At 71.0% G+C, this 57282-nt stretch carries 49 protein-coding genes (2 of these 49 only partly in view); 25 read left to right on the top strand and 24 right to left on the bottom strand.

Features of this window, described 5'->3' with window-relative positions; all coding sequences use genetic code 11:
• Window positions 1-320, bottom strand: the 5' portion of a protein-coding gene (locus DAI20_RS11255; protein WP_108250850.1) for a DUF6804 family protein. It extends 61 nt beyond the left edge of the window; 320 of the gene's 381 nt are visible here — the first part of the coding sequence; it begins with the start codon at window positions 318-320; its stop codon lies off the left edge, out of view.
• 15 nt (window positions 321-335) lie between these two features.
• Entirely contained in the window at window positions 336-1829 is a 1494-nt protein-coding gene (locus tag DAI20_RS11250) for an FAD-dependent oxidoreductase (protein ID WP_108251673.1), read from the bottom strand.
• A gap of 122 nt (window positions 1830-1951) precedes the next feature.
• Here DAI20_RS11250 and mmuM point away from each other — a divergent pair, with 122 nt between their 5' ends.
• Complete coding sequence (gene mmuM, locus DAI20_RS11245) at window positions 1952-2968, top strand: homocysteine S-methyltransferase (RefSeq protein ID WP_108250848.1); 1017 nt, start codon at window positions 1952-1954, stop codon at window positions 2966-2968.
• Between the two features lie 81 nt (window positions 2969-3049).
• Here mmuM and DAI20_RS11240 read toward each other — a convergent pair whose 3' ends face one another.
• Window positions 3050-3793: a GDSL-type esterase/lipase family protein gene (locus tag DAI20_RS11240; protein WP_159085012.1), complete on the bottom strand. Its 744-nt coding sequence runs from the start codon at window positions 3791-3793 to the stop codon at window positions 3050-3052.
• 169 nt (window positions 3794-3962) lie between these two features.
• Between DAI20_RS11240 and DAI20_RS11235 the strand changes: the two genes are divergently transcribed.
• The gene (locus DAI20_RS11235; RefSeq protein WP_108250844.1) at window positions 3963-4625 is read left to right on the top strand and encodes a phosphoribosyltransferase; all 663 of its coding nucleotides are present in this window, start codon (window positions 3963-3965) and stop codon (window positions 4623-4625) included.
• Window positions 4626-4764: 139 nt separating this feature from the next.
• Complete coding sequence (locus DAI20_RS18800; RefSeq protein WP_205781427.1) at window positions 4765-6648, top strand: LPXTG cell wall anchor domain-containing protein; 1884 nt, start codon at window positions 4765-4767, stop codon at window positions 6646-6648.
• Window positions 6649-6810: 162 nt separating this feature from the next.
• Here DAI20_RS18800 and DAI20_RS11220 read toward each other — a convergent pair whose 3' ends face one another.
• From DAI20_RS11220 to DAI20_RS11190, 7 genes are all read right to left on the bottom strand, one after another.
• Complete coding sequence (locus DAI20_RS11220) at window positions 6811-8346, bottom strand: SDR family oxidoreductase (RefSeq protein WP_108250840.1); 1536 nt, start codon at window positions 8344-8346, stop codon at window positions 6811-6813.
• Between the two features lie 130 nt (window positions 8347-8476).
• On the bottom strand, window positions 8477-9715 hold the full coding sequence (locus DAI20_RS11215; protein ID WP_108250838.1) for an RNA polymerase sigma factor: 1239 nt from the start codon (window positions 9713-9715) through the stop codon (window positions 8477-8479).
• 58 nt (window positions 9716-9773) lie between these two features.
• Window positions 9774-10133, bottom strand: coding sequence for a YciI family protein (locus tag DAI20_RS11210; protein WP_108251671.1), 360 nt, complete (start codon window positions 10131-10133; stop codon window positions 9774-9776).
• A 242-nt stretch (window positions 10134-10375) separates the two neighbouring features.
• A complete protein-coding gene (locus DAI20_RS11205) occupies window positions 10376-11239 on the bottom strand; it encodes an aldehyde dehydrogenase family protein (RefSeq protein WP_108250836.1) in 864 nt (287 codons plus the stop codon).
• Window positions 11236-12870 carry an aldehyde dehydrogenase family protein gene (locus tag DAI20_RS11200; protein ID WP_240606041.1) on the bottom strand — a complete coding sequence of 545 codons (1635 nt, stop codon included), beginning with the start codon at window positions 12868-12870 and terminating at the stop codon, window positions 11236-11238. The genes DAI20_RS11205 and DAI20_RS11200 overlap by 4 nt, the downstream gene beginning before the upstream one ends.
• A gap of 25 nt (window positions 12871-12895) precedes the next feature.
• Window positions 12896-13918: a deoxyribose-phosphate aldolase gene (gene deoC, locus DAI20_RS11195; protein WP_108250834.1), complete on the bottom strand. Its 1023-nt coding sequence runs from the start codon at window positions 13916-13918 to the stop codon at window positions 12896-12898.
• 138 nt (window positions 13919-14056) lie between these two features.
• Window positions 14057-14608, bottom strand: coding sequence for an SRPBCC family protein (locus DAI20_RS11190; RefSeq protein WP_108250832.1), 552 nt, complete (start codon window positions 14606-14608; stop codon window positions 14057-14059).
• Between the two features lie 127 nt (window positions 14609-14735).
• Between DAI20_RS11190 and DAI20_RS11185 the strand changes: the two genes are divergently transcribed.
• Window positions 14736-15674 (top strand): ROK family protein, encoded by a 939-nt coding sequence (locus DAI20_RS11185; RefSeq protein WP_108250830.1) that lies wholly within the window; start codon window positions 14736-14738, stop codon window positions 15672-15674.
• Here the strand turns inward: DAI20_RS11185 and DAI20_RS11180 are convergent.
• Entirely contained in the window at window positions 15671-16624 is a 954-nt protein-coding gene (locus tag DAI20_RS11180; protein ID WP_159085010.1) for an alcohol dehydrogenase catalytic domain-containing protein, read from the bottom strand. The two genes, DAI20_RS11185 and DAI20_RS11180, sit on opposite strands and share 4 nt — an antisense overlap.
• Before the next feature lie 325 nt (window positions 16625-16949).
• Here DAI20_RS11180 and DAI20_RS11175 point away from each other — a divergent pair, with 325 nt between their 5' ends.
• From DAI20_RS11175 to DAI20_RS11160, 4 genes are read left to right on the top strand one after another with little or no spacing between them, the layout of a single operon-like run.
• Window positions 16950-18293 carry an ABC transporter substrate-binding protein gene (locus DAI20_RS11175; RefSeq protein ID WP_108250828.1) on the top strand — a complete coding sequence of 448 codons (1344 nt, stop codon included), beginning with the start codon at window positions 16950-16952 and terminating at the stop codon, window positions 18291-18293.
• Between the two features lie 40 nt (window positions 18294-18333).
• Complete coding sequence (locus tag DAI20_RS11170; protein ID WP_108250826.1) at window positions 18334-19299, top strand: carbohydrate ABC transporter permease; 966 nt, start codon at window positions 18334-18336, stop codon at window positions 19297-19299.
• On the top strand, window positions 19296-20174 hold the full coding sequence (locus tag DAI20_RS11165) for a carbohydrate ABC transporter permease (protein WP_108250824.1): 879 nt from the start codon (window positions 19296-19298) through the stop codon (window positions 20172-20174). Before DAI20_RS11170 ends, DAI20_RS11165 begins: the two co-directional genes overlap by 4 nt.
• Before the next feature lie 40 nt (window positions 20175-20214).
• On the top strand, window positions 20215-20979 hold the full coding sequence (locus DAI20_RS11160) for a TetR/AcrR family transcriptional regulator (protein WP_159085009.1): 765 nt from the start codon (window positions 20215-20217) through the stop codon (window positions 20977-20979).
• On the opposite strand, the gene DAI20_RS11155 is transcribed toward DAI20_RS11160, so the two are convergent.
• Genes DAI20_RS11155 through imuA' form a run of 3 tightly spaced genes read right to left on the bottom strand, consistent with a single transcriptional unit; the run spans window position 20942 to window position 26740 of the window.
• Window positions 20942-24337, bottom strand: a complete 3396-nt coding sequence (locus DAI20_RS11155) for an error-prone DNA polymerase (protein WP_108250820.1) — start codon at window positions 24335-24337, stop codon at window positions 20942-20944. The genes DAI20_RS11160 and DAI20_RS11155 overlap by 38 nt on opposite strands.
• Before the next feature lie 31 nt (window positions 24338-24368).
• A complete protein-coding gene (locus tag DAI20_RS11150) occupies window positions 24369-25964 on the bottom strand; it encodes a DNA polymerase Y family protein (protein ID WP_108250818.1) in 1596 nt (531 codons plus the stop codon).
• The gene (imuA', locus tag DAI20_RS11145; protein ID WP_240606040.1) at window positions 25961-26740 is read right to left on the bottom strand and encodes a DnaE2-dependent mutagenesis accessory factor ImuA'; all 780 of its coding nucleotides are present in this window, start codon (window positions 26738-26740) and stop codon (window positions 25961-25963) included. The genes DAI20_RS11150 and imuA' overlap by 4 nt, the downstream gene beginning before the upstream one ends.
• Before the next feature lie 464 nt (window positions 26741-27204).
• On the opposite strand from imuA', the gene DAI20_RS11140 reads away from it, so the two are divergent.
• A complete protein-coding gene (locus tag DAI20_RS11140; RefSeq protein ID WP_108250814.1) occupies window positions 27205-28365 on the top strand; it encodes a PP2C family protein-serine/threonine phosphatase in 1161 nt (386 codons plus the stop codon).
• A gap of 31 nt (window positions 28366-28396) precedes the next feature.
• On the opposite strand, the gene DAI20_RS11135 is transcribed toward DAI20_RS11140, so the two are convergent.
• Window positions 28397-29638 carry an MFS transporter gene (locus tag DAI20_RS11135; protein ID WP_108250812.1) on the bottom strand — a complete coding sequence of 414 codons (1242 nt, stop codon included), beginning with the start codon at window positions 29636-29638 and terminating at the stop codon, window positions 28397-28399.
• A 124-nt stretch (window positions 29639-29762) separates the two neighbouring features.
• On the opposite strand from DAI20_RS11135, the gene DAI20_RS11130 reads away from it, so the two are divergent.
• On the top strand, window positions 29763-30428 hold the full coding sequence (locus DAI20_RS11130; RefSeq protein ID WP_108250810.1) for a maleylpyruvate isomerase family mycothiol-dependent enzyme: 666 nt from the start codon (window positions 29763-29765) through the stop codon (window positions 30426-30428).
• 406 nt (window positions 30429-30834) lie between these two features.
• Here the strand turns inward: DAI20_RS11130 and DAI20_RS11125 are convergent, their stop codons facing one another.
• From DAI20_RS11125 to DAI20_RS11110, 4 genes are all read right to left on the bottom strand, one after another.
• A complete protein-coding gene (locus DAI20_RS11125; RefSeq protein WP_108250807.1) occupies window positions 30835-31047 on the bottom strand; it encodes a CDGSH iron-sulfur domain-containing protein in 213 nt (70 codons plus the stop codon).
• On the bottom strand, window positions 31044-32108 hold the full coding sequence (locus DAI20_RS11120) for a glycosyltransferase family 2 protein (RefSeq protein WP_108250805.1): 1065 nt from the start codon (window positions 32106-32108) through the stop codon (window positions 31044-31046). The genes DAI20_RS11125 and DAI20_RS11120 overlap by 4 nt, the downstream gene beginning before the upstream one ends.
• Window positions 32105-33226 carry an iron-containing redox enzyme family protein gene (locus tag DAI20_RS11115; protein WP_108251667.1) on the bottom strand — a complete coding sequence of 374 codons (1122 nt, stop codon included), beginning with the start codon at window positions 33224-33226 and terminating at the stop codon, window positions 32105-32107. Before DAI20_RS11115 ends, DAI20_RS11120 begins: the two co-directional genes overlap by 4 nt.
• A 447-nt stretch (window positions 33227-33673) precedes the next feature.
• Entirely contained in the window at window positions 33674-34147 is a 474-nt protein-coding gene (locus DAI20_RS11110; protein ID WP_108250803.1) for a GyrI-like domain-containing protein, read from the bottom strand.
• 224 nt (window positions 34148-34371) lie between these two features.
• On the opposite strand from DAI20_RS11110, the gene DAI20_RS11105 reads away from it, so the two are divergent.
• On the top strand, window positions 34372-35859 hold the full coding sequence (locus tag DAI20_RS11105) for an MDR family MFS transporter (protein ID WP_108250801.1): 1488 nt from the start codon (window positions 34372-34374) through the stop codon (window positions 35857-35859).
• 202 nt (window positions 35860-36061) lie between these two features.
• Window positions 36062-36478, top strand: coding sequence for a CBS domain-containing protein (locus DAI20_RS11100; protein WP_108250799.1), 417 nt, complete (start codon window positions 36062-36064; stop codon window positions 36476-36478).
• Between the two features lie 175 nt (window positions 36479-36653).
• Here DAI20_RS11100 and DAI20_RS11095 read toward each other — a convergent pair whose 3' ends face one another.
• Window positions 36654-37688 carry a LacI family DNA-binding transcriptional regulator gene (locus DAI20_RS11095; protein WP_108250797.1) on the bottom strand — a complete coding sequence of 345 codons (1035 nt, stop codon included), beginning with the start codon at window positions 37686-37688 and terminating at the stop codon, window positions 36654-36656.
• Window positions 37689-37849: 161 nt separating this feature from the next.
• Between DAI20_RS11095 and DAI20_RS11090 the strand changes: the two genes are divergently transcribed.
• From DAI20_RS11090 to DAI20_RS11075, 4 genes are read left to right on the top strand one after another with little or no spacing between them, the layout of a single operon-like run.
• A complete protein-coding gene (locus DAI20_RS11090; protein WP_108250795.1) occupies window positions 37850-39148 on the top strand; it encodes a sugar ABC transporter substrate-binding protein in 1299 nt (432 codons plus the stop codon).
• Between the two features lie 58 nt (window positions 39149-39206).
• Window positions 39207-40175 carry a carbohydrate ABC transporter permease gene (locus tag DAI20_RS11085; protein ID WP_108250793.1) on the top strand — a complete coding sequence of 323 codons (969 nt, stop codon included), beginning with the start codon at window positions 39207-39209 and terminating at the stop codon, window positions 40173-40175.
• 1 nt (window position 40176) lies between these two features.
• On the top strand, window positions 40177-41127 hold the full coding sequence (locus tag DAI20_RS11080; RefSeq protein WP_108250791.1) for a carbohydrate ABC transporter permease: 951 nt from the start codon (window positions 40177-40179) through the stop codon (window positions 41125-41127).
• Window positions 41124-42698, top strand: coding sequence for a glycoside hydrolase family 32 protein (locus DAI20_RS11075; RefSeq protein ID WP_108250789.1), 1575 nt, complete (start codon window positions 41124-41126; stop codon window positions 42696-42698). The genes DAI20_RS11080 and DAI20_RS11075 overlap by 4 nt, the downstream gene beginning before the upstream one ends.
• 114 nt (window positions 42699-42812) lie before the next feature.
• Here the strand turns inward: DAI20_RS11075 and DAI20_RS18515 are convergent, their stop codons facing one another.
• Entirely contained in the window at window positions 42813-43076 is a 264-nt protein-coding gene (locus tag DAI20_RS18515) for a zinc-ribbon domain-containing protein (protein ID WP_159085008.1), read from the bottom strand.
• A gap of 169 nt (window positions 43077-43245) precedes the next feature.
• Here DAI20_RS18515 and DAI20_RS11065 point away from each other — a divergent pair, with 169 nt between their 5' ends.
• The 8 genes from DAI20_RS11065 to DAI20_RS11030 all read left to right on the top strand — a co-directional run bounded on the left by DAI20_RS11065 (window position 43246) and on the right by DAI20_RS11030 (window position 53803).
• A complete protein-coding gene (locus DAI20_RS11065; RefSeq protein WP_159085007.1) occupies window positions 43246-44316 on the top strand; it encodes a restriction endonuclease in 1071 nt (356 codons plus the stop codon).
• Between the two features lie 221 nt (window positions 44317-44537).
• Window positions 44538-47273 (top strand): ATP-binding protein, encoded by a 2736-nt coding sequence (locus DAI20_RS11060; RefSeq protein WP_108250784.1) that lies wholly within the window; start codon window positions 44538-44540, stop codon window positions 47271-47273.
• On the top strand, window positions 47270-48124 hold the full coding sequence (locus DAI20_RS11055; protein ID WP_108250782.1) for a hypothetical protein: 855 nt from the start codon (window positions 47270-47272) through the stop codon (window positions 48122-48124). The genes DAI20_RS11060 and DAI20_RS11055 overlap by 4 nt, the downstream gene beginning before the upstream one ends.
• A 55-nt stretch (window positions 48125-48179) precedes the next feature.
• Window positions 48180-48599, top strand: coding sequence for a DUF1761 domain-containing protein (locus DAI20_RS11050; RefSeq protein ID WP_108250780.1), 420 nt, complete (start codon window positions 48180-48182; stop codon window positions 48597-48599).
• Window positions 48600-48701: 102 nt separating this feature from the next.
• Entirely contained in the window at window positions 48702-49079 is a 378-nt protein-coding gene (locus tag DAI20_RS11045) for a YciI family protein (protein WP_108250778.1), read from the top strand.
• The gene (locus DAI20_RS11040; RefSeq protein WP_240606038.1) at window positions 49061-50461 is read left to right on the top strand and encodes an RNA polymerase sigma factor; all 1401 of its coding nucleotides are present in this window, start codon (window positions 49061-49063) and stop codon (window positions 50459-50461) included. The genes DAI20_RS11045 and DAI20_RS11040 overlap by 19 nt, the downstream gene beginning before the upstream one ends.
• Window positions 50462-50630: 169 nt before the next feature.
• On the top strand, window positions 50631-52589 hold the full coding sequence (locus tag DAI20_RS11035; RefSeq protein ID WP_159085006.1) for a family 43 glycosylhydrolase: 1959 nt from the start codon (window positions 50631-50633) through the stop codon (window positions 52587-52589).
• Window positions 52586-53803, top strand: coding sequence for an ATP-binding protein (locus DAI20_RS11030; RefSeq protein ID WP_108250774.1), 1218 nt, complete (start codon window positions 52586-52588; stop codon window positions 53801-53803). Before DAI20_RS11035 ends, DAI20_RS11030 begins: the two co-directional genes overlap by 4 nt.
• Window positions 53804-53867: 64 nt before the next feature.
• Here the strand turns inward: DAI20_RS11030 and DAI20_RS11025 are convergent, their stop codons facing one another.
• A complete protein-coding gene (locus DAI20_RS11025; RefSeq protein ID WP_108250772.1) occupies window positions 53868-54704 on the bottom strand; it encodes an alpha/beta fold hydrolase in 837 nt (278 codons plus the stop codon).
• Window positions 54705-54818: 114 nt separating this feature from the next.
• On the opposite strand from DAI20_RS11025, the gene DAI20_RS11020 reads away from it, so the two are divergent.
• A complete protein-coding gene (locus DAI20_RS11020; RefSeq protein WP_108251663.1) occupies window positions 54819-55400 on the top strand; it encodes a TetR/AcrR family transcriptional regulator in 582 nt (193 codons plus the stop codon).
• A 194-nt stretch (window positions 55401-55594) separates the two neighbouring features.
• Here the strand turns inward: DAI20_RS11020 and DAI20_RS11015 are convergent, their stop codons facing one another.
• Both DAI20_RS11015 and DAI20_RS11010 read right to left on the bottom strand, forming a co-directional pair.
• Complete coding sequence (locus DAI20_RS11015) at window positions 55595-56974, bottom strand: HNH endonuclease signature motif containing protein (protein WP_108250770.1); 1380 nt, start codon at window positions 56972-56974, stop codon at window positions 55595-55597.
• A gap of 274 nt (window positions 56975-57248) precedes the next feature.
• On the bottom strand, window positions 57249-57282 hold the 3' portion of the coding sequence (locus DAI20_RS11010; RefSeq protein WP_108250768.1) for a BLUF domain-containing protein. The gene runs 398 nt beyond the window's last position; the window shows 34 of its 432 coding nt (coding positions 399-432); its start codon lies beyond the right edge, outside the window — the gene reads right to left on this strand; the stop codon is at window positions 57249-57251.

Here is a 57282-nt window from a genome sequence, read left to right as displayed (position 1 = left end):
AGGATGCCGGCGACCACCATCACGAGGGCCGCGGCGAACTGGAGAGCCTGCCAGGGCTGATCGTCGACCGGGATCACCACCACGGGGTTCCACAGGACGGCGATCGCCGCCAGGAACGGCAGGGCCCACCACGCGCGCCCACGCACCGCGAAGACGCACATGATGAGCGCCAGGATGGCGACGATGAAGCGCACCGGGACGAACCACGACGTGTCGATCAGCGCGAGCCCGGCCACGAGCACGATCGCCCCGAGCAGCCCGGGGGCGAGCGCGGGTCGCAGGAAGTCGGCGGCGGACGCGGGAGCGGGACGGTTCGGCACCGTCCCAGTCTCCCATCAGCCGCGCGGCGCCAGGTCCGAGGTCGCGGGCCCTTCGAGCAGGGTGCCGTCGGCCGAGTAGCGTGAGCCGTGCAGCGGGCAGTCCCAGGAGCGCTCGGCGTCGTTCCACGTCACGATGCCACCGAGGTGCGAGCACACCGCGGAGACCGTCCTGGTGATCCCGCCGACCGTGCACACCGCGACGGGCTTGCCGCCGTCGCTTCCCACGACGCCCTCACCCTCCGCGGGCGGCGCGTCGGGCAGGCTGCCGAGCTCCGCGGCCACCCAGCCGCGCGTGGCCTCCGCGCCGACCTTGAGGTTCGCGATGGCGCCCTCGACGAGGGACTGCGGGCGGGTGATCCGGTGCCCCAGCTGGTCGGCCCAGGGCAGGTTGCCGCCCAGGATCTCCGCTGACAGGCGGATCGCGGCGGCGACGGCGTTCGTCATCCCCCACTTGCTGTAGCCGGTCGCGACGAAGGCGCGGCCGTGGGCGCGGGGCAGCCAGCCGACGAACGGGATCTCGTTGTGGGACTCGTAGTCCTGCGCGCTCCAGACGTGCGTGCGCTCCGCGCCCGGGAAGTGCGTCGTCGTCCAGGCCTCGAGGTCGTCGACCTGGGACTGCGGGGACGCGTGCCTGCCCACCTCGTGACCGTTGCCGCCGACGACGAGCAGCTCGCCGGATCCGGCGGGGTCGGGCGTGGTGCGCAGGGAGCGGGTCGGCTCGTCGGCGGTCACGTACATGCCGGAGGGGATCGCGCCCGGCACCCGGTAGGCGAGGGCGTACGACCGCTGCGGGGTGAGCTTCGCGAAGTACAGCCCGCGATCGAGGATGGGGATGCCGGTCGCCAGGATCACGTGCTCGGCGAACACGTCGCCCTTCGTGGTCTTCACGCGGGCGGGCTTGCGGGCGTCGACGCCCTGCACCCGCACGCCCTCGTAGAGGAGCCCGCCCCGGGCGGTGAAGTCCCGCGTCAGAGCCTCGAGCACGTCCATGGGGTCGAACTGCCCCTGATCGGCGAGCCGGACGGCGCCGTGCGACTCGAAGGGCAGGCCCGCGTCGTCCTCGAACGTGACCTCAAGGCCGAGCGATCGCGCGGCCTCGTACTCCCGCCGGACCGCCTCCCGCCCGTCGCGCGTGCCCGCATACGTGTAGGCGTCGCGGCGCTGCACGGGCACGCCGTGGTCGACGCAGTAGCGCAGCAGCCAGTCCCGGCCCTCCCGGTTGCCCTCGACATAGGCGGAGGCGGTCGCGGTGGACGCGGAGGCGAGGATGCTGGAGAGCCGGGTCCCCTGGAGCAGCGAGAGCTTCGCGGTGGTGTTGCCCGTGGTCACCGCTCCGATGGATCGGGCCTCCAGCAGGGCCACCCGCCGGCCGGCCCGCACGAGCAGCAGGGCCGTCGTGAGACCGGTGAGGCCCGCGCCGACGACGATGTCGTCGTAGGTCGCACCCGCCTCGAAGGGCGGCTGTTCCGCGAGCGTGATCGGCGGCCGGTCAAGCCAGAGCGACTTCATGGACATCGGTGTGCCTCCCTTCGGCCACCCTACGCCCGCCGGTCCCGCCGACCCTGTCGGAGGGCACGAATCGGCGGTCGCGCCGGCGAGCGTGGGTAGGGTCGCTTCATGGAACGGGATCGATGTCGGGGAGCCGCACCGGTGCACGGCGGGCGGGCCGCACGGTGAGCGGAGCGTCGGTTTCGGCCGTGCGGGAGGTCTTCGCCGCCGGCCCCATCGTGCTGGACGGGGGCCTCGGCACCCTGCTCGAGCAGCGCGGCAACGACCTGCGTTCGGACCTGTGGTCGGCCCGCCTGCTCGCGGAGCGTCCCGAGGAGGTCGTGGCCGCGCACGCCGAGTTCTTCGCCGCCGGGGCGCAGGTGGCCATCTCGTGCAGCTACCAGGCGTCGTTCGAGGGCTTCGAGCGTGAGGGGATCGATGCTCGGGAGACGGAACGGCTGCTGCGGCGGAGCGTTGAGCTCGCCCGAGAGGCGGCGGATGCGGCGGACGCTGCAGATGCTTCGGGGCCGTCCGGAGCCGCGCGCGTCCCGAACCCAACCGGACGGCGGCTGGTCGCGGCGTCCGTCGGTCCGTACGGGGCCATGCTCGCCGACGGCTCCGAGTATCGCGGCGACTACGGGCTCTCGGTGCGCGAGCTGCGGATGTGGCACCGCCGCCGCATGCAGGTGCTCGCCGACAGCGGGGCGGACCTGCTCGCCATCGAGACCATCCCCAGCGTCGCGGAGACGGAGGCCGTCGTCGCGGAGGCGGATCGCCTGGGCGTCCCCGCCTGGGTCGCCGTCACGGCGGCGTCCGGTCGGCTCCGATCCGGGGAGCCGCTGGAGGAGGCGTTCGCCATCGCCGCGTCCGCGCCCACCATCGTCGCGGCGGGCATCAACTGCAGCGCCCCGGCCGAGGTCATCCCGGCGCTCGAGGCGGCCGAGCGGGCCGGCGTATCTCGGAGGATCGCCTACCCGAACAGCGGTGAGACCTGGGACGCCGGCGCACGCCGCTGGTCGGGCGAGCCGCGCTACGGCGACGCCCTGCTCGACGCGTGGCTGGCTGCCGGAGTCGGCGCGGTCGGCGGATGCTGCCGGGTCATGCCGGCCCACATCGCGCACATCGCCGAGGGCATCGCGCAGCACCCGACGACGGCCTGAGGACATCCGGCGACCGGCTGCGTGCACACACGACGCCGCGACGCCGCGACGTCGCGGCGAGCGCGACGCCGGACGACGCAGCTAGGGGCGATCCGGGTTCGACGTGACGACGGACTCCGACTGGCGCCTGCGCTCGATCATCGGATCCACGCCCTGCTGCGACTCGCCGTCGAACTCACCCGCCCGTCCGGCGCCGCCGCGGCCGTCGGAGTGCCCCTGGCCGCCGTCCTTCCGGAGCAGCACCGGACGAAGCGCCTCGACCCAGGCCTGGTAACCGGCCTCGTTGAGGTGCAGCCCGTCGTCGCTGTACTTCGGCGAGAGCGACCCGTCGGGCTCCGCCAGCACCGGCCACAGGTCCAGCCATTCCGCCCGCGCCGTCGCGACCGCAGCGAACTGACGGATGTGGACGTTGATCTCGTGGACGCCGCGCGCGAAGTCCTTCGTCCGCGGCATCACCGACTGCAGGATGATGCGCGCCTCGGGCAGGTGCTTGCGCAGCTCCACCAGGATCGTCTCGATGTTGCGGCCGATGTACTCCGTGCTCCGCCGCCGCCGGCCGATGTCGTTCGTGCCCACGAGCACCACGACGGTGCCCGGGTCGGCGTCGATCACGTCCTGCAGCCGGGCCACCACGTCGTCCGTGGTCTCCCCGGCGATGCCCAGGTTCACCGTCTCGAGCTCCGGGAACCACTCGGTCCAGCGGCCCGCCTCGGTGATGCTGTCGCCTAGAAATACCGTGGGCTTCATTGCCCGCTCCCCGTCTGTCGTCGCCGCGTCCGCCGTCTGCGCGGCGACCGTGCCGTCCGTCGTGTCCTCGTCAGTCATAGCCTGCCTTCCCACGTTGCCTTCATTCTCCGCTGAATGAGCGGCAAGCGCGAGCGCCCCGGCCCGGACGCGGGACCTGGACCCGGGCCTGGACCGCCGAAACGACGGCGGCGTAAGGTGCCGGTGCGGACGGGATTTCCGTGCCGCACCCCTCGACCGGAGGAGGACCATGCGGGGCACGCCCTACGCGGACCGGGGAGAGGCCGGCCGCGAGCTCGCCGCCCGGCTCCACCGCTACCGTGACGTTTCCGGGCTGATCGTGCTCGGCCTGCCCCGCGGCGGCGTCCCGGTCGCCGCCGAGGTCGCCGCGGTGCTGGACGCCCCGCTCGACGTGCTCGTGGCGCGCAAGCTCGGCCTGCCCTCGCAGTCGGAGGTGGCGATGGGCGCGATCGCGGCCGTGGCCGGCGAGATCGTCACGGTCACGAATCCGCATGTGCTCCGCACGCTCACGGACGCATCCTCGAGGTCTTCCGGCGCCTTCGCCCGCGTGGAGGAGCGCGAGCGCGTGGAGCTCGCCCGGCGGCAGCGGGAGTACCGGGGCGACCGGCCGCCGCTCCGGCTCGAGGGCGCGACGGTGATGCTGGTCGACGACGGCCTCGCGACGGGCGCGACGATGCGGGCCGCGATCACCGCCGTCCGCGCGGTGAACCCGGCCTGGGTGGTCGCCGCGGTGCCGGTCGGGGCGCGGGACAGCTGCCGCGAGATCGAGGCGATGGCGGACGACCTCGAGTGCGCCTGGGTGCCGGAGCCCTTCTGGGCGGTCGGGCAGGCCTACGTGCGGTTCGACCAGACGACGGACGCCGAGGTGAAGGCCCTCCTGCGCGGCGCGTGAGCCGCGGCCGCTATGGGCGTGGCTCACACGCCGAGCTGTGCCGGATTCGTCGGTCGGAACCGCTGAGTACCGGCTAGCCGCATGCCGCGCGGTGCCAGTGTGAGCGGAGGTGTACCGGCGGGCGGAAGGGTGGCGCGACATGGATCCGTGGCGATCGGCGTCGAGAACGGGGCGCGTGGCGGCCGGGGTCGCGGCCCTCCTGATGCTGACCGGCATGGCCGGCGAACCGCAGCCGTCTGGCGAGCCCGCCGAGCACGGCGCGGCGACGGTGGCCGGCATCAGCGAGGAGGCGCCCGACGCCACCGGGGACGAGGTGACGGCACCGCTGCCCACGCCGTCTCCCACCTCGGCGCCCGCGTTCACCCCGGAGCCCACGCCCACTCCCGCTCCCGCTCCCGCTCCCGCTCCCGCTCCCGCTCCCGAGCAGGAGCCAATCTCCGTTCCCATCCCTGCGCCTGCTCCCGCCCCTGCGCCCACTCCGACTTCCGGCCCCGTGGTGTCCCCTCCCTCCGAAGGTGGGAAGGACCTCACGTCTCACCAGTTGTCGTCGGTGTCCGGCACGGCCCGTGCGGGGCACGACAGCTGGCTCAGGCCCTACTCGGTGCGAGCAGTGGACATCGCATCGGGTGCCGTTCACGCTGCGGACGAGGCCCTCACGGGCACCGACGCGTACTCGATCCGTGATCTGCCACCCGGCGACTACCTCATCGAGTTCCGAGGACTGTACGGCTCGATCTATCTCGGCGGCGTCTCCGACCCGGAGGCGGCAACAGCCGTGACAGTCCGTCCCGGACCTGCCCAGCATGTGACCGATGTCGATGTGCTCCTGGGTGCCCCTCCGACCATCGTCGGAGTCATCCCGGGGAGCGGTGGCGCCACTGTTCGATGGAAGTACTGCGACACGAGTGAGGTCGAAGAATCGGACGAGTTTCCGGAGATCGTGGTCAAGGGCTATGACTTCTCCGTCGAAGTGCCCATGAATCGCCCACTCCAGATCGTCACTCTGGGCGACAGCCCGCCGTACAGGCCGCACGGAACGTGCGTAACGCTGCAGACCGGTGAATCGCACTCGATACGAGAGGTACCGGAGCACCCCAGGCTCTCGGGGACGATTCGGGTCCCGGCGGGCGAACCACGATCATTCTTCGTCTACGTGGTGGACCTGCACCATAGAGAGTTGCGTGTTGCGGAAGGCCTCATCCCGGAGGGCGACACCTCCGTCCCCTGGTCGGTCACAATGCGGGAGGATGCCTGGCAACTGTTCATACAGGTCGAGGGCATCGGCAGGGCCTGGCCCTTCTCCAACAGCCCGCAGGTGCGGCCACCGGTGCCGGTGATCCTTCGGAACGGCGACGTGCTGACCGGCTTGGACGTCACCTTCCCGGCCGGGGCCCGCATCCGTGGCGTCATATCGACGGAGAGCGGTGAAGCGGTGGTGCGCGGGCGGGTGTACCTCTACCAAGATGCCGCCCCCGACGTCCCGGCAGCGGTGGCCTCGGTCGAGCCGGGTGGCCTCTTCGAGGTGTGGGGCCTGACGCCGGGTTCGTACACCGCGCGCTTCGAAGCCGGCCTCCTCAACACGGTTCTGACCCCGCAGTGGTACGTGCGCTCTCCGGATCAGGCCGGTGCGACGAGGATCGTCCTTCCCAGCACGAGCACGACGGTCGACAACCTGTCCATCGTCATGGGCACCGGCCCGATTCCTCCTGTCGTTCCGCAGCTTCCACCGGTGCCGCCGCTCGAGGCGGGGCAGCCGGTCACGCCGCCCGCACCCATCACCCCGCGTCCGGACGGCGGCCCGGTCGTGCGCGCACCCCTGTTCAGCGGCCGGGACCACCCCCACCGATCGCAATCTCCGCTCACCACGTCGGACGAGAGCAGCAACAGCGCGAGGCACCTCGCCGACACCGGTGGAACTTCCGACCCCTCGTCGGCGGTGCTGCTCGGAGGGCTGATGCTGGGCGCGGGGATCCTCCTCCGCCGGCGCTCGCGGTCGCGAGACCCGAGACCCTCGCGTTCCTGACGCAGGCCCTCCCGTCGCAACACAGGCTGCGAGCGGCTCTGCACCGGTGCCGGCCCCGTATCCACGCGACGGCGGCTGTGAGGGAGCCTGCGTTGCGCGTGGACGAGCCTGTGTCGCGCCTGGCGGAGCCTGCATCCAGTACGGCGCGCCTCTTCCCCGCCGCTAGACCGCTGCCGGGGACTCCGAGAGGGAGCGGACGGATTCGACGTGGGCCTGGCGGGCCGCCGTCGCCGTGATGCGGTTCGCCATGTCGGTGAAGATCACGCCGTGGAACGGGAGGATCGAGAGCCAGTACAGCCGCCCGCCGAGTCCCCGCGGGAAGAACACGGCCCGCTGGTAGTAGAGAGAGCCGCCGGCGCCGTCCGGCTCGCTTCGCAGCTCGAGCCACGCGAGGCCCGGGAGCTTCATCTCGGCGCGGAGCCGGAGCAGGCGGCCTCGCTCGATCGCCTCGACGCGCCAGAAGTCGAGCGCGTCGCCCGCCTGCAGGTGCTCCTGGTTGCGGCGGCCACGACGCAGGCCCACCCCACCGACCATCTTGTCCATCCAGCCGCGCGCGGCCCAGGCCACGGGGAGCGAGTACCAGCCGTTGTCGCCGCCGATGCTCTCGATGACCCGCCAGAGCTCCTCCACCGGCGCGTTGGTCCGGCGCTGCTTGACGTCGGTGTAGACCGTGTGCCCCGCCCACTCCGGGTCGCTCGGCAGCGGGTCGCTCGGCGCGTCCATGACCGACGAGTTCTGCCAGCTCGTCTCCACCTCGCCGGCGCGCTCCTTGCCGAGCGCCAGCCGCACCGAGTCCCGGTAGCTCGAGAGGCCGCCCTCCGGGTCAGGGATCAGGTCCCGGATGTCGTGCTCGAGGGCGACGCAGTCGTACTGCAGGGACTCGATGATCGGCACCGCAAGGCGACGCGGGATCGGCGTGACGACGTTCACCCAGTGGGCGGCGAGCCGGGGCGCGAACACGGGGATGGACGCGATCGGCCGCTGCTTGAGGCCCGCCTCCACGGCGTAGCCGTTCATCATCTGGCCGTACCGCAGGACGTCGGGCCCGCCGATGTCGAAGGTGCGGTTCACGTCGTCGGGCAGCCCGGCCGCCGCGAGGAGGTAGTAGAGCACGTCGCGCACGGCGATGGGCTGGATGTGGTTGCGCACCCAGTAGGGCGCCGGCATGTACGGGAGCACCTCGGTGAGGTGCCGGATCATCTCGAACGAGGCCGAACCCGACCCGATGATGACGCCGGCCTGGAGGGCGACCGTGGGCACGCCCGAGGTGAGCAGCACCTCGCCCACCTCGCGCCGGGAGCGCAGGTGCTTCGACAGCGTGCCGGTGGCGGGGTGCAGCCCGCCGAGGTAGACGATGCGCTTCACGCCGGCCACGCGTGCGGCCAGGGCGACGTTCCGCGCGGCGGTGCGCTCGGTCGCCTCGAAGTCGCCCTTGGCGCCCATGCTGTGCACGAGGTAGTAGAGCAGGTCGACGCCGGCCGTCGCGGTGGCCAGGGACGCCGGGTCGCCGAGGTCGCCGCGCACGACCTCCACCTGGTCGGCCCACGGCACGTCGGCGAGCTTCTCGGGGCTGCGCACCAGCACGCGCACCCGGTAGCCGGCCTCGAGCAGTCGCGGCGCGAGCCTGCCCCCGATGTACCCGGTGGCGCCGGTGACGAGCACCAGCTTGGACTCGGTTCGGGTGGCCGCTTCGCTCATTCCGCCACCCTAGGACTCGGCGCTGGGAGCGACCTCGCAGTGCATTCGGGGATCCGGCCATGGACGACTCGCTCGGCGCGACCCGGCGTCCGCTGCCTCAGGGCCCGATCCTGCCCCGGGGCAGGCAGGATCAGGACAGGCGGGCGGCGCGCAACGCGAGGTAGCGCTGCTCGGCGACACTCGCCGTGCGCCGGGCCGCGTCGCGGTACGCCTCTCGGGCCGCCGCCGTGTCGCCCGCGAGCTCGAGGAGGTGCGCCCGCACGGCGGCGAGCCGATGCGTGTGCGCCATGCGGTCGTCGCCGTCGAGCGTGCCGAGCAGCGCGAGGCCCGCCCGCGGTCCGTGCACCCGCGCCACGGCCACGGCGCGGTTGAGGGTGACGACCGGTCCCGGCGACACCCGTTCGAGCACCTCGTACAGGGCGAGGATCTCAGCCCAATCGGTGTCCGCGTCGCCGGCGGCCTCGTCGTGCACCGCCGCGATCGCGGCCTGCAGCTGGTAGGGTCCCACGGGTCCGCGCCCGAGGGTGGCCGTGATGAGCGCCACCCCCTCGGCGATATGATCGGCGTCCCACAGCTCCCTGCGCTGCTCCGCGAGCGGCACGAGTCCGCCCAGGTCATCGACCCGCGCCGCACGCCGCGCATCCGTGAGGAGCAGGAGCGCGAGCAGGCCGGCGACCTCGCCCTCGTCGGGCACGGCCTCCGCGAGCATCCGGGTGAGCCGGATCGCCTCGGCGGTGAGCTCGACGCGCGGGCCGGCGGCCCCGGAGGTGGGCGCGTAGCCCTCGTTGAAGACGAGGTACAGCGCCTGCAGGACGACCCGCAGGCGGTCCGCCCGGTCGGCGGGTGCCGGCAGCTCGAAACGCAGCCCCGCGCGACGGATGCTCTGCTTCGCCCGGACGATCCGCTGCGCCATGGTGGCCTCGGGCACGAGGAACGCGCTCGCGATCTCGGCCGTGCTGAGCCCGCCGACCGCCCGCAGGGTGAGCGCGAGCTGCGACGGCACCGAGAGGGCCGGGTGGCAGCAGAGGAAGAGCAGCGAGAGGGTGTCGTCATGCGCGGATGCGGCCGCGGCGCCCGGGTCCTGTTCAGGGTCAGGCGCAGGCTCGGTCGCCGCCGAGTGCTCCTCCCGCCTGCGCCGGGCCGACTCCGACCGCCACTCGTCGATCAGGCGTCGCGACGCCACCGTCACCAGCCACGCCCGCGGGTCCTCCGGCAGCCCCTCGACGGGCCAGCGGGTGACGGCGGCGAGGAGCGCCTCCTGCACCGCGTCCTCACACGAGTCGAATCGACCGTACCGGCGCACGAGCGCGCCGAGGACCTGCGGGGTCAGCCCCCGCAGCAGGTCCTCGACGCGCTCGTCCTCGGTCACGACCGGCCTTCGGGCACCGTGTCGACGCAGGTCTCCATAGCGGGCCGCGTCGCCGTGATCAGAACTCCGGCGGCGCGTCCGCGGTGCGGCGCACCTCGACGACGCCCGAGTACTTCGCGATGCTCCCCGCGAGCTCGACGACGCGCTCCTCGCTCGCGACGTCGACGATCCAGAAGCCGATGAGCGACTCCTTCGCCTCCGCGAACGGGCCGTCGGTCGCGACCGGGAGCCCGCCCTCGACGCGCACGGTCTTCGCGGTGCTCCCGTCGGCGAGTCCGGCGTTGAACACCATCTCGCCGCGCTGCGTCAGGTCCTCGTCGAGCGCCTTCATGAAGCCGATCATCTCGCGGATCCACTCCGGCGACGCCGACTCCCCCATCCCCTCGGACGACCCGAACATCATCAGCATGTACTTCATCTCGTACTCCTCGCGTTGGGCGCCCCCGTCGGGCGCTCTCACCTGGTGGTCGGAGCCGACCACGCGTTCTCGACACACCGGGGAGGAATTCGCGTCGGTGCCGCAGTACACGCTCGCCCCTGCCCAGGCACGAGGATCGTGCGCAGCTTATAACTGGGCAGGATCCTCCTGCCTGGGCAGGGGCGAAAGGACCGGGGCGGGAGCAGCAGGGCGGAAGGGCAGGGCTAAAGGGCAGGGGCGGGCTAGAGGAGGCCCTTCGTGTGCCACACGGTCTTCGTCTCCGTGAACGCGGTGATGCGCTCCAGCCGGGGCGCGCCCGCGTCGGGTCCGTTCTCGGGCGGCGACACGCGCTTCAGCGTCTCGGCTGCGGCGATCTGCAGGTCCACCCAGTCCAGCTCCCCCGCGCCGAGCAGGTCGAGCGCGTTGACGTCGGCGTGGCTGGCGAGCCACGGCGCGATCTCGGCGGGCGATCCGGTGAGGATGTTGATCACGCCGCCGGGAACGTCGCTCGTCGCGAGCACCTCGCTGAGGCTGACCGCGGAGAGCGGGTAGCGCTCGGAGGCGATCACGACGACGGTGTTCCCCGCGACGAGGGCGGGGGCGACGGCGCTCACGAAGCCGAGCAGCGAGCCCTCGGCCTGCGGGGCGACGACGGCGACGACGCCCGTCGGCTCGGGGACCGAGATGTTGAAGTAGGGGCCGGCCACCGGGTTGCCGCTGCCCGCGACCTGTGCGTACTTGTCCGCCCAGCCGGCGTACCAGACCCAGCGGTCGATGGCCTCGTCGACCTGCGCCTCGGCCGCGGTGCGCGTGACGCCCTCGGTCGTGGCGATCTCGTCGATGAACTGCGCGCGGCGGCCCTCGAGCAGCTCGGCGATGCGGTACAGCACCTGGCCGCGGTTGTACCCGGTCGCGCCGGACCAGCCGGAGAGGGCGGCGCGGGCCGCGACGACGGCGTCCCTCGCGTCCTTGCGGGAGGCTTTGGCGGCGTTGGCCACGAAGGCCCCTTCCTTGGTGGTGACCTCGTAGACGCGCCCGGACTCGCTGCGCGGGAACTTGCCGCCGATGTAGAGCTTGTAGGTCTTCGGGATGGCGAGCCGGCTCATCGGACGTTCCCCTCTGCGGCGGTGGTGGCGTCCGTCGCGGAGGCGCTGGACGAGGTGGCGGTGGCGTCGATCGCGGGCGCCTCGGCGAGCGACGGGATCGCCGGCTCGGCGGGCGGCAGCGGTTCGGGCCCCGCAGGCGCCGCGGGGGCGTCGATGACGGACTCGTACACGGGCACGGCGCCCGGCGCCTGCCGCGCTGCCGGGGCCAGGTAGGCGGCGAGTCCGTGACGGCCGCCCTCGCGCCCGAAGCCGCTCTCCTTGTAGCCGCCGAAGGGGCTCGAGGGGTCGAACCTGTTGAACGTGTTCGCCCAGATCACACCCGCGCGCAGGCGGTCGGCGACGGCGAGCACGCGGCTGCCCTTGTCGCTCCAGATGCCGGCCGACAGCCCGTACGGCGTGTTGTTCGCCTTGGTGATGGCCTCGGCGGGCGTGCGGAAGGTGAGCACGGAGAGCACGGGACCGAAGATCTCGTCCCTGGCGATGCGGTGGCTCGTCGACACGTTGGTGAAGATGGTCGGCGCGAACCAGAAGCCCTTCTCGGGGAGGTTGCACTCGGGGCTCCAGCGCTCGGCGCCCTCCTGCTCGCCGATGTCGCTGAGCTCGGTGATGCGCTTCAGCTGGGCGGCGGAGTTGATGGCGCCGACGTCAGTGTTCTTGTCGAGCGGGTCGCCCACGCGGAGCGTGGACAGCCGGGCCTTCAGCCGGTCGACGACCTCGTCGTGCACGTTCTCCTGCACGAGCAGGCGCGAGCCGGCGCAGCACACCTGGCCCTGGTTGAAGTAGATCCCACTGATGATGCCCTCGATGGCCTGGTCGATGGGCGCGTCGTCGAACACGATGTTCGCGCCCTTGCCGCCGAGCTCCAGCGTCAGCTTCTTCTGCGTGCCGGCGACCGAGCGGGCGATCGCGCGCCCGACCGAGGTGGATCCGGTGAAGGCGACCTTGTCGACGTCGGCGTGGTTCACCAGCGTCGCGCCGGTGTCGCCCGCGCCGCTCAGGATGTTGACGACGCCGTCGGGCAGCTCGGCCTGCTGGAGGATCTCCGCGAACAGCAGGGCGGTGAGCGGTGTGGACTCCGCGGACTTGAGCACGACCGTGTTGCCCGCGGCGAGCGCGGGGGCGATCTTCCAGGCGAGCATCAGCAGCGGGAAGTTCCACGGGATGACCTGCGCGGCGACGCCGAGGGAGCGCGGGTTCGCGCCGAGCCCCGCGTGGTCGAGCTTGTCCGCCCAGCCGGCGTAGTAGAAGAACCAGGCGGCGACGAGGGGCACGTCGACGTCGCGGGTCTCCTTGATCGGCTTGCCGTTGTCGAGGCTCTCGGCGACCGCGAGCTCGCGGCTGCGCTCCTGCACCAGGCGGGCGATGCGGAAGAGGTACTTGCCGCGATCCGCGCCGGAGAGGCGCGACCAGGTGCGGTCGTAGGCCCGCCGGGCGGCCGCGACGGCGAGGTCGACGTCGTGCGCGTCCGCGGTGGCGATGCGCGCGATGGTCTTCTCGGTGGCCGGGGAGATCGTGTCGAACGGCGTGCCGTGGCCGTCGACGAAGTCCCCGTCGATGAAGAGGCCGTACTCGGACCGCAGGTTCAGGATGGACGTCGACTCCGGGGCCGGCGCGTAGTCAAGAAAGCTCATTGGTGTTTCTTCTCTCGTGGGACCGTCAGTCGACGGTGACGTAGTCGGGTCCGGAGTACGCGCCCGTGCGCAGCTTCTGGCGCTGCAGGAGCACGTCGTTGAGGAGGCTGGAGGCACCGAAGCGGAACAGGTGCGGCTGCAGCCACTCCTCGCCGACGGTCTCGGCGACCGTGACGAGGTGCTTGATCGCGTCCTTCGACGACCGGATGCCGCCCGCGGGCTTCACGCCGATCTTCTCGCCCGTGAGCCGGTGCCAGTCGCGCACGACCTCGAGCATGGACAGCGTGACGGGCAGCGTCGCCGCGGGCGACACCTTGCCGGTCGAGGTCTTGATGAAGTCGCCGCCCGCGAGGATCGCGAGCCACGACGCGCGCCGCACGTTGTCGTAGGTGTTCAGCTCGCCGGTCTCGAGGATCACCTTGAGGTGGGCGTAGGAGCCGTTCTCGCGCCGGCACGCCTCCTTCACGGCGACGATCTCGTCGAAGACGAGTCCGTAGCGGCCGGCGAGGAACGCACCGCGGTCGATGACCATGTCGATCTCGTCCGCGCCGGAGCGCACCGCGTCGGCCGTGTCAGCGAGCTTCACCTCGAGCGAGGCACGGCCGCTCGGGAACGCGGTGGCCACCGCGGCGACGTTGATGCCCGTGTCGCCGCCGTTGGCGTGAGCGGAGCCGAGGGCGCGCACCGCGTGCGGCACCATGTCGCCGTAGACGCAGACCGCGGCCACGCGCGGCGTGGTCGGGTCGGCGGCGTCGGGCACGAGCGCCTTCGCGACGAGCGAGCGCACCTTCCCGGGGGTGTCAGCACCCTCGAGCGTGGTGAGGTCGATGAGTTCGATGATGCGGTCGAGGGCCCAGGCCTTCGACGTCGTCTTGATGGAGCGCGTGCCGAGAGCGGCCGCGCGCTGCTCGAGGCCCACGGCGTCGACGCCGGGGATGCCCTCGAGGTAGCGGCGCAAGCTCTTCTCGGTGAGGTCGCCGCCGATCACCTCGATCGCGCGTGCGGCGGGCGCGACGGCGCGCTCGGCGGACGCTGTGTCGATCGTCACAGATCCTCCAGGGGTGTCTCGGGTGGTGCGGCGCCATCGGCCGCGAGCCACGGTGTGCGGGCCCGCCGACCGGGCGGACCACCCCTCCAGTCTGCCCTGTCCGGACAGGTTCGGATAACCGGGTCGCCGGGCCGGCGCTCAGCCGTCGCGGCGGGCGGAATCCGCGCGGTACGCCAGCCAGGCGGGCTCCCGGTCGGCGGCCCAGCGGTCCCAGTCCGCGATGCGGCCGTGCAGGAGATCGTGCAGGAGGTCGAGGTGGGTCAGCCAGGCCGCACGGGCCTCCTCGGGGTGAACGAGGGGCGTCGGGGACGTGATGGTGACCGAGATCTCGGTTGACCGGTCACGGGGGCCGCCCGGCACGTCGTCCAGGACGAAGCGGACCCGGGCCGGTGCCGCGCCGGCCTCCCCGGTGGACTCGATCTCCAGCTGGCGCGGAGCCACGATCGAGACCACGACGCCGCGGGCCACACCGACCGGGCGGCGGTGCTCGGGCGCCCCCGGGCGCACGTCGAAGCGGCCACCGGGAGCGGCGTCGATGTCGGCCTCACCCAGCCAACCGGAAACGAGCACCGGGTCGACGAGGGCGTCCCAGACGATGACGCGCGGCAGGTCGAGCCGCCGGCCGAACGAGAGCGCGTGCGACGGGATCGGCTCGTCCGCCGGGCGGACTCCAGTGCGGTCGGGCTCCACGGCCCCAGGTTATGCCGCGGTGATTGGAGAACCCGGCGAGCGACACCCTAATCTTTAGGTGCGATGACGCCGCGCGTGCGTCGCGCCGCTCGCCACTCCAGTCTCACGGAAAGCCCAGGGCCGAACCATGTCTGCACGCTACGCACTCGCCATCGACTTCGGCGGCACGAAGGTCGAGGCCGCACTCGTGAACGAGGCGGGAGAGGTGCTGGCGGGGAGCCGATTCCGCAACCCCACGGGCTCGGCGGCGACGTCCGAGCAGCTCGCGGCCAACGTGGTGAAGACGGCGGAGCTCGCGCTCGCGGCGCTCCCCGCGGAGTCCGAGCTCGCCGGCATCGGCATCGGCTGCGCCGGGCCCATCAACGTGCGCGAGGGCCGCGTCTCGCCGCTCAACGTGCCGGTCTGGCGCGAGTTCCCGCTCCGCGACCTCGTGCACGAGGTCGCGCCGCACGTGCCGATCACCCTCCAGATGGACGGTCTCTGCATCGCCCTCGCGGAGCACTGGGTCGGCGCCGGGCGCGGGTACGACAACGTCATGGGCATGATCGTCTCCACCGGCATCGGTGGCGGCCTGATCCTCGACGGCCGCACCGTGGCCGGTCCGACCGGCAACGCGGGCCACGTCGGACACGTCGAGGTCGCCGGCCTCGACGACCCCTGCGCCTGCGGCGGCTTCGGCTGCGTCGAGGCGGTCGCGTCCGGCCCGCGCACCGTCGCGTGGGCGCGCACCCAGGGTTGGTCGGGATCGACCGGTGAGGACCTCGCCGCGAGCTACGCCGCGGGCGACGAGATCGCGATCGCGGCCGTGCAGCGGGCGGGCAGCGCCATCGGCCAGGCCATCGCCTCCGCCACGGCGCTCGTCGACCTCGACATCGTGGCGATCGGCGGCGGCTTCATCAAGGTCTCGTCCGACATCTTCCCGATCATCCGCCGGGCCATCGCGGCGCGGCAGAGCTTCGACTTCGTGACCAAGGTCAAAGTCGTGCCCTCCGGGCTCTCCAGCGACGGCCCGATCATCGGCGCGGCCGCCCTCGTGCACCACAAGGCGATGGTCCCCTCCTTCTAGCCCCCCAGCCTTTCGTTCCCTTCCTGGCCCGCGAGGTCGACAACCGTCTTGATCGAGTCGGGCCGGTGCGCACCGGCGAAGAGGGCGGGCAGCCCCTCGAGTCCCACGCGTGCATCCACGAGCTCGGCCGGCCGCAGGATGCCGTGCGCGGCCAGGCGCTGAGCCCGGTCCATCCAGCGCAGCAGGTCGCCGGTGTCACGGTGGTGCAGGTTCAGCACGCGCAGGGCGCGGAAGTTCCAGCTCTCCATGTCCACCGTGCGCCTGCCGCCCTGGGACTGGTGGTAGCCGAGGATGCCCAGGGTGCCCGCGATGGCCGCGAGGTCGCCGGCGAGCTGCAGACCCGCCGCTCCCCCGGTCGCCTCGATGACGACCGGGCAGCCCGCGTTCATCGTGCCCGGCACCTCGTCGGGATGGAGCACGCGGTCCGCTCCCCAGCCGACGGCCAGCTCCCTGGCCCGCTCGCGCGGCTCGATCACCGTGACGGGATGCCCGGCGGCGACAAGGTAGCGAAGGGCCATCAGTCCCATGAAGCCCGCCCCCACGAGCACCACGCGGGGCACGCGGGCGAGGTCGAGCATCTCCATGCCGCCAATGACGCAGGCGAGCGGCTCGGCTAGGGCGCCGTCGAGGAGGCCGCACGCCGGGTGCAGGAGCACGGCCCGCTCGGCCGGCAGCACGACCTCGGTGGCGTAGCCGTCCCCCACGTACGCGGACACCCTGCTGCCCTCCGGCACGGCGCTCGCCCTGCTCTCGGTCACGGTGCCGGAGACCTCGTGTCCCAGGCGCCGCGGGAACTCCGCGGCCCCCTCCGCCACGAGCGCGGTGTCGGAATGGCACACCCCGACGTAGGCGACCCGAACCCGCACGTGTCCCTCCGGCAGCGCCTCCGGGTCCGTCTCCTCGACGATCGTCGCGGCCCGTCCCGTGGCGATCAGGCGCCGCACGGTCACCGGAGCGCCCTTCCGTCCACGGACCGCGCCGTGCCGGCCTCGGAATGGGGAAAGCCCTTCGCTGGCGCCATAGCTTAAACCCTGGCCCAGCGGTGCTCTTTTCGAAAGGTGAATTTGCGTACACCGTTTCGCCGTTGTTCTCGTACACTGACTCGCGATGCTCCCCTCTGGAGCCGGCCCCTCCCCCGATGACGTCGTCGGGCGGACGCAGCCCGGCATCGGGGACGGTCCATCGGCGATACCTCGCCGCACCACCTTCGCTTTTTGTTCAATGACGAATGAGCGATGTGCGACCACAGCGCGCGCATCGGAAGGGATTCCTCTCATGGCATCACAGTCCTCAGGTTCAGGTTCCGCTTTCACCAGGCGTGGCTTCATCGGCGTCGCGGGAGGCATGGCCGCGGCCACCCTGCTCGCGGCCTGCAGCCCCTCCGGGGGATCGGGTGGCGGCGGCGGCGGGGGCGGTGGCGGCGGAACCATCAAGTTCTGGAACATGCCCTGGGGCAATACGGAGTTCAACAAGCTCGACGAGGAGATCACGAAGGCCTACAAGCCCGAGGACGGCCTCGGCGCGGCGACCTACCAGGTCATCCAGTGGGCCAACTTCACCCAGACGTTCTCCTCGGCGGTCGCATCCAACACCGGTCCCGCCGTGAGCTCCGGCGGTGGCACGCAGGCATTCCAGTTCGAGGCCCAGGGCAAGATCGCGTACGCCGACGACCTGCTCGAGAGCTGGAAGGAGAACGGCCTCTACGACGACTTCCTCCCCGGCCTCCTCGACACCATGAAGGTGGAGAAGGGCTACGCGGCCGTCCCGTACAACCTCGACATGCGCGTGCTCTGGTACAACACGACGCTGCTCGAGAAGGCCGGCATCAGCGCCCCGCCGACCGACTGGCAGGGCTACATGGACGCCTGCGAGGCCCTCAAGAAGAACAACGTGTACGGCTACGGCACCGGTGCGGGCGCCGGTGCGTTCACGGGCACCCACGCCCTCGTCTCCTGGATGATCAACAACGGCGGCGGCCTGTTCGACGAGGACCAGAAGCCGAACTGCGTCACGCCCGAGAACATCGAGGCGATGGACTTCGTGCTGGAGATGGTCTCGAAGGGCTACGTCGACCCGGCGAGCGCCACCTACACCAGCGCGAACGTGGACAGCCAGTGGGAGGCCCGCACCTTCGGCATGGGCTACAACACCGGCGGTCTGGCCAACAACGTCGGCGGCGACGTCGGCGCCGAGCTCCAGGTGATGAGCCCGCTGAAGAGCCCCTCGGGCAAGCAGGGCGCCCTGTTCTTCCCGAACAGCATCATGATGTACACGAACACCCCCAGCCAGGAGGCCTCGGAAGCGTTCCTCACGTACTACTACCAGAACATGACCCCGCTCTGGACGGAGGGGACCGGCATCGGCCTGCCGCCGCTCAAGTCCATCACCGAGACGGAGGAGTTCCAGGCGGACCCCACCAACGTCAAGATCATCACGGAGTGGCAGCCCGTCGCCCGCACGTGGGCGGCGCCCGGCGGCGACGCCCTGTTCTTCGACGTCACGGCCGTGGACGGCACGCCCGCCATGGACACGTTCAGCCAGTCGATCCTGGGCGGCAACACCGACTCGAAGACGGCCCTGACCGCCCTCCAGTCCGCGATCGAGGGCGCTCTGGCCTGATCAGGACCGGAAGCGCTCGGCTGGAGACGAAGGAGTACCCATGGCCACGAGCACTATCACGAATCGGATAGAGAAGGCCCGCAAGGGCGTCGGCGTCTCCGGCCAGGGGGCGCCGGACCAGGGGCGGAAGAAGAAGAAGGGGATCAGCGCCCGGGCGTGGACGCTGTTCGCCTTCGCCTTCCCGTCGCTGTTCCTTCTCGTGCTGCTGAACCTGTACCCGGTGATCTACGCCGGCATCCAGTCGGTGCGCGACGGCGACCTCATCGATCCGGGGAACTTCGTCGGTCTCAAGAACTACACCGACGTCCTCACCCAGCCGAGCTTCTGGACCGCGACGCGCTTCACGATCATCTTCACGATCGTGGGCGTGTTCGGCAGCTGGCTGATCGGGCTCGCCCTCGCGCTCCTCCTGCGCACCAGGGTCCCCGCGGGAGGCCTGTTCAAGGTCCTCCTCCTGCTGCCCTGGGTCGTGCCCGTCGTGGTCTCGGCCACGTCGTGGAACTGGCTCGTGGCCACGCCGCAGAGCCCGCTGCCGATGCTCGCCAACGCGCTCGGCCTCGGCAACGTGCTGTTCCTCGCCGATCCCGTGCTTGCTCAGGTGACGGTGTGCGTGTTCAAGGTGTGGGTGAGCTTCCCGTTCATGATGATGATGATGGCGTCCGCGCTCGCCGCCGTCGACGTGAACGTCTACGAGGCCGCGAAGATGGACGGCGCCACGAACTGGCAGTCGTTCAGCCACATCACGATGCCGATGATCTCCCGGTCCACCTACATCAGCTGGATCCTCATGACGATCTTCTGCGTCAACGACTTCCCGACGATCTTCCTCCTCACGGGAGGCGGTCCGGTCGACGCGACGACGTCGCTCGTCGTGCTGTCGTACCGCACGGTCTTCCAGAACTTCCAGACCGGCCCCGGCGTCGCCATCGCGTTCGTGATGACGCTCGTGCTCGTCATCGTCTCTGTGGTCCTGTACCGCCAGATCCGGAAGGTGAACATCGAATGAGCACCGTAACCGTCGGTCACTCGCTGGCCACCGTCGCGTCCACGGACAAGGTCAAGAAGCCGGACCCGGGCGCACGCGGTCAGTGGCTGCGCTTCACCGTCGCGCTCGTCGTCACGTTGGTCGTGCTCGTGCCCATCGCCGCCGTGGTGATCCTGTCGCTGCAGCCGTCCCTCGGCAGCACGACGACGGCGCCGATCACGTTCGAGAACTTCAGCGCGATCTTCACGACCACGAACGTGGCCCAGTGGATGGCGAACAGCCTCGGCGTCACGCTCGTCACGGTCGCGATCTCGGTGATCGTCGCCGCACCGGCCGGCTACGTGCTGTCCCGGGCGCGGAACAGGCTGGTGTCGGGCTACTCGCTCGTGCTGTTCGTCGTGCAGTCGCTGCCGGTCGTGACGGCGGTCATCCCACTGTTCATCCTCTTCGCGCAGATCCAGCTCGTGGACAGCCTCGTGGGCGTCACCATCATCTACGTCGGCTCGACCATGTCCGTGGCGATCTGGATGATGGCGGCGTACTACGACTCGATCCCGATCACGCTCGAGGAGGCCGCGTGGATGGACGGCTGCTCGGTGTTCGGCAGCTTCACCCGGGTCGTGCTGCGCAACTCGCTGCCCGGCGTGCTGTCCACGGCGATCTTCTCCTTCCTCCTGGCGTGGAACGACTACCTGATCGCCGTCGTGTTCCTGCGGTCGAACGAGAGGTTCACGCTGCAGATCGGCCTGCAGTCGTTCTTCCAGCAGAACGCGACGAACTGGGGCCTCGTCATGGCCGTCGCCGTCGTCATGATGCTGCCGCCCGTCATCCTGTTCGCCTTCCTGAACAAGCACTTCAGCGTCGGCGGCATCGGCGGGTCGCTGGCCGGCCGCTGAGGGACGCGGTGGGGTCCTCGGCATGCAGTACCCTTCGGGCGTGTCTGCATCCCGAGGACCCCGCGGTTCCCGCGGGCCCCGTGGACCGTACAAGCGGGGCATCGAGCGTCGCCGGGCGATGGTGGAGACCGCCATGGGGGTGTTCGGCGAGAGCGGGTTCCGGGGCGGGACGCTCCAGCAGATCGCGGACCGCATCGGCGGGACGCCCGCGGCGATCCTCAAGCTGTTCGGCAGCAAGGAGAACCTGCTGATCGCGGTCCTGGAGCACTGGGGGGCGGTCACCCGGGAGGTCGTCGGCGAGGGCACGCGCGGACCGGCCCACCTCGACGGGTACCGCAGGCTGATGGCCTATCACGTGACGCACACCGGGCTGCTGCAGCTGTACCTCACCATGGCGGCGGAGGCGACGTCCCTCGACCATCCCGCGCACCGCTTCATGACCGAGCGCTACGCCGCCACGCTCGCGGAGATGCGCCAGGTCTTCCTCGACGGGGTGGCCGACGGGGACTTCCTGCCCATGACGGCGGAGGAGATCGAGCACGAGGCCGAGTGGCTGCTCGCTGCCATGGACGGCCTGGAGACCCAGTACCTGCTGAACCCCGGGTTCGACCTCGAGCGGTCGTTCGGGCTCTACGTCGAGCGTCTCCTCCTGCGCCTGGCCCGGCCCCGGGACGTCGTCGCGGCCGGTGAGGTGCCCGACCCGGGACCTCTTCCGCCGATCCCGGAGCCGGGTCGGGCACCGCACGGGGTGGGCTGGGCGGAGCCGGTCAGCGGAAGTCCCGGGATCGGGTCGGCGGCGCCATGATCAGGGGCTCGAAGCGGTCGGCGACCAGGTTCGTCACGCCCTCGGGCGAGCGCTCGAGCATGCCGCGGATGATCAGCGCCGGCGAGTCGCGGGCGACCCGGCGGTAGCGTCCCCACACCCCGACGCTGCAGATGACGTTGAGGATGCCCGTCTCGTCCTCGAGGTTCAAGAAGGTCATGCCGCTCGCGGTGGCCGGGCGCTGGCGGTGCGTGACGATGCCGCCGACCTCGACCCGGCGGCCGGGCTCGGCGGTGCCGAGCGACGCGGCCGCGAGCACGCCGCGGCGGTCGAGCGCCTCCCGCAGGTGCCGCACGGGGTGGTCGTCCGCCGACATCCCCGTCGCCCACAGATCCGCGAGCAGCGTGTCGAGGTCGGTGGGCATCGCGAACAGCGGCGGCTGCACCGTGACGACCGTGCCGGGCAGGAACTCCTCGCGGTCCTGCGCCGCGTTGCCCGCGTTCCACATGGCCTCCCGCCGGAAGAGCCCGAACCCGTCGAACGCGCCCGCCGCCGCGAACGCCTCCACCTGCGCCGTCGTGAGCCCGGTGCGGCGCACGAGGTCGTTCATGTCGCGGAAGTCCCCGCCGCGATCCCGTTCGGCGACGATGCGCTCGGCGAGCGCCTTGCCGATGCCGGTGACCTCGTCGAGCCCGAGCCGCACGGCGAAGGCGCCGTCGCGCCGGTGCTCGGCGAAGTCGAAGTGCGCCGACCGGTCGTACGGCGCCACGGGCGGCTGCTCGAAGTCGAGGCAGGCGTCCCGGCCCGTCGGCGCCGCGTCCCGCCCGTCGATCAGCTCGAGCCCGGCCATCACGCCGGAGCGCAGGATGTCGGGGCGCCGCACCTCGACGCCGTGCCTGCGGGCATCCGCGACGAGCGTCTGCGGCGAGTAGAAGCCCATGGGCTGGGCGCGCAGCAGGCCGGCCAGGAAGGCGCCGGGGTAGTGCAGCCGCAGCCACGAGCTCGCGTAGACGAGCAGCGCGAAGCTCAGCGAGTGGCTCTCGGCGAAGCCGAAGCTCGCGAACGCCTGGATCTTCGAGTAGATGTCGTCGGCCACCTCGCCGGTGATGCCGTTCTCGGCCATGCCGAGGTAGAGCTTCTCGCGCAACGACTCGATGCGCTCGATGCCGCGCTTCGAGCCCATCGCCCGGCGCAGCAGGTCGGCGTCCTCACCGGTGCAGCCGCCGACGGCCATGGCCACCTGCATGAGCTGCTCCTGGAAGATCGGCACGCCGAGCGTGCGCTCCAGCGGCTCCTCGAGCTTCGGGTGCAGGTAGGTCACCGGCTCGTCGCCCAGCTTGCGGCGCACGAACGGGTGCACCGCGCCGCCCTGGATCGGACCGGGGCGGATGAGCGCGATCTCCACGACGAGGTCGTAGAACCGGCGCGGCTGCAGGCGCGGCAGGAGCCCCATCTGCGCCCGGCTCTCCACCTGGAAGATGCCGATCGAGTCCGCGCGGCAGAGCATGTCGTAGACGCCCTGCTCCTCCCGCGGCAGGCTGTCGAGCCCCCACACCTCCCCGAGGGAGTCGCCGACAAGGTCGAACGTGTGCTGCAGCGCCGCGAGCATGCCGAGGCCGAGCAGGTCGAACTTCACGAGCCCCATCCACGCGCAGTCGTCCTTGTCCCACTGCAGCACGGTGCGCCCCTCCATCCGGCCGTGCTCGATGGGGCACACCTCCCCCACGGGACGGTCGGTGAGCACCATGCCGCCCGAGTGGATGCCCATGTGCCGCGGGAACTTGAGCACGTCGGTCGCGAGGCCGACGACGGCCGGCGGGATGTCGTGGTCGTCGCTCGAGACGAGGGAGCCCCAGCGCTCCACCTGCTTCGACCACGCGTCCTGCTGACCAGGGCTGTGGCCGAGCGCCTTCGCCATGTCGCGCACGGCGTTCTTGGGCCGGTAGCTGATGACGTTGGCCACCTGCGCGGCGTTGTGCCTGCCGTACTTCTCGTAGACGTACTGGATGACCTCCTCGCGGCGGTCGGAGTCGAAGTCGACGTCGATGTCCGGCTCCTCGTCACGCATGCTGGAGAGGAAGCGCTCGAACGGCAGGTCGTAGAAGATCGAGTCGACCGCCGTGATGCGCAGCAGGTAGCAGACCGCGGAGTTCGCGGCCGAGCCGCGGCCCTGGCACAGGATGCCGCGCTGCCGGGCGAAGCTCACGATGTCGTGCACGATGAGGAAGTAGCCGGGGAAGTCCTTCGCCTCGATGACGCCGAGCTCGCGCTCGATGCGCTGCCGATCCCTGTCGCCGAGGTTCGGGTACAGCTCGGCCGCGCCGTCCCAGACGAGCTTGCGCAGCCAGCTCATGGGCGTGTGCCCCTCGGGCACCTGCTGCTTGGGCAGGCCTGGGCGGGCGCGGCGCAGCTCGAAGCCCAGGTCCTCGGCGAACTCGACGGTGCGCTCCACCGCCCCCGGATAGCGCGCGAACCGCGCGCGCATCTCGGCGCCCGAGCGCAGGTGCGCCCCGCTCGTCGCGGGCAGCCAGCCGTCCATCTCGTCGAGGCTGCGGCGCGCCCGCACCGCGGCGAGGGCCGTGGCCAGGTGGTGCTGCTTCGGGGTGGCGTAGTGCACGTTGCCCGTCGCGATCACGGGCAGGCCGCGCAGCCGGGCGATGTCCGCGAGCGCGTCGTTGTGGGTCGTGTCGAACGGGTCGCCGCGGTCGTAGAGCTCCACGACGACGCTGTCCCGGCCGAACAGCTCGATGAGGCCGTCGACCTCCCGCCCCGCCGCGCGCTCCCCCTCCGCCGCGAGGGCCTGGCGCACCCGGCCCTTGCGGCATCCGGTGAGCACGAGCCAGGACCCGGCGGCGCGGCGCGCGAGGTCGTCGATGTCGTAGAGCGGGCGGCCCTTCTCCTCCCCCGCCAGCTGGGAGGCCGTGAGCGCGGCCGCGAGCCGGTGGTAGCCCTCCTCCCTGCGGGCAAGCACGACGAGGTGGCTGCCCTCGGGGTCGGCGACGCCGTTCTGCGGCGCGGTGAGGCCGAGCGAGAGCTCCGCGCCGAACACGGTGCCGATGTCGTGCGCCTCCGCCGCCTCCGCCATGCGCACGATGCCGTACAGGCCGTCGTGGTCGGTGAGGGCGAGCGAGTGCAGGCCCAGCCGCGCCGCCTCCTCGAGCATCGCCTCGGGGGAGCTCGCGCCGTCGAGGAAGCTGAAGTTGGAGTGCGCGTGCAGCTCGGCGTACGGCACGGCGGGCGCGATCGGCTCCGGTTCCGGGGTAGCGGGCGGCAGGTACGCGCCGCGCTTGTGCGACCACGCCGGGCTGTCGCCGCCGTCGCCCGCGTGCTCCTGACTCGCGCGCCCGGACAGCCGGCGCTCGAGCTCGGACCACGGGATGGGCGGGTTGTTGAAGCCCATCAGTCGCCCCGCCCATTTCTATACCCGGCCATCAGTCGTACCTCGCCTCTGCGCACCACGCGCCGCGCTCGAGCACGAGGAGCCAGGCGGTGCCGTCCGCGTCCACCACCTGGAAGCGGTGCGCGCTGCGACTCGTCTCCGCGTCCCACCAGCGCTCCTCGAGCGGCCACGGGCCCGCCCAGGCCGTGACGGCGCGCACGGCGTCGGTCGCGGTCGCCGGCGCGAACGCGGCGGGCGCACCGGAGAGCGCGCCCCGCTCGTCCACCTCGACCGACCGGCCGCCCGCGTCGAGCACGATCACCGGCGGCGGGGCGCGGAACACGGTGGAGGGCGGCAGCGGCGGCAGCTGCCCCGGCCACGGCTGGTCGGCCGGTCTGTCCGGCACCGGCCGGTCGCCCCAGGCCACGAGAGTCTGCCGGTCGGCGAGGCTGCGGCCGCCGCCGATCACCGCCGTGAGCACGCCGCCGTGGCCGAGCATGCTCTGCACGCGGGAGAGGCCGTGGTGGATGCGCTCGTCCGGTCCGCCGCCCCACAGCCCCACCTCGTGGTTGCCGATGGAGTCGACGCTCTCCGGCGCCACGCGCACCCGGCTGATGGCGGAGCCGAGACCGCTGTCGATGGCGCCGCTGCCCTGCAGCTGCCAGCGCACGCGGTCGACGACGTCCGACGCGGTGAACGAGCGCGGATGCAGCCAGGTGCGCTCCGAGGTCTCCCCCGTCTCCGTCCGCACCTCGATGCGGACGGCCGTGCAGACGAGCTTCGCCTCGGTGAGCGCGTCGAGGAACCGGTCGGCGGTGGCGCGGAAGCCGAACGTCACCTGGTCGACGCGGTCGAGCGGCGGCTCGAACTCGATGGCGCGCTCCAGCTGCTCGGGCGGCACGCGCGGCACGACCGCGCGGCTGTCGAGGCCGCTCGCCAGGGCGTGCAGGCGCGCGCCGTGCTCGCCGAACCGGCCGTGCACATCCACCGCGGGCAACGCGGCGAAGTCGGCGAGCGTGTTCACGCCGAGGCGCCGCAGCAGGGTGACGAGCGCGGGATCGTCGAGCAGGCCGATGGACAGCGGCGCGAGGAACGCCGCGGACTCCCCCTCGGGCACAACGCGCACGCGGCCCGGCCCGGTCAGCGTGCTGCGGGCCGCGTGCTCGGCGGTGAACGGCCCGTCCGCGACGCCGACGCGCGAGTCCGGGAGCCCCTGCGCGTCGAGGCAGTCGAGCAGGGCGCGCGCGGCCGGCTCCTCTCCGCCGTAGTAGCGGCTCGGCCCCCGGCTGCGGATCGCGCACATGCCCGGCCGCAGCAGCTGCGTGCCCGGCATGAGCTCCTCGATCGCGTCGACGACGCCGTCGAACGTGCGGTGGTCGATCAGCGGGTCGTAGGGCTGGACGAGAAGCTCGGGGGCCCGGGACTGCGCCTCCCGCACGCGCAGGCCGCGGCGCACGCCCGCGCGCCGCGCGGCGGCCGAGCAGGCGAAGACGAGCCCTTTCTCGATGAGCGCGATGGGCGCGTCCGCGTCGAGGTGCCCCGCCCGGACCGCGGCCGTGACCGGCCAGTCCGGGCACCACAGCACGAGCGTGCGCACGACGGACGGCACGTCCCGCGTCGTCCGCACCGCTCCCCCCGTGTCCGTCATCCCGCCGCCTCCCGCAGCACCGGCCGCAGGTCGGGCTGCGCGGCCTGCGGAACGCGCCCCGCCGAGCGGAAGGCGGCCTCGCGATCGGGCAGCCACAGCCGGGCGCTGCGCGGCCTCGCGTGGGTGCGGCTCGTGACGGTGACCGTCACCTGGCGGGCCGAGAGGTAGCCGTGCCCGTTGCCGATGCCGCTCCAGTCGCTCTCCGACAGGCTCAGCATGGCCTCGCTCTGCGGCCAGGTGCCGAGCACGATGAGCGTCGCGTCACGCTGCCGCAGCCGGGCAGCCAGCCGCGCGACGCTCCCGTCGTCCGCCCGGCGCGGGGGCCGGGTGACGACGACGCCCATGACGTCGGCGATGGCCGCGGTGACGGCGAGCCACTGGTCGCCCGGATCGGGCACGAGCACCAGCCGGTCGAGGTCGATGCCGAACCGTGCCGCGGCCTCGACGCCGAACTCGGGCACGCCGACGACCCCGCACCACGAGCCGGCGGCGGACGGGCCGGCGAGCAGGGCCATGAGCAGGGTCGCGGAACGGTCGACGGAGTACACGGCCCCCTGCTTAAGAGAGCCGCCGGGCAGCAGCTCGGCGATGGCGGGGTGGGTGGGGATGCTCCGGCTGTCGAGCTTGCTCGCCTGCATCTGCCGGATGCGCGACTGCAGCGTGCGCACGGTGTCGGCCGTGGATGCGGCGCCCGCGGCGCCGCCCGCGGCATCTCCCATGTCTCCCGCGTCCGCCGCCTGGGTGGCAGACGCGCGGCCTGCGGGCACCCGGGACACCGGCGTATCATGCGTAGATACGCTCGAAGCCGCTGCGGAGATCACCCCTCTATGATCGAACATAGCTTCGACGATAGCAATCCCCGCCGACATCCCCGGCGTGTCGTCTGGCATCGCCCGGGATCGCCCGCGACGCCCGGATCCACGGCCGAGGACCTGCCCCGCAGCACTCTCTCACCCGGCACCGACATCGGTCGCGCGACGCCCAGCCGAGGCGGCGTGACACAGGCGGCGTGAAGCCGGTGAGGAGGCCATGCGAGGGCGACAGAACCGAGGCCACTTCCCTTCCCGCCCCTCCTCTTCCCCTCGATTTCCCCTCGGGGGGCCTATCCTGGGGCAACGCCCCCCTGCGGGGTGGGCATCGGGTGCGAGAGCACCCGCGGGGGCCGCCTCTCTTCCTCTGGGACGACAGCGGAGCGCGCGCATCCGCACCGGAACGATCGCAAGCATGAAGGAAGCGCGGATTGCCCCACACCGATGACGAGCAGCTGCGGCTTGAGAGTCTGCAGGCCCTCAACCTCTTCGGCACCGAGGTGGAGACCCGGTTCGACCGGCTCACGTACATGGCCGCGGAGTACTTCGGCGTGCCCCTCGCGGGACTCGGCCTGCTGGGCGAGAAGTCCATCTGGTTCAAGTCGCACATCGGCTTCACGGACGCGGAGATCCCTCGCGAGGGCAGCCTCAGCGAGACCACCCTCGATTCCGCCCTCGTCGTGGTCGAGGACATGGCCGCCGTGCCGCAGTTCACCGGCCCGCAGAGTGTCGCCCAGAGACTCGGCATCCGCTTCTACGCCGCGCACCAGCTGCTGACGAAGGAGGGGCAGGTCGCCGGCTTCTTCGCCGTCGCCGACCACGTGCCCCGCACGTTCACGCAAGAGCACCGAATCGCACTCGGCGTCATCGCCCGCTTCCTCGAGGAGGAGCTCGCGCGCGAGTCCGAGGCCGAGCGCGCCCAGCAGGTGGCGAAGGCCCTGGCCCCCAAGGCCAACGTGCTCGTGCCCGGATACGAGATCGCCGGTGCCTCGACCTCCGCCCGCGTGGTGGGCGGTGACTTCTTCGACTGGCAGAAGGACGTCAACGGCGGCATCACCTTCACGGTCGCGGACGTGATGGGCAAGGGCATGGGCGCGGCCATCATCGCCGCGGGACTGCGGGCCGTGCTGCGCTATGCGGCCACCGAGAGGGTGGGCGCGACGATGCAGCGTGTCGCGGGAGCGATCTATGAGGACCTGTCGAGCACGGGCTCGTTCGTCACCCTGCTGCACGCCAGCCTCGACGTGCAGAACGACGTCGTGCACTACGTCGACGCCGGGCACGGCCTCGCCATGGTTGTGCCGGAGGACGGCGGTGTCGTTCGCGTGCCGACCGGCGGTCCGCCGCTCGGATTGTTCCGCGAGGACACGTGGGAGCGGCAGAGCGTGCCTCTCGGGCCGGGCGACACGTTCCTGGTCTTCAGTGACGGCGTGCTGGAGCTGTTCGACGGTTCCCTCGCGTCCCTGTACGAGGTGGCGCGCGTCGTGAGCGACGCCGGATCGCCGGAGAAGGCGGTGCAGGCGCTGGCCGGCGCCGTTGACCCGGACGACCTCTTCGACGACGTGACGGTGGTCGCGCTCAAGCGCCTCTGACTCTGATCGCGCTTTCGCGCCGCGCCACCGATCAGGCCTTCGGGGCGGACCTCGGGTGCCAGGAGTCCTCGAGCATGTGCGGCCGGGCGAGGTAGACGCCCGCGACGCTCGCGGCCGCGACCGGCACGAGCAGCATGATCAGCGGCACCTGCCAGGACCCCGTGATCTCGTGCACGAGGCCGAACAGCAGCGGACCGAGGGCGCCGATGACGTAGCCGAAGCCCTGCGAGAAGCCGCTCAGCACGACCGACCCGCGCTGGGTGCGGGTGCGCAGGTTGATGAGCACGAGCGTCACCGGGAACAGGATGGGCCCGAGCCCCGCGAACAGCACCCAGAGCCAGGTCAGGGTGGCCGGCGCGAAGAGGAGGCCGGCGTAGCCCGCGACGAAGAACCCGACGCCGACCTGCACCAGGATGCCGACGTTGCGCATCCGCACCGCGAGGAACGGCACGACGATCGCCGCGGGAAGTCCCGCGAAGCCGAAGAGCGAGAGCAGGGCGCCCGCGGCCGCGGGCGTCGTGTCTGCGGTGTCGACGAGCAGCAGCGGAAGCCAGGCGAACATGGCGTAGGCGTTGAAGGAGGACGCGGCCTGCACGACCATGATCGACCAGGCGACGGGCGACCGCCACGCGCGACCGACCGGGCCGGATGCGGCGCCGCCGAGCTCGGGCGAGTCCTCCCGGCTCACCCGCCTGCGGTGCTGCACGAGCAGGGCGATCCACGGCACGAGCGCGATCAGGGCGAGCGCGGCCCAGGAGCCGATGGCGACGCGCCAGCCTACCGTGTCGGCGACCGGGGCGGCGATCAGGGTCGGCACGCCCGTGCTCACGGAGAGCATGACCGTGGTGACCGAAGTGAACATGCCGATGCGGTCGGGGAAGTAGCGCTTGATGAGGGGCGGCATCAGCACGTTGCCGAAGCCCATGCCTGCCAGGGTCAGAGCCGTGGCGACGCCGAACACCTCGAGGGAGTCGGACAGGCCGCGCACCAGGTGCCCGACGGTCATCGCCACGAGTGCGCACACGACCGTGAGCTCGAGCCCCGCTCTGCGGGCGACGGTGGGAGCGAGGAGGCCGAAGAGCGCGAAGCAGACGGGCGGCAGCATCCCGAGCACGCCGACCGAGGCGGTGGTGAGCGGGATGTCCACGCCGACCTCGTCGATGATGGGCGAGAAGACCGCGACGGCGCTGCGCAGGTTGAGGGCGAGGACGATGAGCCCGACGACGGCGAGGCCTCTGCCCGCCCAGACGGGAGCCGGGCGGGAATTCTGCACCGCGCAAGTCTACGGCGGCGTGACCCGCCGCCCGCGCCCGCCGGGAACCGTCCCGAGCGGACGCCGCTCGGTCTCGGAAAGGCGCCGCATGACCACCACCCGGACGCGACCGTAGGCTGGGGAGATGAGCGACTTCGCCCGATTCCTCCCCCTGAGCCAGGGCCCCCGCGAGCCGGAGGCGAAGGTCACGGGCAACTGGAGCAGCGAGATCGCGGTGATCCTCGAGCAGGTCGCCGATCTGCTCGACGCCCTCTCCCCTGAGCAGTGGGAGAGCGCGAGCATGTGCGACGGGTGGCGCGTCCGCGATGTCGCGGGGCACCTCGTGTGGCGGCTGGGGTCGAGCACCGGGCGGATGCTCGTGACGGGCGGGCGCGCCTGGTTCGGCAAGCGCCTGAATCCGATGGACGCGATCGGCGATCTCAGCATCCAGGCCGCCGAGGCCTCCTACGAGGACCTCGTCGACCGCATCCGCGAGATCGCCGACGACAAGCGCATGGGCAGGGGGCGCGTGCGCATCACGGAGTTGACCGAGGCCGTGGTGCACGCGTACGACATCTCGCACGCGCTCGGCGTCGACCTCCAGCTCGAGCCGCGTGCGACGGGCGCCGTGGCGCTCGCCCGCATCCTCGTGGCGCCCACCCCGATCAGGGCGGTGCTGCGCGCCCGCACGCTGACGGCGACCGACGCGGGCTGGCACTTCGGCAGCGGGCCGGCGCTCAGCGGCACCTCGTCGACCCTGATCCAGTTCCTTTTCGGCCGCCGGGCCTGCCCCACGCTCGACCCCTCCTAGGGGTCGTGGGGTTGGCCGCAACTCAGCAGATCCGCCCCCGGCCCCCACGCAATTCAGCAGAATCACCCTCCCCGGGCACGCAACTCAGCAGATCCCAGCCGACACGCCGGCCAGGAAAGGTGACACGCCGACGCACGAACGGATTCTGCTGAATTGCGCCGGAGAGGGTGCGCGTTTCAGGCTCTGCTGCGCGCATCGCAGGCTGGGCGGGGCTTCGGGCGGGACACAGCTGTTCGCAACACAGGCTCTCCGGCTCCGAAGGCCCGGCCCTCCCCCGGTTCCGTGCGGCTACGGGTGTGAGGGAGCCTGTGTCGGTACCGAGACAGCCTGTATTGGCCACGTGCTCGTTCCCGGGCGACGACTCGGTGCCCGGAGTGCGCCCCTCAGCAAGTCGCCCCTAGCTCCCCTACTCGGTGCGGAAGTTGATGGCCTTGTGGGTGCCGTCGCAGTAGGGCTTCAGAGTGGAGACACCGCACCGGCAGAGGGCGACGGTGCGCCGGTCGCGCGGCACCGGCTCGCCGTCCGGCGTGACGATCCGCACGTTGCCGCGCACCAGCAGCGGCCCGTTCGGGCAGGCGACGATCTCGGGCAGGTCCTGCTCCTCGCGCATCGAGGTCATGTCGGCTCTCCTTCCGCCGCCTCGGCGACTAATCGTGGACTCTGTGGGGAAGCTGATCCGGTGGCGTCTGGAGCGGGCGCCGCCGGGATCCCACCGCCGGCTAGCGACGCAGCCACCCGGCGGCGCAGCTCCCGCCTGGGCGTCGCGGCGCGCAGCAGCCGGCCGCCGGAGTAGCGCACGCCGCCGCGAAGGCGGGCGCCGAGCGCGAGCCACACGCAGAGGCCGCGCTCCCCCAGCCAGAGCGGCAGCCACAGCGCGCTCGTCGCCGGGAACACCCGGGTGCCCCGGCCTCGCCGACGACCCAGCTCCGCGAGCACGACGAGCCCGAGCACGCCCGCCGCGACGAATCGGGGCCGTCGCGCCAGCACGGCGAGCATCACGAGCGGGAGGATCGACAGCTCGGCGATGAGTCGGGGCGGTTGGGCGAAGTCGTCGTACGCCTGGCGCACCCGCTGCCCGAGGAAGTGCCGGACCGTCGGGGGCATCCGGCGGACGAACAGGTCGTCGGCGCGGCGCTCGCGCCCGCCCGCCGCCCGGACCGTGCGCAGCAGTTCGAGGTTCTCGAACAGGACGTCGCCCGCGTAACCGCCGGCGGTGAGCAGGAGGGAGCGGCGCACCGCAAGCGTGCCCGGGTAGTCCGAGCCGAGGGCGCGGTTGAGCAGGGACCGGGACGTGTCCCAGCGGGCGTGCCAGGGACGCGGTTCGAAGTAGTTCGCGGGCCGCACGGTCTCGGCTTGGTCCAGAAGCTGGACGACACGGGCCAGGGCGTCCTCCGTGTAGCGCACGTCATCGTCCGCGATCACGACGCGCTCGGCGCGCGCGTGGCGCAGTCCCGTGACAACGCCGGCGACCTTCCCGTTGCCCCCGGGCCACGGCTCCGGCGCCATGTGCCGGACCGCGGGCGGCAGCGCCACCGCGAGCCGGTCGAACAGCGCCCGCTCGGACCCGTCCACGACGAGGACCGGGATCCAGCGGGACAGCTCGCCGAGGTACCCGACGAGCTCGTCCCGCCCCGCGTCGTCCGACCAGCGCAGCGGAAGCACGTACTCCGCGTCGATCATGCAGGCAGCGGCTGCGACAGTGGCGCCTGCGGCAGCGGCTCCTGCGACAGCGATGCCACCGACGCCCGCGCCTGCTCCTGCTCCCGCGCCTGCCCCTGCCCCTGCTCCTGCGCAGGCGTCCGCAGCGAGCTCCTGCCCGCGGTCCACGCGTCGAGCACCTCCCCGGCCGCCCAGCCGTCGACGGCGAGGCACGCGGCCGCACCGAACATCACGTCGGCGAGGAGGCCGGGATCCGACTCCACGAGCCCGCCCGCGAGGTCGCGCCCGGCGATCTGCTCGTGCACGGCATCCGCCTCGACGTGCTCGTCGAAGTACCAGGTCACGTCCTCGCCGTAGCCGAGCCGGCGGAAGCCGTTGCCGTAGAAACGGCTGGGGATGGACGAGGTCATCTCGAACGCGGCGAGGTGGCCGACGATGCAGCCGCGGAGGCGGCGGTGCAGGCCGAACATCGACATCATGTTGAGCGAGGCGAGCGTGAGCGCGGACACGGAGTCGACGTAGGTGCCGTAGCGGTCATCGAGCCCGAGCCCGCGCATGGTGCGCGCGAAGATCGCGGAGTGCACCCGGCCGGGACGACCACCGCCGTACTCGTCGGACTGGATCTCCACGAGGGCCGCCTTCGCCCGTCCGCGCAGGCGGGGAATCGCCCAGGAGTGCGGGTCCGCCTCCTTCAGCGTGTAGATCGAGCGCTGCATGAGGAACTCGTGCAGCTGCTCGTCCGTCGCCTTCTTCGCCACGAAGCGCGAGAGGGACGGGCCGCCATCGGCGGAGGTGAGGTCGAACAGAGCCTGGGCGACGGCCTCGGCGCTCGCCTCGGGCAGCGCGGGAGTCGGGATGGCGGCGTGCAGCTCGGCCTCGAAGCGCTCCTCGATCAGGGCGCGAGCCGTGAGCAGGGTCGGATCCCACTCCCAGCGGTCGTCGACGCCCTCGATGCCGCCGTACTGCAGCTCGTACAGGGCGAACAGGGTCAGCTGCAGGTCGTCGTCGCGCAGCAGGTCGGGGGTGGCCGCCATGGCCGCGCGGACGGACTCGACGAGGCGGGACGGGTCCGCGGCGGCTTCGAGGAGCACGTCGAGGAGGGCGGCGCTCGCCGGGCCGCGGGGGGTGGGAGGGATCATCGGGGCGGTCGCGCTCCGCATAACGTCGTCGTTCGCTTGCATGCCTCCAGTCTGCTCGCAGGGGACGCCGGAGACCTGGGCAAAGCTGGAGAAGTGCCGGGCGCGACGGTGATATAGAACGTCGGCGCGGAACGGCACCGACGCGCCGAGCACAGCGCCGGCTCCACCCCGCGTCCACATCCGGCGGCCGCCCCTATCGTCCCCGCCGCGCGGACCCGTATCCTGCAGGAACCGAAGCCGACGCGTTTCGAGAATGGAGCGACTCATGGCCGACAAGTCACCGAAGAAGAGCAGCACGAAGACGACCGCTGCGAAGTCCCTCAAGGAGAAGCGCGCGGAGAAGCGCGCCAAGCAGGACAAGAAGGGCTGACCCCCTTCGAGGCCGAGAGGAGCCGGGCCGAGCGCCCGGCTCCTCTTTTTCCGCCCACTCTCCGGCTGAGGTCCTGCTCAGCGGGACGCGATCGGGAACGCGATGTCGACGACGGGCTCCTCGGGTCCGGCCGCCTCGAAGTCCCCGAAGTACACCTCACGGGGCGACCCGATGATCGTCTCCCCGTGCTCGCCGATCCACTTCTCGACCGCGTCGTAGGCGGTGAGGATGGCGGGGAACTCGACGAGCGGCTTCGGGATGCTGACGTAGGCCTCGCGGTGGGCCGGCTCCACCCGGGCGGCGAGACCGACGCGCTCGAGCAGCGCCGGATCCACCGGTGTGCACACCTCCACCGGCCCGTCAGCGACCTCGTCCACGACGCCGTGGTAGATCACGGAAGGAGCGGCGCCGGATCCGCCCGCGGCCTCGATGGCTGCACGCTGGCGGTCGACCACCTCGCTGATCAAACCGGAGATCGCATCGACCGTCACGTGACGCTGCTCCGCCAGGACCGTCTGCTCCGGCACCTCCCTCACCAAGACCTCGAACATGTCCGTTCCTCCTTCCGTTCGGGTGATGCGCCGTAGTAACTTGTGGACGGTGTGAACATTAGTCGCTCCGCCCTCGCAGCAGAAGAACTTCCTCAGCAGCGGAATAAAGGGAACCCGTTCCGCGCTTCCTGTTGAACGGACCGGTCACGCCAGCCCGCAGCACCGACGCATCCTCCCGGTCCTCGAACGGACCGCAGCCCTGCCCCGCTCCTGAACGGACCCCCATGACTCAGACCGCACCGATCTCGCTCCCGGATGTGGCGGACGGCCTCGAGCGCGAGCGCGCCACCGAGTCGCGCAACCGGCTCGTCATCTCGCTCCTGCTGGTGTCGGCGTTCGTCGTCATCCTCAACGAGACGATCATGGGCGTCGCCCTGCCCCGGCTCATGGAGGACCTCGGCATCACCGCGACCGCCGGGCAGTGGCTCACTACCGCGTTCATGTTGACGATGGCCGTCGTCATCCCGATCACGGGCTTCCTGCTGCAGCGCTTCCACACCCGCCCGGTCTTCATCGCCGCGATGTCCCTGTTCAGCACGGGAACCCTCCTCGCCGCGGTGTCGCCGGGATTCGAGCTGCTCCTCGTCGGCCGCGTCGTGCAGGCGAGCGGCACCGCGATCATGATGCCGCTGCTCATGACGACCGTCATGACGCTCGTGCCGCCGGCCTCCCGCGGCCGCACGATGGGCAACATCTCCATCGTGATCTCCGTCGCGCCGGCCATCGGTCCCACCATCTCGGGCATCATCCTCAGCGTGCTCGACTGGCGCTGGATGTTCATCCTCGTCCTGCCGATCGCCGTCGGGTCGCTGCTGCTCGGCATGGCCCGGATCAAGAACGTGACGACCCCGCGCCGCACGCACTTCGACGTGCTCTCCGTCGTGCTGTCGGCCTTCGGCTTCGGTGGCCTCGTCTACGGCCTCAGCAACCTCGGCGAGGCCTCGGAGGGCGCGGGAGCGGTCGCCGGGTTCGCCCCGCTCGCCGTCGGCGTGATCGCCCTGGTGATCTTCGCGCTGCGCCAGGTGGCGCTGCAGCGTCGCGACTCCGCCCTGCTCGACCTGCGCACCTTCACGACCCGCACGTTCTCGTTCGCGATCCTGATGCTGACCATCAGCATGATGGCGCTGTTCGGCACCCTCATCCTGCTGCCCATCTACATGCAGACCGTCCTCGGCCTCGATCCGCTGAGCACGGGCCTCCTGCTGCTCCCCGGCGGCCTGCTCATGGGCCTGCTCGCGCCGTTCGTGGGCCGGGCCTACGACCGGTTCGGGCCCACCGGCCTGCTGATGACCGGCTCCTCGATCGTCAGCCTCGCGTTCTGGTTCATGACGATGCTGGACGAGCGCTCGCCGTTCTGGTGGCTGCTCGTCGCACACATCGGCCTGAGCCTCGGCCTCGCCCTGCTGTTCACCCCCCTGTTCACCTCCGCCCTCGGCTCGCTGCGTCCGTCGCTCTACTCGCACGGCAGCGCGGTCGTCGGCACGGTGCAGCAGGTGGCGGCCGCCGCGGGCACGGCGCTGTTCGTGACCGTGATGTCCGCTCAGGCCGCGACCCTCACGGCCGGCGGATCCTCGGAGCTCTCGGCGACCGCGGGCGGCATTCACATGGCCTTCGTGATCGGCGCGATCATCTCGCTGTTCGCCATCCCCGCCGCGTTCTTCATCCGCCGCACGGACGACCAGAACGCGCCCGAGGGCATGCCCGTCCACTGACGTCTCGAGGCTGCCGGATCGCGCTCAGCGATCCTCCCCGAATCGCCGCTTCTGCCGCCCGTCGAGACCCCTCCCCCGCGCCATCCTTCCGGCGTAGCGTCGGAGGCGACGGGCCGCAGGCGACCGTTCGGAACGCTGATGCGGCCCGCGCCCGGGCGTCCCCACGTCCGGGTCGGTTCTGACAACAGTGGAAGGACGAAAGATGACGACAGCCAGAGAAGTCATGTCGCAGGGGGTCGAGTGCGTCCGGGAGAACGAGACGCTTGTCGACGCCGCACGGAAGATGCGCGACCTCGACGTCGGCGCCCTGCCGATTTGCGGCGAGGACAACCGGCTCAAGGGCATGCTGACCGACCGCGACATCGTGGTGAAGTGCCTCGCCGAGGGCGGCGACCCCAGCAGCGTCACCGCCGGCAGCCTCGGTGAGGGCAAGCCCGTGACCATCGGCGCGGACGACGACATCACCGAGGCGCTCGAGACGATGAAGAAGCACCAGGTGCGCCGTCTGCCCGTGATCGACGGCCACGACCTCGTGGGCATCATCAGCCAGGCGGACATCGCGAACTCGCTCTCGGAGGGCGCGACGGGCGACCTCGTGCAGGAGATCTCGGAGGACTGACCGGTTCTCCGCACGGGAGGACTCGCACGGGATCGACGCCCACCGGCTCGACGCCCTTGGGGCAGACTCCGACGGGATCGGACACAGGGCCGGGCGGCCCCGCTCAGCGGCGGACCGCCCGGCCCTTCCGCGTGCGGCGGGTATGCCCGTGAGCCTCCGGAGCGCTTGCGGGTCCCTACCCCTCCGACGAACGGAGGTCGCGCACCGACTCCCGCTCGACGATCGGCATCGGCACCAGGATCCGCTGAGGCGAGAAGTCCCCGGCGAGCAGCAACTCGACCGCCCGCTTGCCCATCTCCTCGTAGGGGATCCGCGCCGTGGTGAGCCCCGGGCGGAGGTAGGCCGCGATCTCATCGTCGTCGAAGGAGACGACCGAGACGTCCTGCGGGATGCGCACGTCCCGCTCCTGGAAGGTCTGGTAGAGGCCGAAGGCGAGGCGGTCGTTTGCGCAGATCACGGCCGTGAGTCCGTCGACGGTCTCGAGGAGTTCCGCCGCCGCCTCCCGGCCCGCGGCGGGCTCCCACTGACGGACGGTGATCTCCGCGGCGAGCCGCACACCTGCCTCCGCGAGGGCGTCACCGATGCCGGCGAAGCGCCTGCCGACCGTGGCCGACACCCGGGCGTCCTCGATCGCCTCGGGGTAGTGACCGATGAGGGCGATGCCCTTCCCGTGCCCGCGATCGAGGAGCACCCGGGCGATTCCCCGCCCCGCCTCGTACTCGTCGGGCAGCACCGTCGCGGCCGTTGTCGGCGTCGTGCCGTTCAGCATCACCACCGGCACGTCGGCGGGGATCTCGGGGATGTCGACCTCCTTCGCCCCCATGAGACCGAACACGACGCCGTCCACGCGGCGGTCCATCATGGCCTCGAGCGCGGCCTCCTCCTGAGTCAGGTCGCTTCCCGTCTCGGCGATGAGCACGGTGTGGTCGCGCTGTCCGGCCGCATCGAGCACGCCGCGGATCATCGCCGACGCGAACCGGGTCACGGTCACCTCGTCGGAGATGAGGCCGACGGTGCGGGTCTTCCCCGTGCGCACACCGAGGGCGGCGGGATTCGGCCGGTAGTTTAGCTCGGCGGCGGCCGCGCGGACCTTCTCGATGGCCGCGTCGGACAGGCGGGCCGGCCGGTTGTTCAGGATGAGGCTGACAGCCGTCTTCGACATGCCGGCGCGCTCCGCGACATCGGCAAGGGTCGCCCTTCTGGCTTTCATGCGTCCTCCGTTTCCTCCGCCAGCCTAGAGAGTCGGTCGGAAGGCGATCCGCTGAATCAATTTAGCAAATCCCTTGTCGCCGCCGGGTGCGCGTGTTAGCGTGCGAGTGCTAAATCAATTTAGCGTCATTCACGCAGCACTCGTTCAAAGGAGAACCACCGGTGAGAACACCCGCGCGACGCGTCGTCGTTACCTCAGCAGCAGTCGGCATCATCGCGGCCCTCACCGGTTGCGCCTCCGGCGGCGGCGGGGCGGCGGGCAGCGACGGCAAGAACGGCGAGCTGACCCTCTGGACCCACAACGCGGGGAACAAGGCCGAGCTCGACGCGATCCAGTCGATCGTCGACGACTACAACGCCAGCCAGGACGAGACCTCGGTCAAGGTGCAGGCGTTCCCCCAGGACTCGTACAACGACTCCGTCGTGGCGGCCGCCTCCGCCGGGAAGCTCCCCTGCATCGTGGACATCGACGGACCGAACGTGCCGAACTGGGCCTGGGCCAAGTACCTCGCCCCCCTCGACCTCAGCGTCGACCTCGACAAGAACCTGCCCAGCACCCTCGGCGTGTGGAACGACGAGACCTACTCCGTCGGCTACTACGACGTCGCGCTCGCGACGTTCGCCCGAAAGTCGGTGCTCGACGCGGCCGGCATCCGCGTGGCCACCGTCGAGGAGCCGTGGACCCGCGAGGAGCTCGACTCCGCGCTCGCCGCGCTGAAGGCGGAGGGCACCTGGGAGTACCCGCTCGACCTCGGCACGGCCGGCACCGGCGAATGGCTGCCCTACGCGTACTCGCCGTTCCTCCAGTCCTTCGGCGGCGACCTCGTGAACCGGGACGACTTCCAGTCCGCCGACGGCGTGCTGAACGGTCCAGAGGCCGTGGAGTGGGCGACGTGGTTCCAGGGCCTCATCGAGGACGGGTACGCCGCGAAGAAGAGCGGCAAGGACTCGACCATCGACTTCCAGAACGACAGGTCCGCCATCCTCTACACGGGCAGCTGGGCGGCGACCAGCACCAGGGAGGTCCTCGGCGACGACCTCGTGGTCATGCCGTCGTTCGACCTCGGCACGGGACCCAAGATCGGCGGCGGCTCGTGGCAGTGGGGTGTGACCACCGGGTGCGCGAACCCCGAGGCCGCCATGGACTACCTCTCCTTCTCGCTGAAGCCCGAGTACATCGCCGCCGTCGCGTCGGCCACGGGCACCATCCCGGCGACCGCCGAGGCGGCCGCGCTGGTGCCGGGCTACGAGGAGGGCGGCGAGCTTGCGCAGTTCCGCGAGTACTCGGAGAAGTACGCCGTGCTGCGACCGGAGACCCCCGCCTACCCATTCATCGCGACGGAGTTCGGCAAGGCCATGCAGGACGTCATCAACGGCGGCGACCCGCGATCGACGCTCGACACCGCGGTGAAGAACATCGACACCAACATCAAGTCCAACGGCGGATACACGCAGAAGTAGCCGCGGCGGGGCGCCGCCCTCGGCGAGCGCCCCGCCTTTCGCGTCAACGGAGACTGTCATGACCACATCCACCCAGGGCCCCTCGATCATCCCCCTCGAGGGCGTCGCCATCGCGAAGCTTCCCGGTCCCGTCGGGCGGAAGAAGCCCAACCGCAGCTACCGACACGAGCAGCGATCGGGCCTCGCCATGCTGGCGCCGGCGATCGTGCTGCTCATCCTGTTCATCCTCATCCCCGCGGGCCTGGCCTTCGGGCTCGCCTTCACGAACGCGCGTCTGATCTCCCCCTACCCGGCCACGTTCGCCGGGCTGGACAACTTCGTGCGCCTGTTCCAGGACGCGTCGTTCGGCCGGGCGCTGCTCAACGTCGCCTACTTCGCGATCGTGGTCGTGCCGCTCCAGGCGGGCCTCGCCCTCGTCATGGCGCTGCTCATCAACACGCGCATCCGGGGCACGACGTTCTTCCGGACGATCTACTTCCTGCCGGTCGTGACCTCCATGGTCGTCGTGTCCCTGCTCTGGGTCTTCCTCTACCGCGAGGACGGCCTGCTCAACGTGCTGCTGTCGAAGGCGACCTTCGGGCTCGTCACCGGCCCGGACTGGCTCGGCGAGACGGCGACCGCGATGCCCGCCATCATCCTGATGTCGGTCTGGCAGGGCGTCGGCTTCCACATGATCATCTGGCTCTCGGGGCTGCAGACCATCTCCGCCGAGCTCTACGAGGCCGCCGACATCGACGGGGTCAGCCGGTGGCAGAAGTTCCGCTACATCACCTGGCCCGGTCTGCGAGCCACCCGCAGCCTCATCCTCGTCACCATCACGATCGCCGCGCTCAGCCTGTTCACCCAGGTCAGCGTCATGACCCAGGGCGGCCCGCTCGACTCCACCACGACCGTGGTCTACCAGGCGGTCGAGTCCGGGTTCCGTCAGCAGGAGACGTCCTACGCCTCCGCGATCTCGCTTGTCTTCTTCGTGATCGTGCTCATCATCTCCGCGATCCAGCGACTCCTCACCAGAGAGAAGGTCTGACATGGCCACCGACGTCCACCTGGCGCCGCCGACGGCGGCGCCGGCCCGCACCGCCCGATCCTCCTCCCGCACAGCACGGGCTCCCCGTGCCCGGCTCGGCATCCTCGGCTGGCTCGTGCGCATCGTGCTCGCCGTCGTCTTCTCCTTCCCGCTGCTGTTCATGTTCGTGTCGTCGCTCAAGCCGGACGCGCAGATCTTCGGCGACCTGGCGTCGCTGGCCGCGTTCCTCCCGGTCGGCAACATCTCGCTCGACAACTACGCGGCGGTGTTCGACCGCGTGCCCGCCGCACGCTTCCTCATCAACTCGGTGGGCGTGTCCGTCGTGACGGTGGCGCTCGGCATCGTGATCAACAGCCTCGCGGCGTTCGCCCTGTCGCGGATGCGGGTTCCCGGCAAGGGACTCATCCTCACGGTCATCATCGCGACCCTGATCATCCCGTTCGAGACCCTGGCGCTGCCGCTCGTGTGGTGGGTGAACCAGCTGCCGTCGCTCTCCGTCGACGAGTTCGGCGTCGCGTTCACGCGGGGGTGGCTGGACACCTACCAGGTGCAGATCGTGCCGTTCATTGTGAACGCGTTCGCGATCTACCTCTTCCATCAGTACTTCGAGTCGATCCCCAAGGAGCTCGACGAGGCGGCCCGCATGGATGGGGCCGGCTGGTTCCGGATCTACCGCAAGGTCGTCATGCCGCTGTCAGGCCCGGCGATCGCGACCGTCGCGATCCTCACCTTCCTGCCGGCCTGGAACTCCTACCTCTGGCCTCTGATGGTGATCCAGACCGAGGAGCTCCGACCCGTCATGGTCGGGATCCAGTACTTCTACCAGCTGAACGTGTCGTGGGGCGAGATCATGGCCTACTCGACGATGATCACGCTGCCGGTGATCGCACTGTTCATCGCCTTCCAACGATCGTTCATCAACAGCATCGCGTCGACCGGGGTGAAGGGATGACCGCGCTGGATCCGACCGTCACCGGCTCGACTCCGACCGTTCCGGGTGCATCCCCGGAGGCGTTCCGCCCGGAGCTGCACTTCGCCGCGCGGGACACCTGGCTCAACGACCCGAACGGCCTCATCTACCACGGCGGCCTCTTCCACCTCTACTTCCAGAACAACCCGTTCGGCAACGTCTGGGGCAACATGTCCTGGGGTCACGCGACGTCGGCCGACCTGGTGACCTGGCGGGAGCATCCCGTCGCCATCCCGTGCGACGAGCGGGAGGACGTCTTCTCCGGCAGCGTGGTGTTCGACGCCCACAACACCAGCGGACTCGGCACCTCGGATCAGCCGCCGCTCGTCGCCGTCTACACGAGCGCCTTCCGGAACGGCGCCGGCCACGACGGCATCCAGGCGCAGTCGATCGCGTTCAGCCTCGACGGCGGCTACCGCTGGACCAAGCACGCGGGGAACCCGGTGCTGTCGCGGGCGTCCCCCGACTTCCGGGACCCCAAGGTGTTCTGGTACTCCGGCGAGGGATCCTCGTACTGGGTGCTCGTGGCGGTGGAGGCGACGCAGCACCTCGTCGTGCTGTACCGCTCGGACGACCTCCTCGCCTGGGAGCACCTCAGCGACTTCGGCCCCGCCAACGCGACGGGCGGCGTGTGGGAGTGCCCCGACCTCTTCCCGCTTCCCGTACGCGATGAGCCGGGGGCGAGCGCCTGGGTGCTCACCGTGAACCTCAGCCCCGGCGGCCCGAACGGCGGCTCGGCCGGGCAGTACTTCGTCGGCGACTTCGACGGCGTCTCCTTCACCCCGCACAGCACCGTTCCGCCGGGGCCCGACGACGGCGCACGCCTCCGGGAGTACGGCTGGCTGGACTGGGGCCGCGACTTCTACGCCGCCGTCGCCTTCACCGACGCTCCGGACGACCGGCGGATCCTGCTGGGCTGGATGAACAACTGGGAGTACGCGAACGAGATCCCCACCTCCCCGTGGCGCAGCGCCATGTCGCTGCCGCGCGAGCTGTCGCTGGTGCGCACGGCCGCCGGGCTGCGGCTGGCCCAGCGGGTGCCGGCCGAGGTCGAGCGTGCGGCGTTCCCGGCCTTCGCGGCCGAGCGGACCCCGGTCGACCTCGACGTGCTCGTCGACGAGGTGCGGGCGGTTCCCGCCCCCGACTCGGTCGCCATGCGGATCGACGCGACGTTCCGACCGGGGTCGGCGACGGAGTTCGGGCTCGTCGTGCGCGGTGCGGCTCTGGGTGGGAGCGACGACGCGGCCGGAGGGACGCGCATCGGCATCCGGCCGGGCGAGGGCGTGATCCTGCTCGACCGCACACGCTCGGGCGACACCGGCTTCTCCGCCGCGTTCCCCTCGGTGGAGACGGCACCGGTCGCCGCGCTGGACGGCGCATACCGGCTCACCGTCTACACGGACCGGTGCTCGGTCGAGGTGTTCGCCGAGGACGGTCTCGTGACCCTCACCGACCTCGTGTTCCCGGCCGAGTCGGCGACCGCGATCTCCGTCTACGCCAGCGGCGGAGACGCCGAGGTCACGGACCTGCGGATCACCGCCGCAATCCGCTGAGCCCGGTCCATCCCCGCGTCTGTCGAGAAGACGTTCGCCGCTTCGACGGGCTCAGCGACCGTGGGGTTCAGCGACTGAGGGAGCCCAGCGCCGCGCGGCTCAACGCCGTAAGGCTCAGCGATCGTGCGGGTCGGGGGTGCCGCCGGCCGTCCGCATCGAGCGGTGGGCCTGCGCCTCGGTGAGCGCGGTGGCGCCGCCGCAGTTCGAGCACTCCACGAAGTACGACTTCGAGAACGAGAAGAGCGGCACGAAGAACAGCGTGAACTTGTTCGTCTTCTTGTAGACGTGCTGGGCGACGGTCTGCCCGCAGTAGTCGCACAGGAAGGTGACGACCACGAGCAGGGTCAGGGCGGGGCGGGTGCCGAAGAGGAGGAACACACGACCGAGCGTAGGCTCCGGACGCCAACGCTGCGCGACAGTATTCCCGGGTGCTGCACCGACGGCCCTCGTTCGAAGGAGGACGTCCAGGACTGGCGATCGACTAGCGTCGACGACGATACCGTGCGTAGCTGGCTCAGCTATGCCTCGAACTGATCAGGAGTTGACGTTGTACGACCCGCATCGGCCTTGGGAACGCATCAATGGCGCAGTGCTCCAAGCGACAATGGTTGCTGACACCCAGGACGCCGATGATCTGGTCTTCACATACCCAGAGTGGGCCTGGCTCAATGATCCACTGCCTCACAACATCGAGGTAGAAATAGTCGGGACCGCCGCAGCGTTCGGATGGAAAGAGTCGGATGTCCGATTCGACAGCCGTAGGTTGTATTACGAAGCGCTCCGGAAGCGGCTCGCAGATTACTCAGCGTTGCATCACGGTCAACACTTCACCTTTCCGCTGGATCCCGCTCCGATCACCTCATTGCCTGTGCAACCCGCCCTGTCTTACGCACAGATGGGGTTCCTACACGCCGTCGGGCAAGTCGTGGGAGATAGCAGAGTTATCAGCGAGGCGCACCAATACAATTGGATCAACGTACTCGACTACGGCGGCTGGATAGTTGCCGATCCGCGCCACCTGGAAGGTGAGATACAAGAGCTAGAGTCACGGCACAAGAGTTTCATCACCGCGACCCGGAAACAGATGTTGCGTGCTGAGCGGACTGCTACGGTGATGGCGACTTTGGAACATGGCGCTCGTCTTGCTCTATATCACGCCTATTGGTACCGACTGAATGCCCGTCGGAACCAGTTGATCGTTGCAGGGCTTCGCGGGCGCTCGCGCGTAAGGGCATCGAGGCCTTCCCCTCAGCCGTATGGCGTCTCACATGAGGGGGCAGAACTGCTGTGCGCAGGGTGGCTCAGTCACTTGGGTGGGACCAACGTCTCGATCACAACATTTTCGGGCGACGGTGGCATTGACGTGGTAAGCGACACCGCTATAGCACAGGTGAAGAATTACTCTGGCACCGTAGGCGTCGAAGAGGTGCGCGCCTTCCATGGAGTAGCAAGCGTCGACGGCCGGATCGGGCTGTTCTTCACTTCTGGTACTTATACGAGCGGTGCAACTGACTTCGCTAACCGTGCTCAGATGGCTTTATTCGAGTACGACGCGATTGCTGGATCACTCACCGGTGCAAATGCCATGGGCCGAACCGTATTGCTCATGGGTGTGTGAATAGCTGAGGCTGATTCCTCCTCAGCTGGCCGCATAGCCGGCTGTCAACTCGACCCCTCTGAGGAAGCCGGACACTCAGTGCGATTGACCGAACGAGTGCGACGGGCTCACCACCGAAGAGGAGGAACACACGACCGAGCGTAGGCTCCGGACGGAAACAGTGCGCGACAGTATTCTCCGGGTGCTGGACTCGCGGCCCCCGCGCGTTCCACACTGTGGGGATGACCCGAACGACGGGCGGCATCCGAACGCCCGATCAGCGGCTCCGCGTGTTCGTGAGTTCCACGCTGAAAGAGCTCGCGGCCGAGCGGAGAAGTGCGCGCGCGGCCATCGAGCGGCTGCGCCTTGCTCCCGTGATGTTCGAGCTGGGCGCGAGGCCTCACCCGCCGCGCGAGCTCTACCGCGCGTACCTGGAGCAGAGCGACGTGTTCGTCGGTCTTTACTGGGAGCGGTACGGCTGGGTCGCGCCGGGCGAGGAGGTGTCCGGGCTCGAGGACGAGTACCTCCTCTCCCCCGCCGACATGCCGAAGCTCATCTACATCAAGGAGCCCGCCGATGGGCGCGAGCCGCGCCTCGCCGAGCTCCTCGGGCGGGTGCGCAACGACGACAACGCCTCCTACAAGGCGTTCAGCACCGCGGAGGAGCTGGGCGAGCTGCTCGAGGCGGATCTCGCCACGATGCTCGCCGAGCGCTTCGACCAGAGCCGGGCGCAGGCGCCCCGGGCCGGCGCGGAGGCGCAGCCCGCCCTGCTGCCGGATCCGGAGACCGGCCCGCTTCCGGCTCCCCTCACCGAGCTGATCGGCCGCGAAGCCGAGATCGCCGCCGCCGAGGGGCTCCTCCGCCGGGAGTCCGTGCGCCTCGTGACGCTCACCGGCTCCGGCGGGATCGGCAAGAGCCGGCTCGCCATCGACCTCGCCGCGCGAATGACGGACGCCTTCCCCGGCGGCGTCGCCTTCATCGATCTCTCGGCCGTGCGGGACCCGGCCCTGGTTCCCGCCGCTGTGGCTCAGGGGCTCGGCGTGCGCGACACGGGCGTCGGCACGCTCGACGAGAAGCTGGTCATGGCCCTCCGCGGCCGACGGATGCTGCTCGTCCTCGACAACTTCGAGCAGGTCCTCCCCGCGGCGCCGCAGCTCCCCGCGCTGCTGACCACATCCCCCGGGCTGAAGATCGTGGTGACGAGCCGAAGCCTGCTTCGCGTGTCCGGCGAGCACGCGTTCGAGGTGGGGCCGCTCGCCCTGCCCGCCGACCCTGCCCGGCTCGCACCCGCGGAGGCCCTCCGCTTCCCCGCCATCGAGCTCTTCGTCGAGCGCGCGAGGGCGGTCAAGCCGGACTTCGAGCTGACCGCCGAGAACGTCCACGCGGTCGCGCGGATCTGCCTCGCCCTCGACGGCGTGCCGCTGGCCCTCGAGCTCGCGGCCGCGCGTATCCGCCTGCTCCCGCCCGCCGCCATGCTCGCCCGGCTCGATCGGCAGCTGCCGCTGCTCGCCGGCGGGGCGCGGGATCTCCCCGCGCGCCAGCGCACCCTCCGGGGCACCATCGAGTGGAGCATCGACCTGCTGACCGAGTCGGAGAGCGCCCTGCTCGCCCAGCTCGGCGTCTTCGCCGGCGACTTCTCGCTGGACGCGGCGGAGTCGGTGTCGCAAGCCGCCTCCCCGCTCGCGGGCGCGGACGTGTTCACCGACCTCTCCACCCTCGTGGACAGCAGCCTCGTGCGGCAGCATGACCGCGGAGACCAGCCCTACTTCTCGCTGCTCGCGACGGTGCGCGAGTACGCGCGCGAGCAGCTGGCGGGGAACGGCACGCTGGACGTGCTCCGCGATGCGCACGCCCGGTACTACGTCCAGCTCGGCGCCCGTGCGGAGGCCGAGTTGAAGGGGCCGCTCCAGCGGGACTGGGTGAATCGGCTGGCCACGGAGAGGGATAACCTCCGCTCCGCCGCGCGGTACCTCCTCGATCAGCGACGGTGGGGTGAGGCGGCGGACTTCGCCTGGTCGCTCTACATGTACTGGTGGGTCGGCGGGCACCTCGGCGAGGTGCGGGACTGGATGGAGGAGCCCCTCGCCTCCGGCGACGAGTTGCCGGACCGTACCAAGGCCATCACGCTCTACTTCACCCGGTCCATCACGCTCTGGCTGAAGCCGGAGGAGTTCGTCGTGCCGGGGCTCAGCGAGAGCGCCGAACGGTTCCGCGCGAGCGGCGACGCGGGCGGGGAGGCCCTCGCCGACGTCTCCCTCGCCCTCGCGCTCGTCTCCGCCGCCACCCCCGATCACGACACCGCCGAGGAGGTGCTCGAGTCCGCCCTCACCCTGGTGCGCTCGGCCGGCGACCGCTGGGGCGACGCGATGGTGGTCGTGACGCTTGGCCGCCTCGCGATCCTGCAGCAAAAGGTCCAGCGCGCCCTCAATCGCTTCGAGGAGAGCCTCGCCCTTGCCCGTCAGGAGAACGACGACCTGAGCACGACCATCGCCCTGCACCACCTGGGGTGGGCTCAGCTGCTTCTCGAGGACGTGGCGGGCGCCGGGCATTCATTCGGGGAGAGCCTGCGGCTCTCGCTGCGCCTGCGGCACGCCGACGGGATCGCGTACGGGCTCGAGGGTCTCGTCGCCATCGCGGCCGTCACCGGCGACCTCGAGCGGGCCGGGCGTCTGCTAGGCGCATCACAGGCCCTCCGCGAGCAGACGGGCCTGTACAACGCTCCGACGTTCTCCTTCCACGAGCAACTGCTGGGGCCCGCGCTCGCCGGCGAGTTCGCGCCGGTCCTGGAGGCGGCGCGCGCGGCGGGCCGCGAGATGTCCCAGGACGCCGCCGTCGCGCTCGCCCTCGAGGTGGCCGCGTCCGCGTCCGTCGCGCAACCCGCGCAACCGGCGGCGGTGGCGGCGTCGGATGCGGCATCGCCGGCACAGAGCGCGCCCGCAGAGAGCACGCACGCGCGGGGCGAGGCGGCGGACCGATGAGCGCGCCGGGCGCCGTCCGGCCGTTCACGCGGGGGCTCTCCATCGTCATCCTCCCGTTCCTCGTGGTGGCGAGCGTGCTGCTCTACGTGCTCCCGTTCGCGACGGAGCAGCTCTTCGCGTGGACCATCGAGCCGCCGATCACCGCGATGTTCCTCGCCTCGGCGTACCTCGGCGGCATCTGGTTCTTCGTGCAGGCGGTGCGCCAACCCCTGTGGCACCGGGTGAAGTACGGATTCCCTCCCGTCGTGCTGTTCGCGTCCCTGCTCGGCCTGGCGACGCTGCTGCACATCGACCGGTTCCACGCCGGGCACATCTCGTTCCTCACCTGGCTCACGCTCTACGCGACGACGCCGTTCCTCACCCTCGCCGCGCTCCTGCTCAACCGCCCGGCGGATGACGGCGCCGCGGAGGACCCCGACTTCCGCATCCCCCGGGCGCCGCGCCTGCTGCTCGCGGTGCTCGGCATCCTCTCGCTCGGCACGGGGCTCGTGATCTTCGCGGTGCCGCAGGCGGGCATCGACGCCTGGCCGTGGATGCTCACGCCGCTGACGTCTCGGGTGATCGGGGCGATCCTGACTCTCCCCGGCATGGTGAACCTGTGGCTGCTGCTGGATCCCCGGTGGTCGTCGTTCCGCTGGATGTTCCAGGCGCAGCTGTTCAGCCTCGTGTTCCTCGTCGCGGCGCTGGCCATCGGCGGCGGGGCGCTGGACTGGTCACGGCCGTCGGCGCCCCTGCTCGTCGGTGGGCTCGTCTCATCGCTGGCGGCGTACGCGGCCTTCTACGCGTACTGCGAGCGCGGAACACGCCGGGCCGGCGCCGGGCTCCCCCGCGGGCCGGACGCGCGCCCCTAGACTTCCGCGACAGCAGTTCCGCAGCGGCCGTTCCGCACCAGCGCAAGGAGGACCCATGGTTCCCGACATCAACTACGCGGCGGTCGTCCTCGCCACCCTGTCGAGCATGATCGTCGGCTCGATCTGGTACACACCGAAGGTCTTCGGCAACTACTGGATGCGGGTCACGGGGGTCCGGCCGTCCGGGGACGCGAGGAACGCGGTGCGGCCCATCCTCGTGACGCTCGTCGTGAGCTTCGTCACGGCGTGGGTGCTCGCCGGGGCGGTCTTCATCGCGTGGGAGTTCTACGGCGGCTCCTTCCTCGCGAACTCCGTGGTCACGGCGATCCTGCTGTGGGCCGGCTTCACCGCGGCGCGCTTCGTGACGCACGACGCCTTCGACCGGAGGCCGACCGGCCTCACCGTGCTCAACGTCGCGCACGAGTTCGTGACCCTGCTCGTGATGGCGATCATCATCGGGGTCTGGCCCGCCTGACCCGGCGGCGAGGGATCCGAGAAACTTCGCGACCGATGTCGATCGGCGGCCGCTTCGATCGTCATAGGTGCATCACGATCCTGACGAACGGAAAGGAACACCATGCGATACGCACTGCTGCTCAACTACCCCGAGGCCGGCGACGTCGGGCTGAGCGATGAGGACCTGGCCGCCGGCCGCGCCGCTTTCGACGAGTACCTGAAGGCGCTGAACACCGCGGGCGTGTTCGTCTCGACGGAGATCCTGCAGCCCGTTTCGGTCTCGACCACCGTGACGACCCGCAACGGCGAGCTGCTCATCCAGGACGGACCCTTCGCCGACACGAAGGAGAAGCTCGGCGGCGTCTTCGTGATCGAGGTGCCCAACCTTGACGCGGCTCTCACCTGGGCCGAGCGGTGCCCCGCCGCCCAATACGGCGTGATCGAGGTCCGGCCGGTGGCCGTGACCGCACAGGGCGACGAGTGGATCACCCCGAGCTGATCGGTATCGAGGCCAGCGGCGGTACCGAGGGCGGCGGCGGTACCGAGGCCGGTGGCGCGGGCGCGTCGGAGCGCGACCGAGCCGGCGATCGAGCGCGGGCCCGGTCGCTCGCCGAGACCGCGGCCCGCGCATCCTACGGCCGGCTCCTCGCCCTCCTGGCCGCGCCGACGGGCGACATCGCGATGGCGGAGGACGCCCTGAGCGACGCCTTCGAGGCCGCCCTGACCGCTTGGCCGGAGTCCGGGATCCCCGCGAATCCGGAGGGGTGGCTGCTGACGGTCGCACGCAACCGTCAGCGCGACGCCTGGAAGTCCGCCGCCGTGCGGACGTCGATGCCCTTGGACGCCGTCCCCGAGCTCGCGGGCGGCACTGCTGAGCCGGACGAGGACACGATGAGCGCCATCCCGGACAAGCGGCTCGCGCTGCTGTTCGTCTGCGCGCACCCGGCGATCGACCCGGGCGTGCGCACGCCGCTGATGCTGCAGACGGTGCTCGGCTTCGAAGCCGCGCAGATTGCGACGGCGTTCGCCGTCCCGGCGCCGGCCATGGCGCAGCGGCTCGTGCGGGCGAAGCGGCGCATCCGCGACGCCCGCATTCCCTTCGCCGTGCCCGACGCCGACGTGATGCCGCGGCGGCTTCCCGCGGTGCTCGAGGCGATCTACGGCTGCTTCGCGATCGGGTCGGCAACGGATCCCGGCGCTGGGACGGGGGCCGGTGCGGGCGCGGGCGCGGATGCAGGTGCGGAGCCCGAGGCCGGCATGGGCGCCACGGCCGATCCCGACTCCCTGGCGGGCGAGGCCCTGTACCTCGCCGAGACCCTGGCCGGCCTGTTGCCCGCCGAGCCCGAGGCAGCGGGCCTCGCCGCGCTCATCTGCCTGTCCCAGGCGCGGGCCGCCGGCCGGCGCGACACCGCCGGACGGTTCGTGCCCCTCGACGAGCAGGATCCCGCCCGGTGGGACGCGGCCCTCATCGTGCGCGGCGAGGCGCACCTCCGCCGCGCGTCCTCCCTCGGCCGCATCGGGCGGTACCAGCTCGAGGCGGCGATCCAGTCCGTGCACTGCGCCCGGCGGATCACCGGGCGCGTCGACCTCGCCGCCCTCCGCGCGCTGCACGAGGGGCTCGCGCGGATCGCGCCGACCCTGGGTGCGCTCGTCTCGCTCGCGGCCGTGATCGGCGAGTCGGACGGCCCGGACGCCGGCCTCGCGACCCTCGATCGCATCGACCCGGGCGCCGCCCAGCGCTTCCAGCCCGCCTGGGCCACGCGGGCGCACCTCCTCGCCCTCGCGGGTCGCGCGGACGAGGCGGCCGCCGCGTACGACCGCGCGATCGCCCTCACGACCGATCCCGCGGTCCGGGCCCATCTCGCGGATCGGCGCGCCTGAGCGCCACGAACCCCGGTGTCCTGCGTCCCGTCGACGGGCTCAGGGACCGCGAGTGCCTTCCGGCACGCGTCGGCGGTGTTTCCGGCGTAGCGTCAGCCGGGAGGCCGACGCGGCCCGCCCCGGACCGGAGGCGGGCGTCTGCCCACACCCTGCGATGAAGGAGCGTGTGATGGTGCGATGGAAGCGGAGTCGACTGGGCGGAGGGCTCTCGGTCCTCCTCGGGTCACTCCTTGCGTTCACCCTCGTGGTGCCGGCGACCGGTGTCGCGGCGGACGAGGGGAACGACAGGCGAGGCCAGGGAAAGAGCCCAGGTTCGTACTCGAATCCGCTCCTGCCGCAGATACCGGGGGACGGGGCCGTGGAGAGCTGCGCGGACCCGACGGTGATCCGCGGCCAGCAGCCGGGCGACACCACCTGGTACATGTACTGCACCACCGATCCGCTCAACGACGAGGACCTGGACGCGAACGGTGACCTGATCTTCCACCGCATCCCGACCATGACCTCGACCGACCTCGTCAACTGGACGTACGTCGGTGACGCCTCGGATGCGCTGCCGAGCTGGGCAGACCCGGCCGCCGCGCTGTGGGCGCCCGAGGTCACCTACTCCTCCACGTTCGACCAGTACTACCTGTTCTTCGTGGTCACGAACACGGCAACCTCCGTCAGCGGCGAGGAGGGCTGCACCACCGACAACGCCATCGGCGTCGCCACGAGCGCAAGCCCGACTGGCCCGTGGGAGTTCTCCGACACCCCGGCCGTCGCCCCGCAGCGGGCAGGCGCGGGCTGCAACTTCCGCTGGACGTACGACCCCGACGTGCTGAGCGACACGGTCGAGACCGCATCGACCCTCTACTACGGCAGCTACAACGGTGGCGTGTACGCCTCGCCCGTGACCCTCACCGAGGACGGCGCCGTAGCGGACACGGCCGCGGCCGCGATGGTCGCCATCGACAACAAGTACGAGGGCGCGAACGTCGTCTTCCGGGAGGGGTACTACTACATCTTCCTGTCGGCCACGAACTGCTGCAACGGCGCCCTGACCGGCTACAGCGTCTTCGTCGGCCGCTCGACGAGCCCGACCGGACCCTTCGTCGACCAGCAGGGCAACTCGCTCGTGGACGCGCAGACCGGCGGCACGCCGTTCCTCACGATGAACGGGAACCGCTGGGTCGGCACGGGTCACAACACGGTCTTCACGGACGCGAACGGCGACTGGTGGACCATCTACCACGCGGTGGATCAGCGGGATCCGTTCTTCGAGTCGGTCGTCGGCTTCACCAAGCGCCCGGCCCTGCTCGACCCCATCGATTGGGTGAACGAGTGGCCGACGGTCAACGGCGGTTCCGGACCCTCGGACGACCGGCAGTACGCCCCGGCCGGCCAGCCCGGCGAGGTGTCCAAGCACCGCACCGAGCTCGTGAAGACCCAGCTTCCGGGGAAGCCGCTGCCCGGATACTCGGACGAGTTCGACGGCTCGGCCCTGTCGGGCGAGTGGGAGTGGGAGTGGCCCGGCGTGACCTCCGCCCCTGCGGTCCCGACGACGACCGTGTCGAACGGCGCGTTGACCGTGCCCATTCAGACGGGCGACCTGTTCACGGACCTCGACAACGCCTACGTGCTGCTTCGGGACGCTCCGCGCAAGGACTACGTGCTCGAGACCCGGGTGCGCGTCTCGGTGCCGGATGAGGACTGCTGCTTCAACTACGCGCAAGCGGGAATCGTCGTGTACGGCGACGAGGACAACTACGTGAAGCTGACCAACGCCTCGATCTGGAACACGCGGCAGACCGAGTTCGGCAAGGAGCTGAACCCGGTGCCCGAGGGGTGGGCGCGCTACGGGAACACGGTCGTCGGGCCGCCGTCCGAGGAGTGGACGTACCTCCGCATCGTCGCCGAGCGCTTGACGGGCCGTGACCGACGGGACGCCGGCGGCGACACCGAGGGGTACACCGCCTACACGAGCCAGGACGGGGAGAACTGGGTCCGCGGTGGCACGTGGACGCACTCGCTCGGCCGGGACGCGCAGATCGCCCTCGTCGCGTACGCGGCGCCGGAGAACACCACCTTCACGGCGGACTTCGACTACGTGCGGGCGTACACCCTGACGGAGCGGTCGGCACGGTGACCGGACGGGGATCCGGCGAGGGATCCCCGTCCGTCCTGTGGTTGTTCGGGCCACCCGGCGTCGGCAAGACGACGGTCGGGTGGTCCCTCTACCGCGCGTGGTCCGCGGAGGGCACGCCCACCGCGTACGTGGACATCGACCAGCTCGGAATGCTCTATCCGACGCCGGACCCCCGGAATCACCGGGTGAAGGCGCAGAACCTCGCCGTCGTGTTCCGCTCGTTCCTGGCGGCGGGGATGCGGCGGCTGATCGTGTCCGGCGTCGTCGACCCGGACGAGATGGCCGACTTCGCTCGCGCCGGCGCCGGCGCCGGCTGGGTGTGGTGCCGCCTGACCGCGAGCACGGATGACGTCCGCGATCGGCTGGTCCGGCACCGCGACCAGCCCGACATGATCGACGATGCCGTGGCACACGCACGGCTGCTGGAGGATCACGAGGTCGCCGGCCACGCCCTCGCTGACATCAGTGTCGACACCACGGGGCGATCCGTCGACGAGGTCGTCGCGTCCGTCCGCGCCGCCGTCGAGTCTCGGCCGCCGGACCTGCCGTCACGCATCATCCCGGCCGGCAGGTCGGACGAGAACGCGGCGGATCTCGCCGGCGCGGCGATGCCCGGCGGCCGTCCCCTGACCGCGATCGCGGTTACGGGACCGCGAGCCGTGGGCAAGTCGACGGTGGCGTGGGAGGTCTTCCAGCGCGTCCAGCGGGAAGGCCACGTCTCGGCGTTCGTCGACCTCGAGCAGGTCGGGTTCCTGAGCGTGGGCGTGCCGAGCGCCAGGGCCCGGGCCGTCGGCGATGTCGGCGATGCCCGCGACGCCCGCGAGGTACGGGCGGCCAATGCGGGCGCTATGGCACGGGTGTTCGCCGGATCAGGCGCGACCGTTCTCGTGCTCAGCGGCGCGATCGTCGGCCCCGAGGAGCAGGCGGCGTACTCGGCCGCCCTCGCGCCCGCGGAGCTCACGGTCGCGCGCCTGGAGGCCGGCGAAGCGTCGGTGCGCGAGCGAGTCGCCCACCGGGCCGTCCAGCGGACCCTGCACCTGCCCGGGGACGACCTGCGCGGCCTGTCGGCGGAGGCGAAGCACGAGGTGGTGGAGCGCTCGATGCGCGAGGCAGCGGACCTCGTTGCGGCGGGCGTCGGGCATCCGGTCGGCACCGACGGCCGATTTGTGGAGCGGATCGCGGAGGACGTGCTCGCCCTGCGTCGCGGGGCGTGACGCGGCGGATCCCCGAGCCGACGGGCCCGGGGATCCGCTGAGGAGGGTTCCCTCGACCCGCGTGCTACTTCGCGAGGAAGGGCAGCAGGATCTCGTTGATCTCCGCGCCGTGGGTCCACAGCATGCCGTGCGGAGCGCCCTCGATCTCGTGGTACTCGGCCGACGGCAGGGCCTTGCTGAACGGGCGTCCGGTGGCGTCGATCGGCAGGATGTTGTCCGCCGTGCCGTGCACGATCAGCGTGGGCACGTCGATCTTGGGGATGTCGGCGCGGAAGTCGGTGAGCCAGCTCGGCTGGGCGGCGACGGAGGCGATGGGGCTCGCGCCGGCGGCGAGGGCGAAGCTCGCGTCGACGACCTGCTGGCTGAGGCGCGGCGTGCCGAGGAACGTGTCGGTGTTGTAGAAGTTGTCGTAGAAGGAACCGAAGAACGCGAAGCGGTCGGCGGTCACTGCCTCGAGCAGGCCGTCGAACACCGACTGCGGAACGCCGGTGGGGTTGTCATCCGTCTGCAGCAGGAAGGGCTCGAGCGAGCCGAGGAAGACCGCCTTGGCGACGCGCTCGGAGCCGTAGGTGCCGATGTAGCGGGCGACCTCGCCGGTGCCCATCGAGAACCCGGTGAGCACGACGTCGCTCAGGTCGAGAGTGTCGAGCAGCACCTTGAGGTCGGCGGCGAAGGTGTCGTAGTCGTATCCGACGGCGGGCTTGCTCGAGCGACCGAAACCGCGCCGGTCGTAGGTGATGACCCGGTAGCCGGCCTCGAGGAGGGCCGCCGTCTGCTTCTCCCAGGAGGACCCGTCGAGCGGGTAGCCGTGGATCAGAACGACGGGCTGACCCGCGCCGTGGTCCTCGTAGTAGAGCTCGATGTCCGTGCTGTTCTCGGTTCCGACGGTGATGTAACCCATGGCGCAATCCCTTCTCGAATCCGGAGAACGGTCGTTCTCCGGCGATGTCCCCACAATAGGGGAACGGTCGTTCTCACCGCAAGTTAGACTGAGTGAATGGGAACGAGCGAGGTGATGAACGACGGGGACGCGGGGGCGACGGCCACGCTCGAGGACGCGCGCCGGCACGTGATCGAGACCGCGGACGACCTGTACTACGCCCGCGGAATCCAGGCGGTGGGAATGGACGAACTGCGCCGGGCGTCCGGGATGTCGCTCAAGAGGCTCTACAGTCTGTTCCCCTCGAAGGAGCAGATCGTGCTCGCCGTGCTCGCGCACCGGCACGAGCTGTGGACTGCCGGCGTGACCGCGAAGGTGGGAGCGGCCGGCTCCCCCACCGACCGCCTCCTCGCCATCTACGACTACCTCGCCGACTGGTTCGCGGACGACTCGTTCCGCGGCTGCGGCTTCATCAACGCGTTCGGGGAGCTGGGCGCCGTCTCCCCCGCGGTCGCCGACCTCGCCCGCGAGCACAAGGCGGACTTCCAGCGCTACGTCGCCGACCTCGTCGCGGCGGCCGGCGCACCCGTGGAACTCGCCCCGCAACTTGCGATCCTCGCCGAGGGCGCGCAGACGACGGCGGCTATCGCGGGCAACGCTGAGGCGGCCGCACACGCCCGCCGCGCCGCCGAGACCCTCATCCACGCGGTCACCTGACCGGTCCGTCCCTTCGACGTTCCGGGCGTGTGTTGCGCCCGCAGGCGCGTCAGGTCCCGTCCCTTCGACAAGCTCAGGGACCGTATGGTGGTGTCGGGCGCGAGTCAGGTCCCGTCGGGCGCGCAGGAGCCGACCTCACGGTCGCTGAGCCTGTCGAAGCGACGTGACGTTCCTCGCGGATTGGGGTCACCGCGCTAGAACGGCGGGTCGTCCGGGATCGGTGTCGCACTCCCCTGCACCTGCAGGCGCTTCCGCTTCGGCGGCCGGATGTGTGTCGCCGGTTCGATCTCGTACTCGTGGCCGCTCGGTGAGAGCCAGCGCACCCTCCCGCCACCCGCCGACGTCGATGACCATGCGGTGTGGTGCTTTACCCGATGGTGCGATCGGCACAGGTGCACGAGGTTCCCGTAGTAGGTGCCGCCTCCGTACTGCCAGTCGGTCACGTGGTCGACGTCGGCCCGGGCGGCGCTACGGTTGCAGCCCGGGAAGCGGCACGTCTCGTCGCGCACCCGGAGCCACGTCCGCAGGTCCTTCGGCACCGCGTACCGATCACGACCCACGGAGAGCACGGCTCCCGTCTCGGGGTGCGTGAGGATGCGGGTGAAGCTACGCGCCCGCGCCGCGATCCGACGGGCGGTGTCCGCGTCGATCGGCCCGTAGCCCTCGAGCGTGCCCGGCTCCTCGGAACGGCCCAGGAGCGTGAGCACCGGAACGGTCACCAGAACGCGCGGGCGGATGCCGACACCGATCGGCGCGTCGATGCGTCGGATCGAAGTGTCCTCCGCGGCCTCGCCCGCCGTGCTTTCGTCCGGAGCCGTTGCCGCTGCGGTGGTGGTGCCGTCGAGGAGTAGGTCAGTGAACGCGTCGGCCATGAGCTGCGTGCGCGTCCTCTCCTCCCCCGGCTCACCCTTGAGTTGCTCCGCGATGTCGCGCAGACGGTTGGTGATTCCCGTCACCTCCGGTGCAGGAAGAAAGGCGTTCAGCCACGCCATGCCATCCTTCGCCGGACACGTCTCCACGTGCCGGTCGGCGACCGACTTCGTGTGGCGCTCCTGGATCGACTCCGGGTGCAGCCGCTCGCGCAGATCCCGGGTGGCGCGGTCAAGCTTGGGGACCGTGAGCGACTCCGCCTGGGGCAGCACTGCCTCTTCCACCGCCACTACTCCTGCGGGCGGGAGGGTGGCGGTGTGGTCGATCAAGACTTGGGCGTGGCGGTAGCCGATCCGGCCGTCCTGAAGAGCCTTCCGAGTCGCGGGCAGGTCATGCACGAGCGCCTGGCTCTCGGCAATGAGGTTCTCCGCAGCGCGCTCGGAGACGCGCAAGGCGCAGGCAAGTTCGGTGACCAGGACGCGGTGTCCGGCCACCTTCGCGGACCAGCGCGGCCCGCCCGTCGAGGGAACGGAGAGGTCGGCGGACTCGGTCCAGAGCCGAGCACGGTCGATCGCCTCCGCGCGGCACGCCGCTGCCCAGCGGGAGAAGCCCTCGAACATCTTCACCGCATCCATCATCGCGGCGAACGTCTCTGCCTCGTTCGGTGGTGGAGTTGGTTCGGGTGGGAACGTCGGTGTTTCCATGCCGACATCGAACCAGGGACCACCGACATCGCTTTCCCGCTCGATGCGGAGGGTGTGGAGAAGTGCGGCGGGAGCTACGCGCGTCCCTTCGACAAGCTCAGGGACCGTACGAGGGCACCCCCGAAGCCCGTCGCGTTGCGTCCCTTCGACAAGCTCAGGGACCGGATGGGGCTCGTCCCTTCGACAGGCTCAGGGACCGTACGAGGGCACCCCCGAAGCCCGTCGCGTTGCGTCCCTTCGACGGGCTCAGGGACCGAGCGGGGGCGCGGTGGGGCTAGGCGGCGGGGACGAAGGAGTGGTGGCGGAAC

The sequence above is a fragment of the Planctomonas deserti genome (assembly GCF_003067705.1).
GTDB lineage: Bacteria > Actinomycetota > Actinomycetes > Actinomycetales > Microbacteriaceae > Planctomonas > Planctomonas deserti.
The sequence above is the reverse complement of the archived record's forward strand: the minus strand, read 5'-3'. Positions and strand labels throughout refer to the sequence as shown.

Coding starts and splice junctions, on each gene's coding strand:
- DAI20_RS11250 (WP_108251673.1), bottom strand. CDS start 1,829: ATGAAGTCGCTCTGGCTTGACCGGCCGCCGATCACGCTCGCGGAACAG.
- mmuM (WP_108250848.1), top strand. CDS start 1,952: ATGTCGGGGAGCCGCACCGGTGCACGGCGGGCGGGCCGCACGGTGAGC.
- DAI20_RS11240 (WP_159085012.1), bottom strand. CDS start 3,793: ATGACTGACGAGGACACGACGGACGGCACGGTCGCCGCGCAGACGGCG.
- DAI20_RS11235 (WP_108250844.1), top strand. CDS start 3,963: ATGCGGGGCACGCCCTACGCGGACCGGGGAGAGGCCGGCCGCGAGCTC.
- DAI20_RS18800 (WP_205781427.1), top strand. CDS start 4,765: ATGGATCCGTGGCGATCGGCGTCGAGAACGGGGCGCGTGGCGGCCGGG.
- DAI20_RS11220 (WP_108250840.1), bottom strand. CDS start 8,346: ATGAGCGAAGCGGCCACCCGAACCGAGTCCAAGCTGGTGCTCGTCACC.
- DAI20_RS11210 (WP_108251671.1), bottom strand. CDS start 10,133: ATGAAGTACATGCTGATGATGTTCGGGTCGTCCGAGGGGATGGGGGAG.
- DAI20_RS11205 (WP_108250836.1), bottom strand. CDS start 11,239: ATGAGCCGGCTCGCCATCCCGAAGACCTACAAGCTCTACATCGGCGGC.
- DAI20_RS11200 (WP_240606041.1), bottom strand. CDS start 12,870: ATGAGCTTTCTTGACTACGCGCCGGCCCCGGAGTCGACGTCCATCCTG.
- DAI20_RS11185 (WP_108250830.1), top strand. CDS start 14,736: ATGTCTGCACGCTACGCACTCGCCATCGACTTCGGCGGCACGAAGGTC.
- DAI20_RS11175 (WP_108250828.1), top strand. CDS start 16,950: ATGGCATCACAGTCCTCAGGTTCAGGTTCCGCTTTCACCAGGCGTGGC.
- DAI20_RS11170 (WP_108250826.1), top strand. CDS start 18,334: ATGGCCACGAGCACTATCACGAATCGGATAGAGAAGGCCCGCAAGGGC.
- DAI20_RS11165 (WP_108250824.1), top strand. CDS start 19,296: ATGAGCACCGTAACCGTCGGTCACTCGCTGGCCACCGTCGCGTCCACG.
- DAI20_RS11155 (WP_108250820.1), bottom strand. CDS start 24,337: ATGGGCTTCAACAACCCGCCCATCCCGTGGTCCGAGCTCGAGCGCCGG.
- DAI20_RS11150 (WP_108250818.1), bottom strand. CDS start 25,964: ATGACGGACACGGGGGGAGCGGTGCGGACGACGCGGGACGTGCCGTCC.
- DAI20_RS11130 (WP_108250810.1), top strand. CDS start 29,763: ATGAGCGACTTCGCCCGATTCCTCCCCCTGAGCCAGGGCCCCCGCGAG.
- DAI20_RS11125 (WP_108250807.1), bottom strand. CDS start 31,047: ATGACCTCGATGCGCGAGGAGCAGGACCTGCCCGAGATCGTCGCCTGC.
- DAI20_RS11120 (WP_108250805.1), bottom strand. CDS start 32,108: ATGATCGACGCGGAGTACGTGCTTCCGCTGCGCTGGTCGGACGACGCG.
- DAI20_RS11115 (WP_108251667.1), bottom strand. CDS start 33,226: ATGATCCCTCCCACCCCCCGCGGCCCGGCGAGCGCCGCCCTCCTCGAC.
- DAI20_RS11110 (WP_108250803.1), bottom strand. CDS start 34,147: ATGTTCGAGGTCTTGGTGAGGGAGGTGCCGGAGCAGACGGTCCTGGCG.
- DAI20_RS11105 (WP_108250801.1), top strand. CDS start 34,372: ATGACTCAGACCGCACCGATCTCGCTCCCGGATGTGGCGGACGGCCTC.
- DAI20_RS11100 (WP_108250799.1), top strand. CDS start 36,062: ATGACGACAGCCAGAGAAGTCATGTCGCAGGGGGTCGAGTGCGTCCGG.
- DAI20_RS11095 (WP_108250797.1), bottom strand. CDS start 37,688: ATGAAAGCCAGAAGGGCGACCCTTGCCGATGTCGCGGAGCGCGCCGGC.
- DAI20_RS11085 (WP_108250793.1), top strand. CDS start 39,207: ATGACCACATCCACCCAGGGCCCCTCGATCATCCCCCTCGAGGGCGTC.
- DAI20_RS11080 (WP_108250791.1), top strand. CDS start 40,177: ATGGCCACCGACGTCCACCTGGCGCCGCCGACGGCGGCGCCGGCCCGC.
- DAI20_RS11075 (WP_108250789.1), top strand. CDS start 41,124: ATGACCGCGCTGGATCCGACCGTCACCGGCTCGACTCCGACCGTTCCG.
- DAI20_RS11060 (WP_108250784.1), top strand. CDS start 44,538: ATGACCCGAACGACGGGCGGCATCCGAACGCCCGATCAGCGGCTCCGC.
- DAI20_RS11055 (WP_108250782.1), top strand. CDS start 47,270: ATGAGCGCGCCGGGCGCCGTCCGGCCGTTCACGCGGGGGCTCTCCATC.
- DAI20_RS11050 (WP_108250780.1), top strand. CDS start 48,180: ATGGTTCCCGACATCAACTACGCGGCGGTCGTCCTCGCCACCCTGTCG.
- DAI20_RS11045 (WP_108250778.1), top strand. CDS start 48,702: ATGCGATACGCACTGCTGCTCAACTACCCCGAGGCCGGCGACGTCGGG.
- DAI20_RS11035 (WP_159085006.1), top strand. CDS start 50,631: ATGGTGCGATGGAAGCGGAGTCGACTGGGCGGAGGGCTCTCGGTCCTC.
- DAI20_RS11025 (WP_108250772.1), bottom strand. CDS start 54,704: ATGGGTTACATCACCGTCGGAACCGAGAACAGCACGGACATCGAGCTC.
- DAI20_RS11020 (WP_108251663.1), top strand. CDS start 54,819: ATGAACGACGGGGACGCGGGGGCGACGGCCACGCTCGAGGACGCGCGC.
- DAI20_RS11015 (WP_108250770.1), bottom strand. CDS start 56,974: ATGGAAACACCGACGTTCCCACCCGAACCAACTCCACCACCGAACGAG.